This window comes from Natrinema sp. H-ect4, assembly GCF_041894845.1.
Classification (GTDB): Archaea; Halobacteriota; Halobacteria; order Halobacteriales; family Natrialbaceae; genus Natrinema.
This window is the reverse complement of the sequence record NZ_JBHDYC010000024.1, coordinates 1-44,246: the sequence shown is the minus strand read 5'-3', so window position 1 is coordinate 44,246 and position 44,246 is coordinate 1. Positions and strand designations below refer to the sequence as shown.

34 protein-coding genes and 4 pseudogenes are annotated in these 44,246 nt (G+C 56.3%); 20 read left to right on the top strand and 18 right to left on the bottom strand.

Annotated elements, in window-relative coordinates; translation table 11 throughout:
* Window positions 1-30: 30 nt before the first annotated feature.
* From ACEWFR_RS21210 to ACEWFR_RS21200, 3 genes are read right to left on the bottom strand one after another with little or no spacing between them, the layout of a single operon-like run.
* Window positions 31-204, bottom strand: a complete 174-nt coding sequence (locus ACEWFR_RS21210; RefSeq protein ID WP_374062914.1) for a hypothetical protein — start codon at window positions 202-204, stop codon at window positions 31-33.
* A complete protein-coding gene (locus ACEWFR_RS21205) occupies window positions 201-773 on the bottom strand; it encodes a hypothetical protein (RefSeq protein WP_374062911.1) in 573 nt (190 codons plus the stop codon). Before ACEWFR_RS21205 ends, ACEWFR_RS21210 begins: the two co-directional genes overlap by 4 nt.
* On the bottom strand, window positions 766-921 hold the full coding sequence (locus ACEWFR_RS21200) for a DUF2080 family transposase-associated protein (protein ID WP_141551690.1): 156 nt from the start codon (window positions 919-921) through the stop codon (window positions 766-768). The genes ACEWFR_RS21205 and ACEWFR_RS21200 overlap by 8 nt, the downstream gene beginning before the upstream one ends.
* Before the next feature lie 53 nt (window positions 922-974).
* On the opposite strand from ACEWFR_RS21200, the gene tnpA reads away from it, so the two are divergent.
* The 6 genes from tnpA to ACEWFR_RS21170 all read left to right on the top strand — a co-directional run bounded on the left by tnpA (window position 975) and on the right by ACEWFR_RS21170 (window position 7,288).
* Window positions 975-1,373: an IS200/IS605 family transposase gene (gene tnpA / locus ACEWFR_RS21195; protein ID WP_374062910.1), complete on the top strand. Its 399-nt coding sequence runs from the start codon at window positions 975-977 to the stop codon at window positions 1,371-1,373.
* A gap of 151 nt (window positions 1,374-1,524) precedes the next feature.
* Entirely contained in the window at window positions 1,525-2,301 is a 777-nt protein-coding gene (locus tag ACEWFR_RS21190; RefSeq protein WP_374062909.1) for an ABC transporter ATP-binding protein, read from the top strand.
* A complete protein-coding gene (locus tag ACEWFR_RS21185; RefSeq protein ID WP_374062908.1) occupies window positions 2,298-3,512 on the top strand; it encodes an ABC transporter permease in 1,215 nt (404 codons plus the stop codon). The genes ACEWFR_RS21190 and ACEWFR_RS21185 overlap by 4 nt, the downstream gene beginning before the upstream one ends.
* On the top strand, window positions 3,512-4,768 hold the full coding sequence (locus tag ACEWFR_RS21180; RefSeq protein WP_374062907.1) for an ABC transporter permease: 1,257 nt from the start codon (window positions 3,512-3,514) through the stop codon (window positions 4,766-4,768). Before ACEWFR_RS21185 ends, ACEWFR_RS21180 begins: the two co-directional genes overlap by 1 nt.
* A gap of 957 nt (window positions 4,769-5,725) precedes the next feature.
* Window positions 5,726-6,982, top strand: coding sequence for an RNA-guided endonuclease InsQ/TnpB family protein (locus tag ACEWFR_RS21175; RefSeq protein ID WP_374062906.1), 1,257 nt, complete (start codon window positions 5,726-5,728; stop codon window positions 6,980-6,982).
* A gap of 174 nt (window positions 6,983-7,156) precedes the next feature.
* On the top strand, window positions 7,157-7,288 hold the full coding sequence (locus ACEWFR_RS21170; RefSeq protein WP_374062905.1) for a hypothetical protein: 132 nt from the start codon (window positions 7,157-7,159) through the stop codon (window positions 7,286-7,288).
* Between the two features lie 118 nt (window positions 7,289-7,406).
* On the opposite strand, the gene ACEWFR_RS21165 is transcribed toward ACEWFR_RS21170, so the two are convergent.
* Complete coding sequence (locus ACEWFR_RS21165; RefSeq protein WP_374062904.1) at window positions 7,407-9,632, bottom strand: PGF-pre-PGF domain-containing protein; 2,226 nt, start codon at window positions 9,630-9,632, stop codon at window positions 7,407-7,409.
* 226 nt (window positions 9,633-9,858) lie between these two features.
* Between ACEWFR_RS21165 and ACEWFR_RS21160 the strand changes: the two genes are divergently transcribed.
* From ACEWFR_RS21160 to ACEWFR_RS21145, 4 genes are all read left to right on the top strand, one after another.
* Window positions 9,859-11,037, top strand: a complete 1,179-nt coding sequence (locus ACEWFR_RS21160) for a hypothetical protein (RefSeq protein WP_374062903.1) — start codon at window positions 9,859-9,861, stop codon at window positions 11,035-11,037.
* A 745-nt stretch (window positions 11,038-11,782) separates the two neighbouring features.
* On the top strand, window positions 11,783-12,046 hold the full coding sequence (locus ACEWFR_RS21155) for a hypothetical protein (protein ID WP_374062913.1): 264 nt from the start codon (window positions 11,783-11,785) through the stop codon (window positions 12,044-12,046).
* Window positions 12,043-13,164 carry a DUF4350 domain-containing protein gene (locus ACEWFR_RS21150; RefSeq protein WP_374062902.1) on the top strand — a complete coding sequence of 374 codons (1,122 nt, stop codon included), beginning with the start codon at window positions 12,043-12,045 and terminating at the stop codon, window positions 13,162-13,164. The genes ACEWFR_RS21155 and ACEWFR_RS21150 overlap by 4 nt, the downstream gene beginning before the upstream one ends.
* Window positions 13,161-14,198, top strand: a complete 1,038-nt coding sequence (locus tag ACEWFR_RS21145; protein ID WP_374062901.1) for an AAA family ATPase — start codon at window positions 13,161-13,163, stop codon at window positions 14,196-14,198. Before ACEWFR_RS21150 ends, ACEWFR_RS21145 begins: the two co-directional genes overlap by 4 nt.
* 35 nt (window positions 14,199-14,233) lie before the next feature.
* Here ACEWFR_RS21145 and ACEWFR_RS21140 read toward each other — a convergent pair whose 3' ends face one another.
* From ACEWFR_RS21140 to ACEWFR_RS21130, 3 genes are read right to left on the bottom strand one after another with little or no spacing between them, the layout of a single operon-like run.
* On the bottom strand, window positions 14,234-15,193 hold the full coding sequence (locus ACEWFR_RS21140; protein ID WP_374062900.1) for a hypothetical protein: 960 nt from the start codon (window positions 15,191-15,193) through the stop codon (window positions 14,234-14,236).
* Window positions 15,190-15,756 carry a hypothetical protein gene (locus ACEWFR_RS21135; RefSeq protein ID WP_374062899.1) on the bottom strand — a complete coding sequence of 189 codons (567 nt, stop codon included), beginning with the start codon at window positions 15,754-15,756 and terminating at the stop codon, window positions 15,190-15,192. The genes ACEWFR_RS21140 and ACEWFR_RS21135 overlap by 4 nt, the downstream gene beginning before the upstream one ends.
* Window positions 15,753-17,327 carry a DUF58 domain-containing protein gene (locus ACEWFR_RS21130; RefSeq protein WP_374062898.1) on the bottom strand — a complete coding sequence of 525 codons (1,575 nt, stop codon included), beginning with the start codon at window positions 17,325-17,327 and terminating at the stop codon, window positions 15,753-15,755. The genes ACEWFR_RS21135 and ACEWFR_RS21130 overlap by 4 nt, the downstream gene beginning before the upstream one ends.
* 169 nt (window positions 17,328-17,496) lie before the next feature.
* On the opposite strand from ACEWFR_RS21130, the gene ACEWFR_RS21125 reads away from it, so the two are divergent.
* Together ACEWFR_RS21125 and ACEWFR_RS21120 are read left to right on the top strand one after the other, a co-directional pair.
* The gene (locus tag ACEWFR_RS21125; RefSeq protein WP_374062897.1) at window positions 17,497-19,587 is read left to right on the top strand and encodes a hypothetical protein; all 2,091 of its coding nucleotides are present in this window, start codon (window positions 17,497-17,499) and stop codon (window positions 19,585-19,587) included.
* Between the two features lie 147 nt (window positions 19,588-19,734).
* Complete coding sequence (locus ACEWFR_RS21120; protein WP_374062896.1) at window positions 19,735-20,907, top strand: MarR family transcriptional regulator; 1,173 nt, start codon at window positions 19,735-19,737, stop codon at window positions 20,905-20,907.
* A 695-nt stretch (window positions 20,908-21,602) separates the two neighbouring features.
* Here ACEWFR_RS21120 and ACEWFR_RS21115 read toward each other — a convergent pair.
* Together ACEWFR_RS21115 and ACEWFR_RS21110 are read right to left on the bottom strand one after the other, a co-directional pair.
* A complete protein-coding gene (locus tag ACEWFR_RS21115) occupies window positions 21,603-22,424 on the bottom strand; it encodes an IS5 family transposase (RefSeq protein WP_374062895.1) in 822 nt (273 codons plus the stop codon).
* A gap of 62 nt (window positions 22,425-22,486) precedes the next feature.
* Window positions 22,487-23,197, bottom strand: a complete 711-nt coding sequence (locus ACEWFR_RS21110) for a hypothetical protein (protein ID WP_374062894.1) — start codon at window positions 23,195-23,197, stop codon at window positions 22,487-22,489.
* Window positions 23,198-23,329: 132 nt separating this feature from the next.
* Between ACEWFR_RS21110 and ACEWFR_RS21105 the strand changes: the two genes are divergently transcribed.
* Window positions 23,330-24,442 (top strand): DUF1616 domain-containing protein, encoded by a 1,113-nt coding sequence (locus ACEWFR_RS21105; RefSeq protein ID WP_374062893.1) that lies wholly within the window; start codon window positions 23,330-23,332, stop codon window positions 24,440-24,442.
* 115 nt (window positions 24,443-24,557) lie between these two features.
* On the opposite strand, the pseudogene ACEWFR_RS21100 reads toward ACEWFR_RS21105, so the two are convergent.
* Both ACEWFR_RS21100 and uppS read right to left on the bottom strand, forming a co-directional pair.
* Window positions 24,558-24,737 (bottom strand): annotated as a pseudogene (locus tag ACEWFR_RS21100) (RNA-guided endonuclease TnpB family protein); the annotation flags it as partial.
* A gap of 462 nt (window positions 24,738-25,199) precedes the next feature.
* Window positions 25,200-25,973: pseudogene (gene uppS / locus ACEWFR_RS21095) on the bottom strand (polyprenyl diphosphate synthase); the annotation flags it as partial.
* A 1,007-nt stretch (window positions 25,974-26,980) separates the two neighbouring features.
* Here uppS and ACEWFR_RS21090 point away from each other — a divergent pair.
* From ACEWFR_RS21090 to ACEWFR_RS21080, 3 genes and pseudogenes are all read left to right on the top strand, one after another.
* A complete protein-coding gene (locus tag ACEWFR_RS21090) occupies window positions 26,981-27,970 on the top strand; it encodes a hypothetical protein (RefSeq protein ID WP_374062892.1) in 990 nt (329 codons plus the stop codon).
* Window positions 27,971-27,987: 17 nt separating this feature from the next.
* Window positions 27,988-28,146 (top strand): annotated as a pseudogene (locus ACEWFR_RS21085) (RNA-guided endonuclease TnpB family protein); the annotation flags it as partial.
* Window positions 28,147-28,456: 310 nt separating this feature from the next.
* Complete coding sequence (locus ACEWFR_RS21080; protein ID WP_374062912.1) at window positions 28,457-29,626, top strand: glycosyltransferase family 2 protein; 1,170 nt, start codon at window positions 28,457-28,459, stop codon at window positions 29,624-29,626.
* A gap of 89 nt (window positions 29,627-29,715) precedes the next feature.
* Here the strand turns inward: ACEWFR_RS21080 and ACEWFR_RS21075 are convergent, their stop codons facing one another.
* The 3 genes from ACEWFR_RS21075 to ACEWFR_RS21065 form a co-directional block, all read right to left on the bottom strand.
* Window positions 29,716-29,877 carry an HVO_A0556 family zinc finger protein gene (locus ACEWFR_RS21075; RefSeq protein WP_374062891.1) on the bottom strand — a complete coding sequence of 54 codons (162 nt, stop codon included), beginning with the start codon at window positions 29,875-29,877 and terminating at the stop codon, window positions 29,716-29,718.
* Window positions 29,878-32,740: 2,863 nt separating this feature from the next.
* Entirely contained in the window at window positions 32,741-33,664 is a 924-nt protein-coding gene (locus ACEWFR_RS21070) for an NAD-dependent epimerase/dehydratase family protein (RefSeq protein WP_374062890.1), read from the bottom strand.
* A 224-nt stretch (window positions 33,665-33,888) separates the two neighbouring features.
* Window positions 33,889-34,359, bottom strand: a complete 471-nt coding sequence (locus ACEWFR_RS21065; protein ID WP_374062889.1) for an NUDIX domain-containing protein — start codon at window positions 34,357-34,359, stop codon at window positions 33,889-33,891.
* Window positions 34,360-35,056: 697 nt separating this feature from the next.
* On the opposite strand from ACEWFR_RS21065, the gene ACEWFR_RS21060 reads away from it, so the two are divergent.
* Window positions 35,057-35,587, top strand: a complete 531-nt coding sequence (locus ACEWFR_RS21060; RefSeq protein WP_374062888.1) for a metal-dependent hydrolase — start codon at window positions 35,057-35,059, stop codon at window positions 35,585-35,587.
* Between the two features lie 413 nt (window positions 35,588-36,000).
* On the opposite strand, the gene ACEWFR_RS21055 is transcribed toward ACEWFR_RS21060, so the two are convergent.
* Both ACEWFR_RS21055 and ACEWFR_RS21050 read right to left on the bottom strand, forming a co-directional pair.
* Window positions 36,001-36,984 carry a sugar phosphate nucleotidyltransferase gene (locus tag ACEWFR_RS21055; RefSeq protein ID WP_374062887.1) on the bottom strand — a complete coding sequence of 328 codons (984 nt, stop codon included), beginning with the start codon at window positions 36,982-36,984 and terminating at the stop codon, window positions 36,001-36,003.
* Between the two features lie 237 nt (window positions 36,985-37,221).
* Window positions 37,222-38,169 (bottom strand): NAD-dependent epimerase/dehydratase family protein, encoded by a 948-nt coding sequence (locus ACEWFR_RS21050; RefSeq protein ID WP_374062886.1) that lies wholly within the window; start codon window positions 38,167-38,169, stop codon window positions 37,222-37,224.
* 501 nt (window positions 38,170-38,670) lie between these two features.
* On the opposite strand from ACEWFR_RS21050, the gene aglF reads away from it, so the two are divergent.
* The 3 genes from aglF (at window position 38,671) to ACEWFR_RS21035 (ending at window position 42,315) form a co-directional block, all read left to right on the top strand.
* Window positions 38,671-39,402: a UTP--glucose-1-phosphate uridylyltransferase AglF gene (aglF, locus tag ACEWFR_RS21045; protein WP_374062885.1), complete on the top strand. Its 732-nt coding sequence runs from the start codon at window positions 38,671-38,673 to the stop codon at window positions 39,400-39,402.
* A gap of 343 nt (window positions 39,403-39,745) precedes the next feature.
* The gene (locus ACEWFR_RS21040) at window positions 39,746-40,165 is read left to right on the top strand and encodes a hypothetical protein (protein ID WP_374062884.1); all 420 of its coding nucleotides are present in this window, start codon (window positions 39,746-39,748) and stop codon (window positions 40,163-40,165) included.
* A gap of 1,349 nt (window positions 40,166-41,514) precedes the next feature.
* Window positions 41,515-42,315, top strand: a complete 801-nt coding sequence (locus tag ACEWFR_RS21035; protein ID WP_374062883.1) for an SDR family NAD(P)-dependent oxidoreductase — start codon at window positions 41,515-41,517, stop codon at window positions 42,313-42,315.
* Here ACEWFR_RS21035 and ACEWFR_RS21030 read toward each other — a convergent pair whose 3' ends face one another.
* Both ACEWFR_RS21030 and ACEWFR_RS21025 read right to left on the bottom strand, forming a co-directional pair.
* Entirely contained in the window at window positions 42,316-43,218 is a 903-nt protein-coding gene (locus ACEWFR_RS21030) for an NAD(P)-dependent oxidoreductase (RefSeq protein WP_374062882.1), read from the bottom strand.
* An 837-nt stretch (window positions 43,219-44,055) separates the two neighbouring features.
* A pseudogene (locus ACEWFR_RS21025) lies at window positions 44,056-44,246 on the bottom strand (IS5/IS1182 family transposase); the annotation flags it as partial.

Sequence of the window (44,246 nt, the reverse complement as noted above, 5' to 3'; positions counted from 1 at the left end):
CCGTCACCGTTTGAACGGATGTGCGCGCAGTTAAAAGATTGGAAAGTTGTCGGCTTCACCCTCGGGGTCAAGCCCCGAGGCAGTCGCCTTGCACCGCCTGTACACTCGGCGGGTTTCGAGCGTGGCGTCGTACAGCAGGCCCTCGTTGTCACTCTGGATGTCGAGTTGGAAGTCCAGCGTCTTGACGAGGAGATTCGTAGTCATTTGATTCGAACGTCAATAAGCCTCCCAATCTCGTGGGTCGGTGGGTCATATTGGATATGGAACCCAGAATCAGACGACTTTTCATGGCACTCTAGGGTGCGTTCAACGTTGACCGTAACGGTAGGGAGGCCATCCCACGGCGGGAGAGCTTCTTCTTCACGCCCGTTGTTGATTGCTTGTTCTGCTTCCTCTCGCGTCAAATCCTCGTACTCATCAAGCCACCACTGACGGGACGCATTAATGTCCACGACACAGTATTCTGGTTGTTCATCAACAGGCTCTGTGTACACGATGGAGGGGTCAATCCCCAGCCGGTCTAATTCGTCCAGCCAGATTTTTGCAAAACACATGAGCGTCTCCCCTTCGTCTTCGATGCTGGCACGCCATATAGTTGCGTTTAGGGTTGCCTTGGGGAGTGTGTCGTGGTGGTAAGATGACCCGTCATATTTCGACGTGGGGCCACTCATCGGCCCATCGAACCGAAGAACAACGTCCTTTCCCCCGGCCTCACAGAGTATCTGAACGATGGAAGCGGTTCGAGCAGACTCGGTTTTCGTACTACTACTCATCATCTCCTCCGTCGGGTTCTGAGGTTCGGACGACTTTCACGTCCGCTCCACGCCAGCGTTTGGGGACGGTGATGTGGGCGCTGTTCCCGAACGGTTTGACCTCACCGTCGAGAACTTCCTCGCCGTCGATTTCAAAGCGATTCACCATAGAAACGTATATCCCTCGGATATACTTAACTGTGTCGGTGGAAAGGGTTTGATATGGGCGAAAAGCGGTCGAATCACACAGTGTACAACGTCAACTACCACTTCGTGTGGTGTCCAAAATACCGTCCCGAGATTCTCGAACCAATCGAGGACTCACTGGAAACGAGTTTCCGTGACGTGTGCGACGAATACGGCTACGATATACTATCATTGCACATCTCATCTGACCACGTACATCTGTTTCTTTCTGCCCACCCGAAGCACGCTCCGAGCGAGATTGTACGGACAGTCAAGAGCATCACGGCCCGGGAGATGTGGGAACAGCACGAGTCGTTTTTGGAGAGGTATCTGTGGGGTGGTGGGTTCTGGGAGGACTCGTACTACGTCGGGACGGCAGGCGACGTTTCGACAGACACGATTGAGCAGTATATTGAGCGCACGGAACACGTTTAGCGGAGCGCACGGCCTTCACCCTCAGGGTCAAGCCCCGAGGCACTCGGCCTGCTCCGCCTGTAGACTCAAGTACCATCTCGAGAAAGAATTTTAAGCACGTGTGAATCTGTCAAACAGAACAGTTAATTATCTATAGACTCGTCCCACGGATATGGCTAGGTCCGCCGCGACGTGCAAGCAACCATCTGTTTCCTCCTCCATCGTCACAGCGGATGACGTGACGAAGATCTATCGAAGAGGTTCAAAGCCTGGACGGTTTGCTCGAGCTGTTGGCCGCTCAGCGCCTCCGACTGTCAGCGCGGTTGATTCAGTGTCAGTTACCGTTTCGAACGAGGAGATCGTTGGTCTGGCAGGACCGAGTGGAAGCGGGAAATCAACGTTGCTGCATCTTCTTGCAGGGCTGGAACAGCCAACCGATGGAACGGTTTCGTTTCAGGAGACTGATCTTGCGACGCTGTCGAAACGTGAGCGGACGCGTCATCGACTTGAACATATCGGCATTGTCTTCCAACAATTTCATCTCCTTGACTCGCTTTCAGCTCGTGCAAACGTCGCCCTTCCGCTCGTTGAGCTTGGTGTGTCGAAACGACAACGCCGGAAGCAGGCGACTGAGTTGCTTGAACAGGTTGGACTCAAGGACCGTATCACCCATCGACCTCGAGAACTCAGTGGGGGAGAACAACAGCGCGTCGCGATTGCTCGCGCACTGGTAACGGGTCCAGCACTCGTCGTTGCTGATGAACCGACTGGCGAATTAGATACGGAGACTGGACGAGCGATTCTGCAGGCTTTTAAGCAAGTTGCGGAGAACCGTGCTGTCGTCCTTGCATCACACGATCAGGAAACACTCGAAATCTGTGACCGTGTGATTCGCCTCCAGGATGGTACCATCACTGAGCGTCCGACGGAAGAAACTCCCACTCAATGACGATTCGCCAGCTACTCACGCGGTGGCTTGGACTTCTTTCGGTTGGAATCCGTCGAACGGCGTCACGTGCGACTTATACGGCGAAACAACGGATCCGATTTAGTGTTCTTGGCGTCGCCGTCGTGATTGCGCTGTTAGTCATGGTCACTGGACTCGGTGTCGGTCTCGCCACTGAGACGTCCGTGTACGACGATGATATTGATTACTGGATCGTCCCGGATACGGATAGTCCAGAGTCACCGTTAGTCGCGACCGATGCTCCGCAGTTCAGTTCGGTCCACGACACGAACGACCGCATCCGTGATCATGCGGAGGTCGAATCGTCGACACCGGTTCTGTCACAGGTCCTCCGAATCACAACTGGCGAGGGCGGTGAGTATGTTCTCGTTGTCGGAATCATAAATACGCCAGAACTCGATCGAGTGAGTGGTCTTGACTCGGATCCACTCACACCTCATGATCCGTACTACGATACTGGGGAGTACAGCGGCGAATGGACAGGTGACACCGTGTTGTCACAGAGCGCAGCCGAGGCTCTTGGGGTCTCATCTGGCGACTCAGTAACAATTGCTGGAAACAGCTCATTCACTGTCACAGCCGTTGACAATCAATCACAGTCTGTTGGTGGCGTCCCAACGGCACTCGTTCAATTGAGCGAGCTACAAACCGCGACTGGTGCTGCGACGTACGATCAGGCGGATCAATTCGTTGTAGGAACGAACTCGCCAGCCGTACAGCAGGATCTCGAGGAGATCTATCCACAGTCCTCCGTTCAGTCTCGTGGTGAGATGACTGTGAGTAACACTCGCGAGTCGGATTTGTCATTGGCGCTTGCACTGACTGCGTTCATCGTTTCGCTTTCGATTGGGACGCTCTTTGTCGTCACAACGTCGGGGCTCGAAATCGTTGCGGATCGACAACAGTTATCGATCTTATCCGCGATGGGGATTTCGGTGAGAAGTCAGTTACAACTTATCGGAACACAGACGCTCGTCATGACGGCACTTGGTGGAGTAATCGGGACTGTCGGTGGCTTAGTGGGCATTCAAGTAATAAATGCTATCGCGGTCCGGACGATAACCACTGAGCCAATAGCGATTTCTCATCCCCTGTTCGTTGTGTACGGAATCGGCGCTGCACTGTTAGTAGGGCTGCTCTCACTGCCGATCCTGTTGATTGTTGCTCGCCGTGTTTCAGGAGGTGTTCCGTAATGCTTCGCTCGATGCGTAATTGGGCAAGCAGTCACTTTGCTCGGTCACAGACAGCTGCGAATCTTACCGTTGCTCAGTTCAGACAGCACAAACTCCGACTTCTATTAGCGGTGATCGGCGTTGCATTGGCTGTTCTCGCGATAACATTACTCGCCGGGACGGGAATTGGTGTTCTCGAAACGGGTGAGCAGCAATTTAACGCGGCGGAACGCGATCTCTGGGTTACGGCAGGTGAAACCCGAATCACATCTGCGGGCGGTGGTGGCTTCGAAAACTCACTGTATAACTCCCGAGGTGTCTCTGCCGAGATGGAGTCAACTGAGGGGGTTCAGCATGCTATCCCATTAGCGTTTGATACCATGTATGTGAGCACAACCGGTAGTGATGACTTCAACACGTTTGTTGCGACGGGAGTGCCGGTCGGTGGGCCGAGTATTCAGGTGACAGATGGAGAGGAACTTACAGGAGATCCCCATTACGCAAATGGAACGTACGATGGTGAGATGACCCGTGAAGTTCTGATAGATAAAGAAACGGCACAGTCTCTTAACGTCACAGTTGGTGATACGATCAATATCGGTGGATCATTGGCCGCTGCGAGACAAAACGAGTTCACTGTCGTCGGAATCTCACCGACGTTCGAGCGAATGCTCGGAACACCAACGGTGACGATGCCGCTCAGTGAACTGCATGAAGTTGCCGGAAATACGCAAACGGAGCCAGCAACGTTCATCACCATTACTGTTGAGGATGGTGCAGACGTTGAGACGGTACAGCAGAACCTGGAAGCGAAATATCCAGAATACGAGATTCGATCGAACCAGGAACAACTATCGGCCGTATTAGGAGAGCAAGTGATCGTACTCGCAGCCGCTGGGGCCCTGGTCTCCCTCGCAATTGGTGCTGGGGTTGCACTTACGATGTCCCTTCTGTCACTTGTGATCTACCAACAGCGGAAAACATTTGCAGCCCTGAATGCACAGGGCGTTTCATCGGTGCTGCTCATTTACACAGTGATTGGTCAGGGACTTGTAATCGGAGTGCTCGGTGGTGGAATCGGTATACTGCTCACTCCATTTGGTGTTGTCGGACTCAACCGACTTTCAGCAGCCGTTGTCGGCTTCGATGGACTTGTCCAAACTGCGCCATGGATTTACGGTGGAGCACTAGGAATTGCCATCGGGATTGGAACCTGTGCAGCAGCGATTGCCGGGTGGCGTATGAGCCGTAGGCCTCCCTTGGAAGCCCTTTCCTAGTATCAGGGGAGCGTTGCAACGCCAAGGGCGACGTGCAGCCCCTCACCTACGTCTCTGTGCGCGACGACACCGACCTCGGTAGTTGCCACGGTTCTCACCACCCACCAACCTCTACAAGCCATCACTAGCTGTCTCGAACGCCTCTCCAGAGGCAAAAGGATGAAAAACACGGACAACACTAAGTGGCGGATCGTGGGAAGAGGATTCAGGTAGAGATTAAATGTCGAGAAAGAGCCTGAAACAGGCATACTGCCCAGAATGTGATGAGGAACGGGAAGTCCAGAAAACGGTCCCGTGGCAACCTGATCTCTGTACTAATTGCGGCGCGAATGTTGAAAGCTGAACAATTTTATAAAATTCTTTAGTGTGTCTGCAAGTCGCGTCGTCGAAGCAGGAAGCCCCTGCCTCAAGGAGCCGCCGAAGGCGGCGAGTAGGCAGGGGTAGTTCACGTGACGGCAATCGGAATTCGAACTCGACAAGAAGAGTGGCCCGAACGTACCGGACTCTTGGTCCACAAAAACTCAAGGTAAAACCCGTGAGATTCCGATTCGACTCCACCGTAACCTCCCCAATAACGAACAAATTGAAAAGTCGGTTGAAGTCGGCGGTTGTCGCATTCATCCCCGGGTACAGTTACCCGGGGAATTCTGCTTGTACCGTTTAAAGAGGTCACACTCAAGAAAGAACCCACGGAAATGTGATACGTCTCGTTCTGCATCGAGACGGACAAACCCGAGAAACCCGCCGTCGAAGACACCAATCCCGATGGCACCGTGGGTCTTGACCTATCGGCATAGGGCGAGGGAACAAGAAAAGCCACGGGTTACCCGACCCATGGTCGTTTACCAGAATTGAGGCGAGAATGCCCTCCTCCTCAAGGAGCGAGTAGGGAGGGGATGAATCGCCGCACGACAGTACAAGCCATGAAGTGAACACATCTCTAATCAAGGGATAGCGATGGAGTACAGTCACCGCTACCCCGCATACCCGACACAACAGGGAGCGGCTGTACTGGACTCTCACATCGACATTCATCGCCAAGCGTACAACTACACGCTCTACGAATACGAGAACGTGGATGTCGACGACATCGGTTCCGCGTACAAACACCACTCCCGACTCACCGACTGGAAAGACGAATTCCCCATCTTCGCGGAAGTTAACTCCAAAGCACTGCAACGAACCGTCACGCGGTTCTACCAGAACCTCAACGGACTCTCCGAGCAGAAGCAAAACGGACGCACGGTCGGGAAGCTCAAGTGGAAGTCACCAAAGGAGTTCCAGAGTATGACGTATTCGCAGTCTGGCTTCGAACTCAAAAACACGAGTGGCCGACGCGCGACGCTCTGGCTCTCTAAAATCGGAGACATCCCGATCCGCTACCACCGCGAAATCCCCGACGAAGCCGACATCAAAGAAGTCACCATCAAGAAGGAGACAACTGGTGACTGGTTCGTCTCCTTCGGGCTGGAAACCGACGAGGCCGACCTTCCCGAGAAATCCCCGGTTGATTCGCTCGACGCGAGCAACAGCGTCGGCGTTGACCTCGGCATCCAGAACTACATTCACACTAGCGACGGCAAGACCGTGGACTGGATCGACCTCGAAGACGAATACGACCGCCTCCGCCACGAGCAACGGAAGTTGTCGCGGAAGGAGCAAGGGTCGAACAACTACGAGAAGCAACGCCGAGAAGTAGCGACGGTCAAGCGACACATCCCTCAAAAGGTGCTGGACTACCAGCACAAAATCACGACGTGGCTCGTCCGCGAGTACGATGCTGTGTTCGTCGAGGACTTGGACGTGAAGGGAATGCTGGAACAGTCACAGAACGCTCGCAACAAGCAGGACGCGGCGTGGCGACAGTTCATTACGCTCCTCGAATACAAGGCAGACTTGTACGGCTGTCACGTCGTTCAGGTGGAAGCACCAGGAACGACCAAGGAGTGCGCAAAGTGTAATGTAGAGACGGGGAAACCCATCTGGGTTCGAGAACACTCTTGTCCGTCGTGTGGGTTCGAGTGTGACCGGGACGCGAACGCGGTCGTCAGATTACGTCTGACGGGCAGCAAAATCGCATGCGATTTTGCGACGGCGATGAACGTCTTGCAGCGGGGCTTTTCTGAACTAGGGCTGGGATGGTCCGAAGACACGCCTGTGGAGACTGCGCTCCCTACGGACACCCATTCGGTGTCTGCAAAGCGCGTTCGCTAGACTACGTCTGGCGGGCTGTCAGACTCGCAGAGTCTGACAACGTCATCGAAACAGGAAGCCCCACCCTCAACGAAGCCGCACCAGCGGCTGAGTAGGGTGGGGGAGTTCACTCGGCTTAAAGCACGAGGAATCGTCAATCACAAAGCGAAGTATTGGACGGTGTCAGATAGTCACATGGCGTCGGAGGAAGCGGCTGTGCATACCAGCCGAGCGGCTGCCGAGTACGATGATGGAAAAGAGTTCGATATATCGGCGTTGGCTGAGAACGCAGACGATGAGAACGCTCGACAGTATGCCGAAGAATGAGATATACGCGACAGGATTTGGTGTTCGTACCAGATCCGTTTAAAACCGGAGAAAACCCGCGACCGTGGTTAATTATCCCACCGCTCGGGAATCCTCGCCCATTAGAGCGTGGAGGATGTCAAGGTGTCCGTCGGCGGAGAACCAGAAGTGCTATCGCTAACGCCGTAACCGTGATACCAAGTCCAAAGCCGGGGACTGGCAACAGGCCTCCACCGTCTCCATCACTATCGCTGCCATCACCATCGCCGCCATCATCATCGCCGCCATCATCATCGCCGCCATCACTGTCTCCCTCCTGCTCGACCGTGATAGTCACGGAGTCAGTTCCGGTTTCATCGGCATCGTTTGTAACAGTCAACTGGGCAGTATATTCACCACCGTCACTAAGGGTGGTTGTCACGATCTCGCCAGAGAGCGTCTGACCGTCGATCTCCCACTCGTAACTGACGATCTCGCCATACCGGTTCTCGGATCCCGAGGCGTCGAGCTCAACCTCTTCACCTGGATTAATAGTCGTTGGTGAGGCGGTCGCGGTGGCAGTCGGTTCGCTCACCGCGCTCACCGAGAAGTACGAGAACCCAGGAGTCTGCGCTTCCAAGACGACTTCATTGTCACGTTCCTCGACAAGAGTGGTGCTAAGACCGTGCCACTTGCCCTTCTCTTCGTCAAACCGGTTAATCCGTAGATCTTCAGCGTTGACACCGGTCTCGTTGATACGGTCCTTCGAGACGGTTGTACGGATCGTGGCGCTCGTATCCTTGGCGTTTTCCGGGACGTTGATCTCGAATACGGATGTCGATGTACCGGGGGAAGGCCCAGTCTCATCAGGCTCACTGGAAAGATCACGGCTGGTCACATCACCGGTGACATCAGCGCTGTCAAAGGTAATCTGCTCAGTGGATGTCTCCTGGAATGACACCGTCGATTTGCCTTTCTCTTCGTCAACTATCGGCGATGCTGTCTCCTCTTCTTCCACGGTATCTTCATCGTCGCTGTCGTCATCATCGTCTCCATCGCCTGGGGATGGACTCCAACCACCATTATTATCGTCTTCATCGTCGTCATCGCTGGCCTCTTCAACCGTAATTGTTCCAGCGTTGGTTTCGAACTCACTGATATCATTGGTTGAGGCAATGTGGACCCACTGGTATTCGCCTTCAGACCAGTTTTCATATGTAGTGATATTAAGTATTTCATTGGAATCCCCATTAGCCAAACCGGTTACAGAGGCATCTAGAATTGTACTGTTACCTTCAAACTCGGGCTCGTTCCGTTCAGCGTCCTCTGCCACCATTGAGATGATGTCTGCGACGCTAAACGTCCCGGTTTCGGTCCGTTCACTGAATGTATACCCCAGCATGGAGACATCCCCGTCAAAGTCTGCCACGCCATTGACGCTCTCAATCTCTGACTCAATCGTCAGATAATCCTCTGAGAAGTTTTGGTCTGGTTCATCGGTAATGTTGATGGTTGTCAGACTGTTATCGTCCGTGAACTGTTCTTTATTATACAGTGCAACAGTATGGTTGACATCCCCTTCGAGCCCTGTATCGATATCAAAAGAGGCAGTATCGCCAGGTTCTATGTCCTCAGCCGTCACTTCTGACGGCTGTTCATGGACAAGGAAGGCATCAATCCCTATGATAACAGAGTCTCCAGTAGAATCAGGAACAAAATCACCGTTCTTAACACTGCGATTGGTATCACCCTTTTCAACAACAGCGAAGGTGACGTACTGACCAGCACCATCCCCGAACTCCGAATTAGAATCAGGGACGAACTCAGCATCCATCTCCCCGTTTTCAAGTGTTTCGTTTGCTATCGATTTGAACGTGACGTTCTCATTCACTTCGTCAAGTCTGTCTTCGTCGAACCAGTCTTGGAGTCCGCTAATTGTTCGCGGGATCTGGTCCGCTGACGGTGAACTATCCCCAGTCTCACTGTTTGGCGTAAGCTTGCCGACAACAAGCCTAGTGGTGTTGTCGTCGTAGCGGTCGGTAGGTGCCACATCAACCGCATTTGTCAATTCCAATGGAATTGGTTCGGTTTTGTTGTAGACTGCGAGCTCGTCATAGCGGGCCTGTTGAGCGGAATAATCATTGTCCCAGTGCGCAATTTCTACTCGTTGATTCTCCACGATAACTTCGCCGGCGCTCGAGTTAGCCCGGAGCGGCAAGGGTGAACTTTCCCAGACCGAAACACCGCTAACATTCGTGTCGAACTCGGTATCACCAATCTCGTCGCTCGGTGCGCTGGTTGTCGCAGCCCCCACCGTTGCTCCAGCAACTCCAGCAACTGGTGCTATGAGTAAGGCGAAGCAGACAACAACCGTAAGACGATTCATACAGAATTAACTTTCTTCATACCCTATATAATTTCCCCCCCTGTATCCAGTCCATCTTCTGTCTCCACCAGCAGATCAGTCACTGCTACATCTGCCCGTGTCGAAAGTGTTAATGGTCACTCTTCACAACCATTCTGAAGAACGAACGGTCTATCCGCCTAAAAGCCGTCTCCACCGTTCCATACGAGAAGTTGGGCCACCGCCTGAGCCCTGTACAACCTCACCCATGACCCGCAAACTGTCACACTCTATCGGCTACGCCCTCATCACCCTCACGCTCATACTCAGCAGTGTTATCGCCCTCTCATCAATTGGCTTGGCAGCTGACGGATACGAACTCTCGTCTCCCGGTGCTGTCAACACACCCGAAGAGACCGTCTCAGTCGACGGCTCAGACTACACGATCTCTGCTCTAGCCACAGCCAAACCGGATACATCGGTCACCGTCGATATCGAAATGGGGGGTGACGAACGGTTTAACCTTGATATCCTCAACGACCAAGAGCAAGCCGTTACCAACACATATCGGGGTAGCGGTACTGAAAGTACCACGATTAATACCTCCAACGTTAAGCCAGGAACATATGCAATCGTCCTTCAGGTTGACGGCGGCATCGTCGCCACTCTGCCATTAGTCATCGAAAAGTATGATGTCTCTCTCGACTCTACAGCAATCGAAACCACGGAGACCAAAACAACAGTCCCGATATCTGTCGTGTCGGGTGCGAATGAACAAGGACCTGAGCATGTTGAGGTCGCAGTTTGGGATGGTGAAGAGATTACACGAGTACCAGCCAACCATATTAACGGAAACGAGTACGAGGCAACATTCGACGACCTTGAAACCGGAGAATATCAGGTATATGCTGCTGCACAAGGAACGGATACGGTCCTTGGCCAACCAGAAGCCCTTGGGGTCAGTGACGGACATCACTTCAACATTAATACCGACAACCCTAACGACGGCTCTGAGGGCAGCGATGGCGGAGATAACCCTAACGACGGCTCTGAGGGCAGCGATGGCGGAGATAACCCTAACGACGGCTCTGAGGGCAGCAATGGCGGAGATAACTCTAGCGACGGCTCTGACGAACTTGGTGATGGGCAGGAATCCAACGATCTGAACGAAACGGGTGATGGAAATGAAACTAACGACCAAAATAAGACTGACAACCACGAGGATAACAACACATCTACCGACGACGGAAACGAGTCCAGGTCAACAGGAGACAACGACAGCGAGATGGACGATTCAGTTATTGAACCTACAACCGAGGATGACGAGACACCAGCCACCGATGAATCAGCTGACGACGAGGCCGACTCCGTCCCAAACAGAGCTATACCACTCCTTGCAGCTACCATACTACTCGCCAGCCTCATAATTAGAGCCGCCAACAAGTAACCGACCCCACCCTACTTCGCTCGGTCTTGCGACCTCGCTCGTTGAGGGAGGGGCTTTGATGTGGGACTCGCCGTCAGTTGTCGCCGGGGAGGAAGGTTGTTCCTTGCCCGTACCGAACGACCTTCGAGGTCAGCGTCCCCACCATTCGGGGGCCGGGCTACTGCGGCCCGTGATACCGGCGACGTGTGCGACGGTATCACTGATTACTGGGAGGGCAGACCCCCGAAAAAGCGTTTCGGGTAGCGAGTCAGTCAGCGACACCCACGTTGTTCGTTTCCCACCGTGTCGGCTTCCTCTCCGTCCGACTCGCGTCGTGCTTCCGACCTGGTGTCGCAAGCCCTCTCTCGTTGAGGCCGGAGGCTCCGCCTCGAAACTGCTGAATTGATTTTAGCTCGTCTAGGATTTGCTTCGGCAGCTACTGTTTACGGCGAGGTGGATGTCACCACGGGATTGCTGGCAACACTGGCATCGCCTTCGGGCCACTTATCGCCGCGCTGTTGTTGCTGGCGGTTGAGTGGCAACTCGTCGTGGCAGTGCTCGCCGTGCCTGCGGTGTTAGCCGGGATCGTGGGGCTGATAGCCGAGTTCGACGAGACTGCCGCCGTCCAGATCGCCGACGGGGCCGTGACGATACGATCCGGTCGCTCTCAGCCTCAAACACATGGAGTCGGAACTCCGCGACGGGAGTGCGCTACGTTTAGGTACCCCTATATCACTTACTAGGATAGATGGCGACACAGCGTCGGATGCAGTTCGTCCGCGGGCAGGTCGCGTGGATGGTCGCGACCATCCTTGTGCTCGCACTGTTGAACGCGCTTTCCTACGAGCTGTTTTTCGTTCTGTCACTGATCGGGTTCCTGATTATCACAGAGCTAACGGCCCCGTTCAACGTCACGCCGACATGGCGACGCCGGCTCCGGTGGCTTATCCTAGTTGGACTTATTGGCTTTACTGCCATCGTTGTGCGGCGAATCCTCGAGATTCTCCCGCCAGAGGTGGTCCCAGTATGAGTTGGCACAGAGGGCTACTTGGCGATGGCACGATCGACTGGCCTCGAGTACTGTTGCTCACACTTGCTATTACCCTCGTGATTGCGCTGGGTACCGTCGCCGCGACATCGTCGACCGCGTTCGGTCTGTATAACCCCTCGTGGGATGGATCGTCCGATCTTCGTCAGGGCGCTGAGAACGATCCCACGGTCGAGAGTCACCTCCTGCACGACACTGCCCAGTACGAGGAACTGCCGGCCAACGAGACGGTCGCGTTCGTTATTGCGCCAGACGAATCCTATGAGGGCGAGAGCAGTGAGCGGCTTCAGGAATTTGTCGCAAGCGGTGGGACGCTGGTCGTCCTCGAAAACTTCGACGAGCAGGGGAACGATCTGTTTGCAGACGTCGGCGCTGAAGCGCGAATGGATGGCCAACTCCTGCGGGACGATCGCCACCACTTCCGCGGGCCACCGATGCCAGTCGCAACGGTGATCGAAAACAACACGTTGACGACCGGCGTCAACCAGTTGACGCTCAACTATGGAACGGCCGTCGAACCTGGAAACGCAACGGTACTTGTCTCGACTAGTAATTTTGCGTACCTCGGCCCAGAAGAAGACGATTTGGACGAGCAAGACGAACTCCGATCGTATCCGGTTGTGACAGTCGAAAACGTCAGCGAGGGGCAAGTGGTCGCCGTCGGCGACCCCAGCATCACGATCAACGCGATGTACGACGAGCCCGACAACGCCGCGTTCCTACGCACACTATACGCTGACGCCGATCACGTGGCTTTCGACTACTCCCACGGTGCCGAAGTGCCGCCGCTGACCAGTACAATACTGACGATTCGCAACTCACCGCTATTGCAACTCCTTGTTGGAACCGTCGGGATTGGACTCGTCATGGTCTTCTCGCACATACGCGTTCAGTCCCCACTTATGGGTATCCAGTCTCGACTTCCAGCGCGTTTCCAGCCGGCCGAAAGTCGTACTGATGGGCTGGATTCCCCCGGGCTCTCTGACACCGAGCGCGCCACGTATCTCCGCCAACGCTATCCTGACTGGGACGAGGAACAAATTCAGCGTGTGATAACAGCGCTTAACCATCCCCGTTCGGAAGGAGAGACTAACGAATGAGCGGTACCACTGATCCGGCTGACGGACTGAGCGGCGATCCCGAAGCCATCTATGACTCGCTACACACGGAAATCGACCGTGTTCTTATCGGGAACGACGAGGCAGTCGAATATCTGACGGTCGCGCTGTTGACCCGCGGCCACCTCCTACTTGAGGGGGTCCCAGGAATCGCAAAGACGACGCTCGCAAATCTCTTTGCGCGAACGACCGGTATGGAGTACAACCGAATTCAGATGACGCCCGACACCCTCCCGGCCGACATCACAGGGACGCATATCTACCGACAGGGTACGGGGGAGTTCGAACTCCAGCGTGGCCCCGTCTTCGCCAATCTTGTGGTCGCTGACGAGATTAACCGCGCGACGCCAAAAACCCAGAGTGCATTGCTCGAGGCGATGGAGGAGCGACGCGTTACCATCGAGGGAGATACGCTCTCACTGCCAGATCCGTTTATGGTCGTCGCAACCCAGAACCCAATCGAGGCCGAAGGCGTGTTCCAACTTCCTGAAGCCCAGCGCGACCGCTTCCAGTTCAAGCTAACGCTCGATCTGCCGGATCGAACGGACGAGCGAGAAATACTCGAACGGTTTGATGAGGATCCAGAACTCGGTCCCGGTGATGTCGAGCAGGTCATCGACCCCCAAGCGCTCGTCGATGCCCGCCGGACCGTCCAAACAGTCCACGTCGCACCACCGGTCAAAGAGTACGTACTGGATCTTGTCGCTGCGACACGTGAGAATGCAGATGTCTCCCACGGTGCCTCACCGCGTGCGACGCTTGCCTTTCTCAACGGTGCCAAGGCGCGAGCTGCGATCAATGGTCGCGACTACGTGATTCCTGATGACGTGAAATCGATGGCTGAGCCAGTGTTGAACCACCGACTCGTGTTAAGTACGGATGCTGATCTGAGCGACATTGATCCCGCCGACATCGTCGCGGAGATCGTTGACACGGTCGAGCCACCAAGTGCCGATGCAAGCCATGCATTCGACTCACCGACAGCGAGTGATGGTGGCGACGATACTATTAACTGATTTCTAGGTTTTTTGCCTGGATAATTCGGTGGCGCTCACTTCGATACGGGCTCCGATTCGTCGCCCTCATTCTCGGTATTGTTGGTGGCTGACTCTTCAGTCTCGATAGTGGCCGCAGTCTCCTCACTTGTCTCAGTATCCCATCGGCAGGTAACAAGCCAGTCTGATCGCTCGTCGCCCGGTGTGACCGCAAGGTGGATTGGTTGCTCCAGTCCAGCAGCGAATCCAACTGCGAGAAATGAGGCAATCGGATGATCGAACCGGTTGACGTCACCGAACGCACTGTCGCTGATCGCAATCGTGGCCCGGCTCGCAGTCAGATCGACATCTGACTCGGCGCTATCAACGAGCTCGAACTGCTCAACGAGGCCGTCCGTGAGCTGGGTGGCAAGCGGTTCTGGTGTGGTTACTAGGTCGGCCGTCAGTGTCCGCTTGAACTCGTCGAATAGCGTCGCGCCGGTTGGTTTGAGGGCGAGTCCACGGTGGTCGGGATCGGTCAGAATTGGTCCCTCGAGGTCGTCTGGAAGATCGTCGCTCGTCTGCTGTGGAACGTATAAGCGTGGGCCAAACTCGTCAGCGCCCGGCAAGTAGATGTGAGTATCACCCAGTCCCAGTTCGTCGGCAATCGCAGCTTCGTTCGCTGCCAGCGCGGCATAGATTCGTTCACTGACGTCCGCGGCGACGAATGTACCAGGCGTCAGATAATAGGTGAGCACACCCCCGAATACTCCGACCGCGGCGAGCGCAAAGAGTACGTTCCGGCCGTCGGGAAAGAGGAGACCACCACCCACTGCCAGAATGCCAATGAGGGCAAGCCCCGCTGCAGTCCGATGATACTGCGACTGACGGGCTCGGGTGTACTCGGCCCGTAACCGCTGGTTCTCCTTCTCGAGGAGTTCCGCTCGTGCCGCGAGTTCCAGCTGATCGGTATGTTGCTCGCCGGCACGGTCAGCGTCCTGGTCAGTCGTCGTCTCGTCTACGTCAGTCGTGCTCATGTGTCGGATGCTGTTTTGGTTGGTGCATCGGCAGTTGTCTCAGTGGGTTGTTCGTCGGGCGGTTCACTCGCGGGCTGTCCTGTCGAGTCCCTCTCGTCGGACACCAGTCCTAGCTTCACAAGTTCAAGCCGGTGGAGGCCGTACAGAGCGATCGCGATCAGGGTGAGGACGAGCATGGCAGCTAGCCAGAGTGGCTGTGAGTCGCTAGTGAGCCACACAATACCTGCCAGTGCGAACCCAGTTGTAATCGCGACAAGTGCGATGTGAACAGGACGTGTACTTCGGCGGATGGGCGCGAGCAGGACGGCCATGAACGCAGCTTCAACGAGACCAATCGAGAGTAGGGTAAGCTCGCCCGGAATAGATGCGACAAGGGCGACATGGCCGGCTGCCAGCGCGTACGGTGGTCCAAGCAAATACCCAACAATTGCTGTTGCGATCCCTGCGAGGACACCAAGCGGACCAGCGACAATCCCGAACGTAACGATGAGTGCGATGAGGGCGGCCCCGGTCAGCCAGTCACGGCCAGCCGTCGCTGGGATCGCATCGATTTGGACGCTCATGCGCGACCACCGCGTGAGCGGCCTGCCTCAAGGACAACTGAGAGCCGGTCAGCCGGTCCGACCTCAAGTGCCCGTACATTGTCCATTCGTGCGAGTTCCCGGCGGAACTTCTCGAACGTGACATACCGGTCGTAGGCCTGCTCGATATCGGCTAGTCCTCCCGGCTCGTAGAGGACTGTCGGTGCGAGGAGGACCATCACCTCGTTTCCACCTTGTCGGGCAACCGTGACCGTCTCGCGGAGTTCCCCCGGGTGTGTGTCATCGGTACAGATAACGGTCCAGACAGAACCATGGGCGTTTGCCACCCCTCTCTGGACTGCTTCATACAATGGATCCTCGGCGATCCGCTCCCGATACACCTGTCGATCGGAATAGTACGGGCGCAGCGTCTGTGTAAACGTGTCATCCGTTCCTTCAAGGTCAGAGAGCGATCGGTAAACAGCCCCAGGAGTGGTGCGGTGTCGCAGGGGCAAACCGCTCCCGATGTCTGCGCTGTTTGCCGTCGCTGAGATGGTCGATGGTGAAGGCCCTGTCGCCCTTCCGTCAGAGGCCGAAGACTGGTCTGGCTTGCCACTGGTCATTGACGGTGGAGCGTCTTGACCGGAGAGGGCCGATGCAGGTCTCACGTCCGCCGCAGGGGTTGGCCCAAGATCGAGCAGGTTCCGCCGGATTGAGGTGTAGTTGACGGCTGGTGATCCTATGGCAAATTGGCTAGTGATACCGCCGTTCCCGACTGTGAGCAGTCCGAGGGGGTCATTGAGCCGGCGGGCGTTCCCCGCAATGACGAGCGCGACCTCACGGAGCACCTCGAGTTTCGACTCGGCCGGTGGCCCGATTCCGAGCGAGGCGCGGTGATCGATGACGAGCTGAGTTCGCCGATCAGTCTCGGCCTCGTATTCACGGACGTATGGTGTCGCGTGTCGTGCTGTTGCCTTCCAGTCGATTTCTTTCCCTTGATCGCCCGGCACGTACTCACGCAGTTCTGCGAGTTCAATCCCCGATCCAGACCGGCCAGCCTCGTGAGAGCCGTATGCGGCGGCGATCTGGTCACCGCCTTCGCCAACGTGAATCGTCTGTGGGCTGGGCGGTTCAACCGTCACCGTCGGTGTCGACCCAGCAGTGATTGTCTCGCGGAACAACCCGTCGGTCACTGTCACGGTGGCATTGTCGAACGTGTGACGGCCAGCCACCGGCCAGGACAGCGTGTGCGTCTGCTCTGCATACTCGCTGTCCGGTTCCACTGTGATTCTGAGGTCGTCCGTTGTAGTGACGGCGATTGGCAGCCCAGCAGTGACCTCGAGTGTTAGTGCCGTTTCGGTGTCACACGTCACGATGAGTGAGACTGGGATCTCATCATCGGTTTGCACAGCGGTTTGAGCAGGGGACTGGGTGACGGAAAGTGACTCTACCGTGCGCTCAAGTTCCTGAATGAACCGGTACTGGTGGGCGAGTAGCCACGCGCCGATGAGCGCTGCACCAGTAAGCAGGAGCGGCTGTGCAAACACGACTGCGAGACCGGCAAGCACAGTCGCGAGTGCAGCGACCGTCCACCCCTGGCGCGTGGGATACATACTACCTTGACAGATTGCGGTGACCGTGTTGAAAGTATTGGTTATGGGATGAACAGGCGCAAAACCTCGCGCTTCAGCGCGGGGAGGATGTCAAGTCGGAGATGGAGGAGATCCGAAATGGGCCGGTCGACAGAATACCTTATTGGGTTTGAATGAGAACGTCTTAAGCGTGAACAACGCCAGTGGTCGTGTGCTCGTCCTCGTCTTCCTTGTAATCTCGATGGCGGCGACTGGTGGGGCCGTCTTCACAGGGGTTAGCACTGCAACGGATGGGGAGACTGCTCAGCGTATTGCAGTTCAAGAAGAGAGGACTGACGGGGAGCAAAACGAGACAACCCGACACCGAAATCCCAACGATTACTCCGAAAATGGTGACCTTGAGAGCGTCGAAGGGTGGCTCTCAGATCGGTTGACAGCCCAGTTGAGCGAGGGTGCAGTCCAGTTAAGCGAGGGGCAGTACGAACTTGCTGACGAGTACGTTAGTGAAGAGTACCGTGAACGGTTAGGACAGTATGTCGACGTCGCGGGGCAGACTGAGGGCGAGAGCCTCGAAGAGGAGTTCGAGGAAACCGGCGAGCAACAGTCACGGCTGTCCGAGGTAGTCGAAGAATACCGGGAGACCAAATCCGAGTACGAGGCAGCTCGCGAGGCAGGGAATGAAGAACGCGCACGCGAACTCGCTCGTGAGCTTGAGGCACTCGCTACCGAAATCGAGTCTCTCGGTGGCTCAGTCCGAAATAGTTATGCCGAACTTGAGGAAGGGACTGGTGCTAATCTCTCAGAGGCAGATGCAGCAGTTGAAGCAGTTACCACCGAAATCGAGGCTGAACAGGCCGACGTTCGGGAACAGGAATTCGAAGAAACGACGCTACGGCTCACAGCAGACCGGGATACGATTTCGTTCCGTGAACCGCTTCTTGCGACGGGGGAACTGCGCACGGCGGATGGAGCACCGATCGCGAATCAGGAAATCCGACTCGACATTGGCAACCATACTGAACGCGTCACGACAGATGCAACAGGCGGATTCTCCTTGGAGTACCGGCCGACTACCGAGTCGCTGTCGACTGATGAACTCGAGATTCAGTACGTCCCCGATCCCCAGTCGACATATCTCGGTGATACGTCGAACGTCAGTGTCTCGATCGAACAGGTTGAGCCGACCGTTTCGCTAGATGATGTCGGTAGTACGGTATCGTACACTGATGAGGCAGCTATCACCGGCGAGTTGACGGTCGACGATGTCTCCGTTGACGGCGTCACCCTTGCTGTGCTCCTTGAGGGAGAACGAGTCGGGACGGCTACCGTCCAAAACGGCGTGTTTGGAACCACGGTAACGTCTCCGGTATCCGTTGAAAACGGCGAGCAGGAACTGAGTGTACGCCTCCCGTTTGAGGAACAGGCCCTCGCTGCAGCAGCCGAGACAACAAATGTGTCGGTCCGCGAGACCGAGAGCAACCTTTCCGTTGATGGGACGTCAACCGGCGACCGAGAAATTTCGGTCAATGGTACACTTGCCACGGCTGGCGGCGACGGCGTTCAGGGTGAAACAGTACAGCTCCGAATCGACGGGATGACCGTCGGGACCGTTACGACCGGAGCAGGTGGCACGTTCGGTGATACCATCTCCGTTCCAGACTCGATTAACGGCGGAGACGTAACGGTCGCCGCCGTCTATGACGGGACCGGTTCCAGTCTCGAGCCGGTAACGGCCGAAACTGTCGTCACAGTCGGTGAGCCCGGAGGCCAACTCTCGACTGTAGTCTGGCTTGCCGGTGGTTTCATTGCCGTAATCGCAGCCGGGTTCGGCGTCTGGTGGTATCGTCGTTCCGCAGCGGCGTCTCCACCATCCGGTCCTGCGGACGAGCAGCGACCCACGCCAGGCGAGGGGACTGTCACAGGTCACGCGTCAGACTCATCGCCCGACACCGTCACACCCCTCCTTCAACAAGCGAGCGAACACCTTTCGAACGGCCATCCTGACGATGCAGCACGAACAGGCTACGCAGCCGTTCGCCGCGCGCTAGCGTCACGGATTGATGGACAGGGTGCACTGACCCATTGGGAATTCTATCATATGTACCGCAGCAACGATGCTGCAGAAACTGAACTGCTTCACGACATCACCGAAGGGTATGAACACGCTGCCTTCGGTCACAGCGATGTCTCCTCTGACGAAGCAGCAGGTATCCTCGAGAAGGCACGGCGATTGTGCGGCGTTGATGAGCCAGTAGATGGCACTGCTCCCGCGGATGATTGATAATCGTCTCGTAGGACCTCTTTTCGCTTCTTGTAGTCTCTATTGACAATTATAGGAAAGATAGATCGTATTGTATACTTAGAAAAGTTATAATACAGTGGGCATGCGAGTGCTTGGCAGCGTTCGGTCTTGCGAATCGGAGGGAGCATGAGTGATACACGGGCAACGGATATAACGAAGAATAGTACTCGCAAATCGAACTTTCCGCGGGCGGTCATCCACAAGCGGATTCTTGAGGTCGCTGAATCGCGCCCGGAGGCGCCGATGGAGGAGATTGCTGACGAAGTCACCGGTGCAACCACCTCATTGGTCGAACAGGTATTGGATGAGTATGGAGATCCAGGGCGCACTACAGCGGACGAGGATTCGCCGGTGAGTACCGACACAGAACCGACAGCTGCTATCGACCATGAGTCGACCAAAGATACAGGCGATTCAACACCTGACAAGCCAGCTATGAGCGACCAGACTAGCGATGCCGATGAATCGACGCCTGATCCGGATGAGGTCACCACGAAACAACTCGAAACACTTCATACGATCCGTGATCATCCACATGCGACACAGGCAGAGCTCGCCAATCGACTCGGCGTCGCTAGCGCGACTATCAGTCAACGGGTGAACGGGATCAACGAGTTCGACTGGTCGCAGCGTCAGGCGTTTATCAAGCAGTTCTTTAACCAAGACGGGGCAGCGCTCGAGGAGATGGAGACGGATGAGAACGGAGAACAGACTACCGGCCAAAAGTCCGGCGATGGAGAGGGTGATGGTGAGCCTACCGACGATACAGTGATCGATGCTGATGCAACTCATAGTGTCGGTACTGATGACGAAGCAAGGAAATTCTTCGAGACAGCTGTCAAGAGCGCAGATACGGCGCTCAGTGACGGCGGTAACATGACGAACGAGACCACTGCGGACGACGATTTTGCAAGGGAGGATTCGGATACAGAACCGGCTGTGGACCACTCTGTGACATCCGATGCTCGAGCAGACACTGCCGGTCCTGAGGGGGCAGGTACAACCAATGCAACGGCGATAACAGATGCAACCGAGGCGACCGAAAGGCAATCAAGGCTGCAAGAGCAGCCAGCCCAGGAGCTCACCGAACACATCGCCGAACTTAGCGCTCGGATCGAAACACTCGAGCAGCAGCTCACGGCCGGCCGATCGGTCGATCCTGAACTTGCTCACAAAGTCATTCATGCCTGTTTCCAATCTGAGAAGATATCAGACGATGAAGAAGTACGGGTTTTGGAAGGGATTCTCACAGCCGACAGCGGTGGAATGCGTACACTGGCTGACTCGAACGAACCGTAGCTGTCAGACACCCGCCCCTGAACAGTAGTTGCTGATTCGATCAGGAAAACCGCAAGGATTGAAGTCTCAGTCTCAACTCCGACTTCGTGAAACCGTGCTCAGTGCTGTCCAGAGAGTGGAACAGCTGCCGAAGCTTTTCGTCAGCCGTTGTTTTTCCAGTCTTGCCAGTACTGAACGGCGTACTGACTCGGGCTGCTCAGCCCGAGTCAGGCGTCGAGACAACCGCTATCCGTACGGTATTTGCCCGAGAAACGCGCGAAACAGGGCGGTCGGGACGACTGGATCAGTCTCGACCGCCCGACGTGAGGTTACGAGCAGATTCGTCAATACCCACAGATTGTACAGCGCGACAGCAAACAGAAAGTAGAACAGCCGTACTGAGAACGTCGGTGAGGACGTTCTCGGAAGAAACTCCGTGATCTTACGATAGGACGTTTCGATCCCCCATCGACGACGATATGCTTCAGCCAGTGGCCGAGCGATCTCGACGTCAGTGCCGACGTCGAGATCGCGGTTGGTGACCAGACAGAAGTGATCGTCGTCTCGTGTTCGGTGCGGAACAACGACGAGCCGGACTGTCGTCCGGCCTGTCGGCGGATTCGATCGAGCCATCTCGTACTCTGCGATGAACGTGTCGCTGTCGTGGTCATCAATGAACTGCTGGGCTCTGTAGTTTCGGTACACGGCGGCGGATTTCACGGGTATCGGACGCTCCGGCGAAGGTTGTAGACGGTGGCTTTCAGCAGCATTTCGCGGAACTCTAACCACCAGCTACGCGCACGCACGGCGGAGCCGAGCGTGCGCTTGATCGACGAGAAGACGGTTTCTGACATGGAACGTTGGTGGTACCGATCACCGTCCATGCGGGCGTTGTGGGCGTGATCGAGCGGGTTCATGATCCGGTGTTTAATCAGCGGTCTGATGCCGTTTTCGCGGAGTTCGTCACGGAAGGATTTCGCGTCGTAGCCGCGATCAGCAGCGAGGCTCCGCAGGTCGCCGGCGTTGCGCCGGGCGACCTGCGGGCCGATCTTCGCATCGTGTTTCTTTGAGGTCGTCGAATGGATGTCGGTGATGTACAGCGTTTCGACATCCACGAGTGCGGTGACTTTCAGCGCTCGAACGCGGTAGTTAGTGCGGTTGGCGTAGTGGCGGCTGGGCTGATCACGGTCAAAGCCAGTCGAATCGATAGCAGCGTGGCCGGTGCGTTTCTCGGCTGACGCGCCGAGAAACGCACGCCACGTCGCAGTGGGAATCCTCTCAAACCACGTACGAAGCACCGTGTAGTGTGGAAGTCTGGTGAGCCCGATCTCTTCAAGGATTCCGGGCATTTCGCTGAGCAAATCCACCGCGACGCGATAGGATTTGCCCAGTTCGATGCGGAGTGCATGCACGGTGAGCATCGCCCATTCAGCGAACCCGCCTCCCCCTTCGGGGTCGGCGGGTTCGTCCGGGTTAGCGACAACTGATTTAGCCTTAGCCACCGTAACACGCGTGAAGAGACGGATTTCGGATGTCACACCGATCTGTCTCTTCGCTTTCTACGGCAATAACGCAGTCGTAGCCCTCGCGTCTAGCGAAACTACAGAGCCAACTGCTGTACCTTTCGTGTTTGCGGCGCACGCATCAGGAACTCAACGTCGAGGTCTTCGAGCGTCAATGCGAGGTGAACACGATAGAAGCCACGATCAAGGTAGAGCCGGTTGATGTCGACGTATTTGCGGGCATCTGAGACGAGTTGGCGGATCGCCTCCGCCAACTCGTCGGTATCGCTTCCCTCCAACGCTACTGATCCGAGCGTGAATCGGACGCTCGGATCGACAATACAGACGGTGGCGAACTTGTACGCACGATCGGTCCCCTGCGCTGGATTCGTTGTACAGACGCGCGGAGTCTCTTCATCTCCGTAATAGAGCCAGTCGTGAACGTCGATTGCGACATCGACTGGCCGAGTGAACACGCGGTTGCGAGCTGCTTCATTGAGGATTGCGTCGTGGACGCGGTCGAACTGGTCGTCGACCGCGTCCGCATCGAGCCCACGCAAATGGTAGAGGAGCGCCCGTGCAAGCGGATTTCGAGCGGTTGCGTCGATAGCAATATCGTCGCCACGAGCTAGCTGATAGGCTTTCGCACCAGTATTGGCGAACTCACTGTCGAAGGCGATCCGAGCGAGGACTCGTTGGAAGTCCTCGCTCAGATACGTGCCGTTCGCAGCGATCCCAAAGTCCAATTCTGGAAACAGCAGTGATGAAGCCGCGCGAGTCACCTGCGTTGCCTCGGTTGTCTCGACCATATCGAGACAACGACCGCGACGGCAATCGTCACCTGGTCACTTCAGCAACTACTGTGAAGAGGTGGGGAGGTCAAAGAACTAGTACGCGTCCATCGGATTGTTTTTATCATCGTCGGCAATACTAGCACCTGAATGGTTGCGTTCAGGTCGTTGTGGCTTCTGCTTCCACGGCCCATTAGACAACTGCCTGCTGATCTTGCTGCAGTGGTTGTGCTCGTTGTCGCGACGAACATTGCCGCCGTCGTGCCCGGAATCCGTGATACGCCGCTGCGGATTCCGTTTGGGCTTGCGTTCGTACTGTTCGTCCCTGGCTATGCCTTTATCGCGGCTCTCTTTCCTGAGGCAGGGGGATCACCTCCATCAGCCGATGGGGAGGATTCAGTGCTCGAGGGAGAGAACGAGAATTCCGATTCAGACAGCTGGTCTCCATCGATCATGTCGCGGTCAGGGATTGATGGCATTGAGCGTGTCGCGCTTTCGTTCGGACTCAGTATCGCCATTGTTCCCTTGCTTGGCCTCGTACTGAACTTTACACCGTGGGGAATTCGACTCGTCCCAATTCTGATCACAGTCAGCGGTTTCACACTTATTGCGACGGCCGTTGCAGTCGAACGGCGCCGCGCATTACCTGTAGAAGACCGTTTTCAGGTGCCCTATCAAGAGTGGTACGCCGCTGGTCGTACAGAGTTACTTGAGCCAGATACACGTGCCGATGCTGCACTGAACGTCCTGTTGGCCATCTCGGTTGTGCTTGCGGTCGGGAGTGTCGGCTACGCGGTGATGGTGCCGCCGGATGGTGAACAGTTCTCTGCAATTTATTACCTGACCGAGAACGATGACGGTGAACTCGTTGCTGACGATTATCCGACTGAGTTCGTTCAGGGCGAAAGCCAAGAACTGATCGTTGGAGTCGATAACCATGAGCATGAGACGACGGAGTACACAGTAGTGGTTCTCGAACAAGATGTCGAGACGATCACAAACGAGACCGCTGCGAATAATGGGGCTGGGAATACGACGGTCAACGAAACGGTTGTTCAGGAGCAACGCGAACTTGATCGGTTTAGTACAACGATCGCACACAACGAGAGTTGGCACTACGAGTATGATCTGGAGCCGACAATGATCGGTGAAAACCAGCGCATCGTCTGGCTACTCTTCCCCGGTGGCGACGTCCCGGCCGAGCCCTCGATGGCCGATACGGAGTATTCCGCCCATCTCTGGGTGAACGTAACTGAACCGTGACATTCTCCCACACTCCAATACGCAGAACCTCCATCCGGTGCCAACTGGGCAGTTGACATCCTCCCGCGCCTGAAGACGCGGGAATCCCACGGCACCGCACCGCTGGATTGGGATATTACGGTTTGCAGTCCACCACCTCTGTCCGAGGTTGGAATCCTCGGGAGAGGTTATGAAGGGAGACTCCGGGCTGTGCCAACCAGCCGATACTCCTATCCCCGTCCGAACTGGACGCAGACTCGGAGTTACTTTCCTCGTTACTGTTGAGACGGATGTTCTCCGCCCCATTACATGGGGCTCGCTCATTGGAAGTGCTTTGGTATGATCTCCGGCGATCAGTCGCTAACAACACGCTGGCGACTCTCATCAGTCAATGTCCTGCCATTCTTGATCTTGACGAACACTACGATCGTCTCAGATATTGCAGTTCCAGAAAAGATATTTGAATATAAGGTGACAATTCTACATCGATGAATAAACGACTCTCACTTGGCCTTCTGTATATCGTTATCGGCAGTATTGCGCTACTAGGCGCAGGTCTCAAGCAGCAACCAATCGGAATTGGACTTGGGGCACTACTGCTCGCCGGTGGCGGATGGAGTCTTTCTCAAAAAATGCAGGGGCTAGCCAGATAGCTGTACCCTCGCCGGTGAATTAGGTTCGGCGTCTACTGTGAAGGTGGGGATGAATCCCTCTGGTGAAACAGATCGTCACCCGCACCTACACTGCGCCCATTCAGAACCAGTCACCCTGATATAGTTCGTGGGTGGCGCTGAATGGCTTCAGGAGCATCGTACATACGAATCCCACGAAGGAAGTCGGTTTTCGAAAACGCAGGCCAATATGCCGGACAGAAGAACACAGCCGCCTCATTCCCGTTTGCGTGCCACGGGAGAAAGTTCGAGGTACGCTTCTCACCGCCCGTACGAATGACAAGATCGACATTGCGGACAGGATGGTCATAGAGGTGTTCCTGAAGCGTCTCGCTATCGATCTCATCTGGGCGAAGCAAGCCCTCATCGATACCATGAGCGGTACTGCGAACTGCGTCAAGGAGGCTTGAGCGCCCGCCGTAGGCGAGCGCGATATTGAGAATGAATTGGTCGTAGTCAGAGGTTCGGTTCTCGGCATACTGAGCTGCTGTCTGGACACGTTCAGGCAGGCGTTCGGTATCGCCGAGGATCTGGATGGCAACCTTGTTTCCGTGGACGCGGTCGGCGTCGGCAAATTCATGAAGCTTCTCACAGAGTAGATCGAATAGTGCCTCCTTTTCCTCAGGTGGTCGGTTGAAGTTTTCCGTGGAAAATGCATAGAGGGTCAGTTCCCTAATACCGATTGTTTGACACCAGTCGAGAACGCATTCGGTCGTTTGCGCACCAGCACGGTGGGGATTTGCAATATCTTCGTCCGAGGCACGAGCGTACCGGCGGTTGCCGTCTTGAATGACTGCAACATGAGTTGGTACCGCAGAGATCGCGTGTGAAAGCAGGCGCTCGGAGACTGAATCGATCCGACGCCTCACCCATCCGTTCATAGGGAGTCCTTACAATCGTCCATTATGTATCTTCTTGCTTCGACGCCCCACTCTGGCACTGTCCGCTTCAGCATATTTTAAGGATGATCTCCTAGCCTTATAAACTGAGGCTGATACAGGCCGAGGGTCGGGAGGACAATTCACCGTAGAAACGCCAGCCAAGGGCCGACGTTGGAGCCCCCTCCCTCGAGTGACGTGTCAATCACGGGCGGGATCGAGATCGTGACAATCTGGCTATTGACAGAGTTGATCTCGAGTAGCGAGGGTAGTGTTGTCTCGGAGTCCGGATCAAACATCGGGTGACGTCTGGATCCTCTCCCCTTCCTCGCTGATTGACGCTTGCCACCGCGTCAGCATAATATTGCTGGCCGTACGACGTGTGTGTACAGTGAACCGCTCGGGGTCAAGTGGCTCCGAGACGCTTCGCGTCTCGTTATCACGAGGATTTTCGATTTTCGAACGACCCTGAGGCACTCGATCTGTTTCGCCTGTAGACCATGAACAGACTTCTTCCAGTCTGGCATTCCAGCGTTTCTATCAGCAAAGGGAACAAACCGAGCGAAGGGGTCCAGTACATGGCCGTCTGCTGGGGAAATCACATCTTGGCCAGGCAAGATCTCTCCCCCAGAATACCGCTGTTGCTCACTGTGACCAGTCTAACCCAAAGTCAGCACCTAGCTACCGCTGCTGTTCCTGATCCCGGCTGAATATATTCCATAATTAGGGACCATCTTCTTGACGATAATAGCCCTTTACGGCCTCTTTGGTCGTGAAACCGTCTCGTAGATGACAGACCACAACACGACTGAGACGGCGAAGCAGGCACTCAGCCGGCGCTCGATGGTGCTCGGAACGGGGGGCTTGCCCTCGGTGGAATCGTCGGTGCAACGACTGTCCTTGCGGGTGACGAATCTGACCAGCCGGGGCGGGCCGGCAATGATGAAGCACTGCCAATCGAGACCGGGTCGGATGTCCTTCGCAGTGAGGCGTTCGTTCTAGACACGGACATGAACGGCCAACTCACGACCATGACGCAACTGGCCGACGCGCCGGCCGACATGACACGAGAGCGCGTCGTCCATGTAACGTCCCGTGGCGAGTCCAGCGACTACGTCGCTGCAGGTATCGATCTCCGCGATGCGTCGCTGACACTGCCAGCGGCCGCCGAGGACGGGACCATCGCGTATGACTACTACAAGGGGTCGGACGTGACACACCGGGTGCTCGATGAAGTGTTCGTGCTCCTCCGGACGGGACCCACCGAATTCGCTCTGGCGGTCCGGGGGAAGGATGCAGACCAGCCTGAGACGTGGGAGACACGCGACGTTTCAAGCGAACTCGCCGACGATAGCTGGCTCACCGCTCAGGCCGATATCCGGCAGCTCAATCCCGGAGCAGTCCAGCGACAGATCACAACTGGCGAGGTCGACGATATCGAGACAGTCGCACAGGACTTGGCCGGTGTGGACGACCTCGAGACCGTCTCGGATCTCACTTCGCAGTTTGACGATGCAGACGTTCTCGCGATGGCGATCGGCGTTGGCGCTCTGAACGGCGCCGTCACTGACGCCTACTACGCCGATCTGCAGGTCGGCGATACGAGCTGTCCCATCCCAGCAGTCATCCCGATGGAGGTGTCGTTCAGTGGACCACAAGGGCGGGGTAGTGGCCGGCTCACTGCCACGCTCTCGCTGTCGATCGACCAGGCTGGGCTCAACATCGCTGATATTGACGCTGAGACGGCCAAACTCGCACCGTACACGAACGTCGCACCCCCGGTCCCGATTGTCGGCAGACAGAACGCCATCACGCCAGACGCTGTCAGTCAATCTGACGGTGATCGTGTCACGCTCGAGTTTGTCCCAGGACAAGTCCAGCAACTCTTGGCACAACGTGATGCATCGCAGGTCGTTGTCTACGGTGCGTTCGAGGGAGAAAACCCAGACATGTTTGCCGCCGTCGGAACAGTTGAAGAGGCTGGACGCGGCAGTCGGTGACCACCTCCCGCCGTAACCGTCGGGGCCAACAGTCGTCTCGGCGGACGGGCAACAGTCAGCTTGCCCTACAGTCTAGAACGGTGACGTCGAGTGGCGGATTCACCGCCCACCCGGACGGGCTCGAGGCCGAGTTCATGGACAAGCCCCACCCTCAACGAGCAAACCCGCCAGGGTGAGCGAAGTAGGGTGGGGTAGTTGACGAGAGGGCTAGTACAAGGTCTACTACTAGGCGAATACCGAATGTTTATGTGAGTAATTCTGGTAGACTACTGCAGCCAACACCTCTGCGGTCCGGCACAGTACGCAGATAGATGATGTGGCCGATAGCGGATCTGACCGTCCTGAAGAAAGCGGGACGGAGACGGTAATGCGACTACTACCATGAGTTCATCAGACGGGGGAGACCAGAGCCATCCGACAGTAGCTGAATCGACATCACAATCACTTGAAGACGGCCACGAGCAGGAGCCAGCCCAAGAACAACGCATGCTCCGGAATGGCGAGGCTGACGCCCAGCTTGTCAGGCCGGATAGCGACCAAACGCCGACGTTGAGTGTAGTAATGCCCACGCTCAACGAGGAAGCCGGGATCGCCGAATGCATCGAGCGGGCGAAAACCGCCATTGCCACGCTCGGCGTCCCTGCTGAGATCATCCTGAGCGATAGTTCGACCGATCGGACCCCGGAGATTGGGCGGGAGTTAGGAGCGACCATCTACGAACCCGACGAACCGGGCTACGGCTACGCCTACCGGTACGCGTTCGACCGCGCCCGCGGCGACTTCATCGTCATGGGCGATGCCGATACAACCTACGACTTCGAGGAGATTCCGCGCCTGCTGGCCCATCTCCGTGACGAGGACGCCGACATGGTGATGGGGAGCCGGCTTGCGGGCGAGATCGAACCCGGTGCGATGCCGTCGCTCCATCAGCACATCGGCAATCCGGCGCTGACGAAGTTCCTGAACCTCTTCTACGATGCGGGGGTGAGCGACGCCCATAGTGGTTTTCGGATCTTCACGCAGGAGGCCTACGATACGATGGAGCTCGAGACGACTGGAATGGAGTTTGCCAGTGAGATGATCATGGAGGCCGGCGCGAAAGACCTCAAGATTGCGGAGACGCCGATCGTCTACCACGAACGGGAGGGCGAAGAAACCCTCGAGAGCTTCCGCGACGGCTGGCGCCACGTCCGCTTTATGCTGGTAAACGCGCCGGGCTATCTGTTTTCGGTGCCTGGGGTTTTGCTGAGTCTCCTCGGAATGACGATGATGGGGATCGCATACAGCAATGTGTCAGTCAGCGGGGTGACGCTCGGCACTCATTCGATGATCGCCGGCAGCCTGCTGACAATCGTCGGCTATCAGATCGCCAGCCTCGGTGTCTTCGCCGCCGTCGCGAGCGACCCAATCCGGAAGCCAGAGGACCCGATCACGGAACGCGTGACGGAGTCACTGTCGCTTGAGCACGGCGCGACAGCTGGCCTGGCAGTGTTTGGCGTTGGCAGCGTCTACGCAGCGACCCTGCTCTACCAGTGGGCCACGAGTGGCTTCATGACGCTCGAGTTTACGATGGGCGCGCTCGTCGCGTTCACCGCGATCATCATCGGTCTGCAGACCGTGTTCTCGTCCTTTTTCCTGAGTGCCGTTAACCGGTGACAGCAGGGTTCGGGATCGTTGTTCGGCGTTCAAATTGACCGTTCTGCGACTATCGTTTCGCCGAAAACACAAGCGCAGCCGTCAGAGGGTCACCAGAACTGTGCGCCGGGCGTGTCACACGCATCGCAGACGACGGCATCGTTTCCCTTGTATGTGTCTTGGGTCAGTTCACCATCCGCACAGAACGAACAGTCAGTCCCCTCGAGGGAACTGATCGCCAACTGTGCAAGTTCCGTTCCCTGTTGTTGCATATCAGCTAACATGTCTCCCCCTTCCGTGATAAATCCGCTGGCCACGGTGATCTGATCACCGTCCTACGTCTCGCTCGTTGCGATGTGGAGCTATCGTTCTCGTGTTATTGACATCACCGCTTGTAACCTGTAGTGGTTCTCTAGTGCGGCACTCGGATCTCAAACGCCGAATGGCAGCGTAGTACCTAGGAAGGTGGCGCTGTGTCCGGTGTCAGTCTTCGGCATCCGTGGCGTCCCAGTTCGGCAGGCGCTCGAGCGAGTTCGGTAACTAGAAACGAGACCCATTCCAACCCATTGCCACCTGGTAATATAATCTAGCACAACTTCTGATGAAAGAGTTCGCCAAACCGCTACTCTTCGGGGACTGACAGTGACCGTTATTCAGGCACCCCGTCGTCGGCGGAGCAGTGGGAAAAGTCATCGCTCGCTGCTGAACAGTCGATCGGGCGATTGCAGGTCGACCATTTTTGCAGTTCGTGAAATATGTAGCTACATATAAGACAGTTCACTATAGATATGTTGATCGACGAGGCGGTGACGAGGATTGCCAATAACTCGACCGTCCCTCGTCATACCACCGTCCGAACACCCCATTGGCGGACGCAACCATACATCCACCACATCTTCCATAGACGGGTATACAGGGACTTCTGTCAGCCACGAGGCGTCGGTAGCGTCATCACATCGCTAGTCGTGTCACTGCTCGACCGACAGGTTTCGCTCGCAGCGCAGTTGTCGGTCAGTGATCCGGCCGAGGGTGGCCGGCCGTTACCGGCAGCAGGGGAGGCTCCTGCTACTCGTGGCCGTACTCGGATCGCGGCCTGAACCAGCGGTAGATAGTCAGTCAGGGCTAAGAAGGCAGGGATCGAAATCGCGATACTCACGCGGATGTTCTGGTCGCTGTCACAGATTATGTCTCTCCTAGCACTAGAGTAGACGCCTACCGATGGTTCTAGTACTAGCACTTGACAGCCAGATCATGACCAATATGACGATTAGGCAATATAGCCCGAGGATGATAGCAGCGACCGCTCTGCCAATCAGTGACCGCTGGCAATACGACATCGTAGTGCGAGCCACCGAGACACTCATCCTAGCTCCCAAGTGAGCGGGCGCTGCCTCGCGTGGTTATCTTTGTCGCTATGGTGACCAGAGATAAGCAGGCTAGGATCCACAGCCGAATTTGTGATCGACCCGTCATTTTATCCCGCTTAATTGGTCCACCGGTCGCTCCCGATATGACGCATTTCGCAGATATGCCAGCTTGCGACCGTGGGTGGATCTCACCCCTCGTCGGCGGAGACGCCTACACCGGGAATGGCTCCCGCGCCGTCATGGAGATTTCGGTAGGTCATACAATGGGGACAGCCGTGGACCGTACCGTCGATCCCAAACACACGAACGAAATCCTGCGTCACGTACGAGTCACACTCTTCACAGGTAGGCATCATCTCGAACAGATAATCGAACCTATATAAATCCACGTCCTGTTGGATGGCGAGGAGTGGGAGAGCGGTGTCAGCCGGCTGGTCTTACGGTCGGACCCCACATCGCTCTGTACAGTCATATCAGGACCGGCCGTTGGTGCCATTGCTTCTATAGCCAGTAACTATTACTATTCTTTATAATGATCTCAGCCCAGACTGTTCACTTTAGAACCTCTTTTTGGCGGGGATAGCGGAGGGGCTTCCAGAGGGGAACGTAGATGGGTCATGACTCAGCTCCGACCGAAGCTACACAGGCGGAGGTTGCCGCCGCGATTAACGCCGTTGAGCAGCCCCACGCGGCCACGGGGAGCAGCAGTGCGCATTCGTCGCCGGTCTGCTATACCTGTCGCTGGCTACGGGCTGTTCGCGCGACGCTCGCCGTGCATCGGCGCTTATGGTGTACGGTTTGTCCGTCTGCCGACGGCTGAGATGAGCTACGGTGCTCGTCTGGGCGGGGTACGTCCCAGCGTTCTCATCCCTGTCAGCGACGCTATGTCCGTCACCGCCCAGCCTTCCCGGTGCAGCGTTGCACCGGGCCGACAGCACACTCACGGCAGCGAGGGTACTGACCGCATGGCTCCCGACGATTACAATGCGTCACATCCATGCGGTGAGCCTGCAATACTGCATCATTTCACTATCTGTAGCTGACCCGAACAATCATCTGTCTGTGTGGAAGATATTCATGTGGCCGTCGCAACCCGGCCATCTCGTGAGGAGTTCCCCCTCTCCACTTCCCCTTTATCCACGCGTACCCGCAGCGGTCACAGCAGTCAGTACATCCTCGAGCATCGTGACATAGCCGAGAGCCGGCGTGCTCGTCCAAGGACGGTGAGATGTCTCCCTTCTCTGTGAAAAATCCGCTTGCCGCCACGCTCCGAATCAAGAGCCTTGACACTGGTCGACTGCGCGAGTACTATCACTGTCCTCCTGGCGAGTGAACCGCCTCGGGGTCAAGCCCCGAGGCACTCGGCCTGCTCCGCCTGTAGCCACCAGACGATTTCGGTCGGTTATATCTAGCTTCCTGGGTTCGTCGATGAAGTTTCGAGAGCTGCTAGTAGGGCCCAGTATGGCTGCTCGATCCCCGGATCGGCAGTGATGGTTCCAGCCGTGACGGGTGATCGACGCACTATACAGATCCGAATTTCCTCTCCTCTCAGCTCGAGGTGACATCGCTCGGTGCAGACGTCCGAGAGGCTCCCAGAATGCCGTCAGCCACTGCGACATGTCCGGGGAGTCGGTTCGACCGCCAATTGCTGACTGAGGCTAGCAGAAACGACGGTTTCGTTCAATTGCAGGTATGCCAGTGATCGGGCCGAGTCGTCCGTGACCGAAGCATGTATTGTGGTTCTTGCGTTGTGACCGCGGGTCGACAGTCAGACTGTTGTGAGTAGTTCGCGCGTCGCTTCGCGGACCGCTACATCGCTTTCGTGAGTCGGTCCCCACCCGAGTGCGTCGAGTTTCTCGATCGAGAGGCGCATCTTCGGGACATCGCCGGTCCAGCCCCGATCACCGCCGGTGTATTCGTAGTCGGGTTGGAGCTCCATCTCGTCGCTGACGATGTCGGCGATGCGCGTGACCGAGGTCGTCGTCCGCGTCCCGAGATTGTAGGTTGCAAGCGGGCCATCGGCGCGCTCTATGACTGTCAGCATCGCGTCGATGCAATCATCGATATGCATGTAGGACTTCTCCTGACGACCATTGCCAAGGATGGTGAGTGTTTCCGGGTTTTCCTGGAGTTTCTCGATGAAGTCGGGGATCACAGCACCGCGAAGCCGAGACCCGACGATGTTTGCAAAGCGGAACGTGCGGACGGTCAGATCGTGGGAATGAGCGTAGGTCGAACAGAGCCCTTCGTCGGCTAACTTGCTCGCCCCGTAGACGCTGATCGGCTCGAGCGGCGCATAGTCCTCCGGTGTCGGCCGCGGTGCCTCACCGTAGACCGTCGACGTTGAGGTGTACGCGAGGTTGGAGACCCCGACGTCGGTCATCGTCTCCAAGACGTTATAGGTCATTTGCGTGTTTGCCTCGAACTGGTCACGCGGACTGTCGGTGTTGACGGCTTTCGAGGCCGCGAGGTGGAAGACCTGATCGATATCGCTCGTGAGAACGCCCTCGAGGGCGTCGGGGGCGGTGAGGTCCTGTTCGACAAACGTCGCGCCATCGGGAACCCACTCTGTGCGGCCGTTCGAACAATTATCGACGATAGTGACGTCGTTGTTGGCCTCGAGAAGATGATCGGTCAGATGCGAGCCGATGAATCCCGCGCCACCGGTGATGAGAATCTGTTTGTTTTCCATACGTCCTCAGGGGAGTTGGGGACGGTAAACAGTTCGACTTCGCGGCAGGTATCGTGTTGTCATGCCTCCATTACTAGTATGTGGGACGGGCAGCCACTTGTGGTGTTCAGGTCCCGCAGCCGGCGAGCTCAGTGGTAACCATACTCCTCGAAGATCGGTTTCAATGGAGTGGTGCCCAGAACATTGGCCCACAGCTGGATCATCTGCTTCGATCTGACGGGACCCTAGTCGCGGATGAAGTGGATATAATCGTCGAGTGCGAGTGCAAACGGCTGCTCTGGCGGCAGTGGTTCCCACGTGTACTGATATGCGAGTCCATGTTCGTCGCCCTCGCCAGTGACGGTATGCGTCCACTGGTCACGTGATTCCTCGATGGTGATCTCGTAGAAATGGCGGATGTATTGTTTCGGTGGTTCGAGTGAGCGTGTCCAGACGTCTGTCGTCAGATACGAGATCGTCTGCAGGGACTCGAGGCCACTCTCTTCTTCGATTTCTCGAGTCACAGCGTCATGTGGTGTCTCTCCGTGTTCGATGGTTCCTTTCGGAATCTGGAGCCCCTCATACTCCGGACCCTCGAATACAAGGAGTTCGTCGGTGCCTCGTGTGATGTATGCACACGCCTTCTGGACATACGTTCCCGGGAGCTGTCCGTCCTCCACTGTCTCGGCTAGTTGGTGCCATCCCTTCTGTGCCATTGTTCCTACGCGATAGTTGTGACCGTATCTATAGCAATTTATTAAATATAGATAATCTTTGTTGCCAGCTGCTCGAGTGGTCTCACCATGTGGACCTGGCCTGGCGGAGCTACTTGTGACTTCGATAGTGAACTCCTTGACTGCGAGGATTCACTGCACCTAAAGACTGGCCGCTATTGGTTGGGCTCGTAGACCTGTTCATTGTTCTTCTCGAGCGCAATCGGTGGTTTTCGCCCCATTTTGTCATGTAGCTTGTTTGAGTTAGCGCCGGTGTCGTGGGCGTAGATTCGTGGGATGGAATTCCCGACATACTCGGGGGCAATATTGATCCTGAGTTCCTCGTTGAGCATTCCGACAGATTCGGTGACGGTATAGGCATCGCCAGTGTCGAGGTTGCATGATCGGCCGTAATCGAGGCCGAAGACGATGTCATCGACAGAGGTGACGTTCAGGACTGGGTGCCGTCGCCGTCGAAGACTGGCGTATCGCCGCTGGCGAGGCCGTCATACTTCGATCAGGAGTCCAAGTGGTGTCCGAGTAAGTAGGTCATTGAGAAGTCTCGTCCACGGTTCTGATAGTGGCGTTCGACACTGGAGATCGTGCAGAAGCAAGTTGCAACGCAAGCACGGTTTTGGGCTGGATTACAGGCATATTCGTTCGCAGAGAATATACATACTGGCGGCAGAATGGCACAGTAATGGATCTCCTCACTCACCTTTTTCTGCCCCTTGCAGTCGTCTATGTACTTCGCCCGAAGCTATTCGAGAACCCGCTTGCGTTTGGCGTGGCTGGCTTTGCGATCCTTCCGGACCTAGATAAGCTCGTGGCTGTGCCTGGTGGGCTGCATTCGCTCCTGACGCTGCTTCCCATCGCACTGGGCGTGGTCGTTATCGAGCGATGGTCGTTCGGCCAGCTCCGATACTCGCCCGTCATTGTCGGACTTCTCTATAGTCATCTCCTGCTGGATCTCGTTGAGGGTGATCTCGTCACCCTGCTGGCCCCGCTCGTCACAGCCGGACTCGAGTTACAGTACTCGAGTCAGGTTGTCTTCGGCGGTGAGTGGCCGATTATGGTTCGTGGTGAGCTGCTCTCAATGGTTATTCGGCAGCCGGAGGCAGGGGCTGGTGGCTCCGGAGTCAGCACCTACCCACTGGTCCGAAAATACGGGGTGCTCTCCATGCTCGTCTTTCTCGCCGTGGTTTCACCACAGTTTACTCATGATCGGTGAGGCGAACAGACAGAGTCACAGCGTAAGAGCAAGATTAGCTACTAGGTCTGGTAGATTCTGCATGGTCCTGCTGTTCGTGATAGGACAGGTTCGTGGGGGCGAGCAAGGGATATTAGCTTCTCTGCTATGGGATAGTCCCTTGGCGACGGTTACCGACTCCAAGGATTGGAGGTTGGCATCTTCCGGCCACTCGCCAAGATCACGGACCGCTAGTGGTACCAGCCGTCTCCGTTCAGCAGCATATCTCGAGACGTCAAAATGGCCTCCATTCAGTTGCTAACGTATGCGGTGGTTGTAAGCGGCCTGTCAAGGCAACTCTCTACTGTTCCAATTGGGTATTCGGCTATCGGATTCAGAGCAGGACTAAGCTCCTCGGTAACCACCACCGTGAGTCGAGTCCTAGGCCATGGTCGTTACTGGCTAGGCAGTGTTTCGTTGAGCGTCATCTCCGGACCGATTACCGCTGACTCCACTGCAGTCTCGCGGAGTTCGGCGCCCGTCCCCACAATCGCTCGCTCGACCGTCCCACCAGAGATTGTGGCATCGGGGAAGACGACACAATCCCGGAGGGTCGCGTCCTCGACGCGCGCGCCTTCCATGATGTGAACGTTTGGACCGATCGTCGTCTCCTCGACCGACGCGTCGGGATGGATGGCACTGTCACCGTCGAACTGCCAGGCGACGGCATCGAGATAGCTCTCAGGCGTCCCGATGTCAAACCAGGCGCCGTCGAACGTGAACGCGTCGACACGTTCGCGGGTGACGAGCCACTGGACGAACCAGCCCGGCTCGTCGGGATTGTTCTCCCCGGCCAGATACGTCTCGAGCAAGTCGAGGTCTTCTGCGCGGAACCCGTAGCAGGCGACCGAGACGAGCGTGCTCGGTGGGTCATCGGGTTTCTCTTGGAATGCGACGATCTCGCGGCCGTCGTCGTCGAGCTCGAGCACGCCGTAGGAGGTCGCGCGGTCGTAGTCCCCGACGTCGTAGGCGGCGAGCGTCGGCGTTGCTTGCTGGCGGAAGAAGTCGACGAACTCACTGACGTCGAAGCTGATGAGGTTATCTCCCGCAATCACGATCGTGTCGTCTGTGAGATTTTCTCGGTCGACGAGCTGTGCGAGGGCGCCGATAACGCCAAACTTCTCGTCTTCGTCGGTCGTGTCCTCGATCGAAAGTTGGGTTTTGTGGTAGTCATGGGTCTCGAGGTGGGCTTCGAAGTCGGCTGCGAAGCGTTCATTCGTCGAGACGTAGACATCGTTGATTCGGGCGTCAGTCTCGAGGTCCTCGAGCACACCATCGATGACCGTCGTGTCACCGACTGGAAGGAACATCTTCGGGCGTTGGCGAGTGATCGGCCAGAGTCGGGTAGCGTAGCCGCCTGCTAGTACGATCGCGTCCATAGGTTGGGAATCTCACGCCGTGTAAAAGCCGTTTCCTATTTGGGGTATATTGGTTTCAGGAGGCCTCCGTAAGTTGCTCCTCGGCGTCAGTACACTACGCATAGACCCGCTGGATCCCTCTTCAGGTCAATCTCCGGTTCCTAGCAGTTGGCTCGTCCACAGGGGGTGCCACCTCGAGAACCCTAGGTACTCAAGGGAACGGCAAAAGGTGAGGGTGTGACGGAGTAGACCGTCCGTCTACTGATGTGAAGAGGCCACCGCGTCGGTCTCGGTGTACTGTGCACACACCCGGCGCAGCCCCTCCGCGAAGTCGATCTCGGGTTCCCAGCCGGTTGCCTCGTACATCGTCGAGGAATCGGCACAGGTGTCGTGGACGTACACCGAGTCAGGAATTGGGTTTTCGACGTACTCTGGTTCGATGTCGGTGGCCAGCTCATCGTTGAGCATATCGACGACGGTGTTGAAACTATAGGCGTCGCCGGTCCCGAGATTATAGATCCCGGTGAGTTCATTGTCCGCCGCGAGTTCCAACCCACGGACGATATCCGAGACGTGGGTAAAGTCCCTCGTCTGGGTGCCATCGCCGTACAGGACAGGAGCTTCGCCGTTGGCCATATCGTCGGCAAACTGGGCGATCACGTTGGCGTACTCGCCCTTGTGTTCTTCGGCGCCGCCATACCCTTGGTAGACCGAGAAAAAGCGCATCCCGGCGACGTTCATGTCGTAGTGGTTGGCGAAGTACTCCCCGTAGTGTTCACGGGCGAGTTTCGATGCCTCGTAGCCGGTGTTGACGGTGACCGGCATGTCGACCGGCGAGGGCTCGGTTCGACTCCCGTAGATCGAGGAGGTAGAGGCGTAGACGACCGTCTCACAGCCGTCTTCGCGGGCCTGTTCGACGACGTTGACGAAGCCCTCAACGTTGACGCGGGCTCCCTCGGTGGGGTTCTCCTCGTGCATCGCATAGGAGGAAAGCGCCGCGAGGTGGAAGACCACGTCGACGTCCGTCGGGAGGTCGTCCTCGAGGACGCTCCGATTGTGGTAGTCGACGCCGGACTCGAGATTTGCGGACGTGCCGAGGTACTCGTCGTCGATCACGACCACGTCGTTCGTCTCCGCGAGATGATTTGCGAGATTCGAGCCAATAAACCCTGCCCCACCCGTTATCAGGACGCGCTGATTCTGCATGTCACTACGACTGGCAGCCACCTATGAGAACGCTATGGTCTCCGGACGTACGTGAGCCCCATGCGCCCGAGGGCGGTCGCTGTTCACGGTGTTCGACGCTGCGAGGTAGAAGACCCGATCGACGTCGCTTGCGTCGGCAGGCCGCACCGCCAACCTGTTCGTTCCCGTTATCCTGAGTATACTCGGCGCAATACGGTCGATACTCAAAGAAGCGATCAGCCTCGTCATCGCAATCATCACGTTCCCGCTGCGCGCTCTCCGTCGGTTGCTGTAGCCGACGCGCGGTCGCTTCTCGGTTCCGGCACGCTCCGCATTCTTCCGCCAGTTCGACGCCGACGGACGCTGCCGTGCTCACCGGTGGCCTCGAGTTGCCCGCGGCGACGATCCGACGACGCTCGTGCTGCCGAGCATGCTCGCGTCTCGCGGTCAGTGTCTCCCAGAGGCGCTCCAGGGGCTACCCGACCGGAACCATCATGTGTCGGCACGGTGTACACTCTAGCAATGAAAGCCGTCGTACTCGCCGCCGGGGAAGGAACGCGTCTCCGGCCGCTGACCGAAGACAAGCCGAAGGGGATGGTCGCGGTCGACGGGGAGCCGATCCTCACCCACTGTTTCGATCAGTTGGCCGCGCTCGGTGCCGACGAGCTGATCGTCGTCGTCGGCTATCTCAAAGAGCGGATCATCGACCACTACGGCGACGAATACGAGGGGATCCCGATCACCTACGCCCACCAGCGCGACCAGCAGGGGCTGGCCCACGCGCTGTTGACCGTGGAGGAGTACATCGACGACGACTTCATGCTCATGCTCGGGGACAACGTGTTTCAGGCGAACCTCGAGGACGTCGTGCGGCGCCAGCGCGAGGACCGCGCCGACGCGGCGTTCCTGGTCGAGGAAGTCCCGTGGGACGAGGCCGACCGGTACGGGGTCTGTGATACCAATAAGTTCGGCGAGATCACGGACGTCGTGGAGAAGCCCGACGATCCGCCGTCGAATCTCGTGATGACCGGGTTCTACACCTTTACGCCCGCGATCTTCCATGCGTGTCATCTGGTACAGCCGTCTAATAGAGGGGAGTACGAGATCAGCGAGGCGATCGATTTGTTGATCCAGAGCGGGCGGACGATTGATGCGATTGGGCTCGAGGGCTGGCGGATCGACGTCGGCTATCCAGAGGATCGGGAGGAAGCCGAACAGCGGTTGCAACAGAAGGTGACCATCGAAGAGGACTGATCGGACCTTAACTAGTACACTAGTAGGACATCACCTCAGTGACTGGCAGTGACTCCAGTATAGGCCGAAGATTACTCCTCGGGGCACATTATCGTCGTTGAAGTGGTGTCTCGTTTCACATATTTTCGAACCTTGCTCAGGTAGGAACCGATATCCTAGTACTCGTTGCTGGCTCCCACACCGGTCCGATTATCGTCGTAGTTCCGAGTTCCGAGACGTTCCCATCGGGGTGAAGATGCCACGATCCACATTTTAAGGCCACTCCGTGCCTCCTCGCGGAACTGGAAGAAACCGGCGCCGACATGGTGATGGGAGTCGCCTCGAGAGAGATATCGAGTCCGGTATGATACCGGTGTTCCACCAGTACGGCGGCAATTCGCTCCTGACGCGCTTTTTGAACGTCTTCAACGGCCCAGGCGTCAGCGACGCCCACAGCGGTTTCCGAATCGTCACCCAGGAGGCTTACAAGACGATGGAGTTGGACCCGACCGGGATGGAGTTCTCCTCGGAGATGATCATGGCGGCCGGCGCCTCCGGCCTCGAGATCGTCGAGATGCAGATCGTCTACCACGAGCACGAGGGCGAGGGGGCCCTCGAGAGCTTCAAAAACGGCTGGCGCCACGTCAAGTTCATGCTGGTCAAGGCCCCGAGCTACCTGTTCTCGGTGCCGGAGCTGCTTATGGGTTTAATCGGCCTGGCAATGATGGAGATCGCATACAGCAATATGTCCGTTAACGTGGAGACAACGGCACCCATTCGATAATCGCCAGCAGCCTGCTGACCCCCGTCGTCTACCGATTTCCAGTCTCGACGTCTTTACAGCCGTGTCGAACGATCTAGACACCGGCGGATCCGCTGACAGCATGGGAACCCGAGTGTTGCCGTTCAAACCTGGCGCAACGGACGGCCTGGCGGTGGTCGTCGTCGGCAGCGCCGTATGCGGCAACGCTGGTCTCACGGTGGGTAGCGAACGGGGTCCTCACTTTCACGTTCCAGGATGTCTGACAGCTAGATCGCCGTCCGTACAGCGCTGGCATCTGTGGCCACAAATGCTCTCAGAATTAGCATGAATCACTATCCACATTCGCACCTCGAGCAGGCAATCCCACCCATCACCGTCTGCGTGCGTTTTCGGCTCCGATTCGACGTTTAAACCCTCATTTCGGCCGTTTAGAGTGATATTTGTACCGAACATGAAAAAGAACCCAGTTAATTGCCTTCCAGAATATTTCGATTGACTAGGTCGAACTCTAGGCTGAGATAAATCACCCAGATGAAGGCCCACACCGGATTTTCGGGGCAATTATTTGGGATTCCTGATTAGAGCATTCTTTATGTGTGCCAGATTTTATCATGCCCCAATTTTCTCTGAAAGGTATTTCACCAAGCAACGTTTATAAGTAGTCTTCAGGTCAAGAAACCGGTCTTATTTTTTGGTTTATATTAATCAGATTTGATCGATCATCAGAGCACACCCACAGGAACCGAATTGATGCACTTGGCGGCGTCGGAGTACGATGTCACAAGCTCCTCGCACTCTTTGAAGAGTGGATGAGTCACGTGAGAATACCAGAAGCAGAGACTGACGCTACAGGAGTCGATCGCTATCGCTACGCAACCAAGGTGTGAGTCCTGACTAAAGACGAATACTGGCAGGCCCAATACCGATCGCAACTGTATACCGTCGCCTGCTCGGAGGGCCATGCTCCTTGCAAAGGACCCCCTCACTCACGATAATCTTCTTGAGAGTAAATGATATATTGAACATCTCATAACAGCATCAACCTTACCTAAACGTTGAGAAGACTCGAAAGACCGGATCCTTGGGGTCAAACTCGATTTATAGTCCAGATTTAATTTTTGGAAAGGGCAGCCCACAGTCAGAATATGTCTATGCAATGGACCTCCCACTAACCAGTAGTGGCCTTACTCAGACTTGTACTCAGATCAATTAACTGAAAGGCTGTCTAACCCACATTTCGGACACTTTCTTTGGATCGGCGTATCGTTTTCCTGTATATCAGGCTGATTTGAATAGGAGGCGATAAGGCCAATGATGAATATTTACAGTTGTGACAAAGAACACACCGCGTTGCATTCGTTCATAGAAGCATGAGCACGAGTTATAATATTTCGCGACTTGAGGGTCGTACCGCGATTATTACGGGATCAACACGTGGAATTGGTGAAGAGATTGCCCGACGATTTGCGTCCGAAGGTGCAGCTGTTGTGATTACAGGTCGAACACAACCAGACGGGGAGGCGGTTGCCGAGTCGATTGTAGATGCTGGGGGGACGGCAAACTTCGTCGAAGCCGATATGCGCAATCCGGACGACATTGCGGCATTAGTTGAGGCGACCACTGAGGAATTCGGATCAATAGATATCCTCGTCAACAACGCTGCCGTCCCGACTGAAAAGGACGTCGGAGAAACGACTATTGAGGACTGGAATCTCGTGCTTGAAACAGACTTCCGATCGTACTGGCTCTGCGGGAAACATGTACGCGACCACATGGACGACGGTAGTGTTATCAACGTCTCTTCGAACCACGCGTTTACGACGATGCCAGCACATTTCCCCTACAACGCGGTCAAGGCCGGTATTAACGGAATGACGCGGGCGATGGCACTTGACTTCGGTCCAGATATCCGTGTCAATACAATTAACCCTGGTTGGGTTGCCGTCAAACGGACGACGGCCGAGATGTCTACCGAGGAACGAGAGGAGTTGGCGTCAATCCATCCTGTAGGGTGTATCGGTCAACCTGAAGATGTCGCAGGCGTTGCGGCATTCCTTGCGAGCGACGACGCTGCGTTCGTAACGGGCGCAAGTATTCTCGTTGACGGAGGCCGCTCAGCAGTCATGCAAGATGACACCTTACCAGATTATCGAACAGCCAACAACGAGTAGTCAGCCGTCAACAAGACCGCTGATGAGATTTTCGACGGCGCGGTCGTTGACTCGTTCGACCGCTTCGTGGGTGTTTTGTGCGTTATGCGATCCCAGGATGGCGGAGTCAAACTCTGTTAGTGGATCCTCCGCTGGTAGTGGCTCTTCTTCAAAGACGTCCAACGCAACACCGCCGAGATTTCCCTCCTGTAGTGCGGAAACGAGTGCGTCTTGATCGACCAGTTCCCCACGGGCAGTGTTGATCAGGTAGCCATCCTCACCGATTCGTTGGAGTTCATTAGAACTAATCATCCCTCGTGTCTCTTCGGTAAGTGCGCAGTTGAGACTAACAACATCTGACCGATCGAGTAATTCGTTTTGTTCGACTCGTTCAATCCCTGTGGCTTCAACTAACTCATCGGGCAACGGTTCAATGTCTGTTCCCACTACGTCCATACCGAGTGCGTGAGTGCGCCGGGCGACAGTTGAGCCGATATCACCAATGCCAATGATGCCGAATGTTTTGCCAGCTAATGAGGTGCCGCGGGGACATCGCCACTCACCGCGTCTGACGGCCTGATCAATATGATGTAGTCGCCGTGTCAGCATAATCGCGTAACCGATGACGACATCCGCGACCTCGTCATTGAACACACCGGGCGTATTATAGATGGTAACTCTATGATTTTCTGCCGCTTCTGTATCAATCGCGTCAATACCAATCCCCCATTTCGAGATGACCTTCAGTTTGGAGGCTTCACTAATGACTCGGCGAGTAAATTCGTCGTCGCCTGCAAGGACGCCATCGTACCGGTCAATAATATCGAGTAGTTCTGATTTTGTGAGTTGCTGATCCACATCCGCAACGTCATACTTGATATCGTGGTCGGCGAATTGGTCGGCGTAGTCGTCAATCGAATCCATAATGAGTGGACACGATATCAGGACGCGGTATGTCATCTGTCGGGAATGCGTTTTCTGTCCGTAGAAGGTTTTCGTTTCAAATTTGATCTTCCCATAAGGCGCACTTCATCTGGTCAGTCCTCTAATCGTCCAGTGCAGATTTCTTTCTCCGAATAATATACTTTCTTCTATTAAATAATTATAGTTATTATAACTCGGATTCTTGTTCGAGGTTATAGACGGCGGCGGTCACCACGAGTTTACGGAACTCGCGGTACCACGCACGAGGGTGGCCAGCAGGGCCGAATCGACGCTTGATGGCCGAAAAGGCAGTCTCGGTCATCCAGTGCTGATCATATAACCTGTGTGTCCACACGTGCGTCGCGCGCGTGACCCTAGGCAGCGAACAGCCGGTGGCGCAGCAAGGTCCGAACGCACTCTGATCGGAGGGCGTCCCGCAGCGATTGGTCGTCATAGCCCTTGTCGCCGGCGAGACTCTCGGTTTCTCGATGTTGCGGAGGGCAACTCGACGGCCAGTCCGTGTGCCGTGCGGCCAGTGTGCCGAGCAGTAAATGTCGAGTATGACAACCGAATCTGTATCGACGAGCGCCGTCGTTTTGAGCGTGCCTATGTGGCGATCCGAGCGGTGTTGGTAGTGTCTCGATACCGTTTCGCGGTCGAAGAACGTGGTATCGATGGTCCCGCGTGAACCCGGATCGCAGATGTTTGTGGACTCCCGAAGGAACCCACGCCAGACCGACATGGGTACCTCTCGAATGGCCGGTACAGCGTTGAGGGGGCGGGAAATGCTGTCCGCGCGAGCTGTAACAGACCATGAACGCGATCCATCTCGCTTGCTCAATCGACGATTTCGCGGTACGTCGCATCCATGTAAACTCTCAAAAAGTGAAGCGTTACGTGCTGCCACCCGGGAAATCCGTGGCCAGTCGGATCACTCAACGCCGTTGGACTGGCGGCACAGCGCTTTTGAGCCAGCGACGCGGCTTGCTTAACGAAGCGGAAGAATAGTGTTGAAATCATAGTTCTGG

What these genes read in the sequence shown, in the direction of transcription:
- ACEWFR_RS21210 (WP_374062914.1), bottom strand. Translation starts at nt 204, where the DNA reads ATGACTACGAATCTCCTCGTCAAGACGCTGGACTTCCAACTCGACATC.
- ACEWFR_RS21205 (WP_374062911.1), bottom strand. Translation starts at nt 773, where the DNA reads ATGAGTAGTAGTACGAAAACCGAGTCTGCTCGAACCGCTTCCATCGTT.
- ACEWFR_RS21200 (WP_141551690.1), bottom strand. Translation starts at nt 921, where the DNA reads ATGGTGAATCGCTTTGAAATCGACGGCGAGGAAGTTCTCGACGGTGAG.
- tnpA (WP_374062910.1), top strand. Translation starts at nt 975, where the DNA reads ATGGGCGAAAAGCGGTCGAATCACACAGTGTACAACGTCAACTACCAC.
- ACEWFR_RS21190 (WP_374062909.1), top strand. Translation starts at nt 1,525, where the DNA reads ATGGCTAGGTCCGCCGCGACGTGCAAGCAACCATCTGTTTCCTCCTCC.
- ACEWFR_RS21185 (WP_374062908.1), top strand. Translation starts at nt 2,298, where the DNA reads ATGACGATTCGCCAGCTACTCACGCGGTGGCTTGGACTTCTTTCGGTT.
- ACEWFR_RS21180 (WP_374062907.1), top strand. Translation starts at nt 3,512, where the DNA reads ATGCTTCGCTCGATGCGTAATTGGGCAAGCAGTCACTTTGCTCGGTCA.
- ACEWFR_RS21175 (WP_374062906.1), top strand. Translation starts at nt 5,726, where the DNA reads ATGGAGTACAGTCACCGCTACCCCGCATACCCGACACAACAGGGAGCG.
- ACEWFR_RS21170 (WP_374062905.1), top strand. Translation starts at nt 7,157, where the DNA reads ATGGCGTCGGAGGAAGCGGCTGTGCATACCAGCCGAGCGGCTGCCGAG.
- ACEWFR_RS21165 (WP_374062904.1), bottom strand. Translation starts at nt 9,632, where the DNA reads ATGAATCGTCTTACGGTTGTTGTCTGCTTCGCCTTACTCATAGCACCA.
- ACEWFR_RS21160 (WP_374062903.1), top strand. Translation starts at nt 9,859, where the DNA reads ATGACCCGCAAACTGTCACACTCTATCGGCTACGCCCTCATCACCCTC.
- ACEWFR_RS21155 (WP_374062913.1), top strand. Translation starts at nt 11,783, where the DNA reads ATGCAGTTCGTCCGCGGGCAGGTCGCGTGGATGGTCGCGACCATCCTT.
- ACEWFR_RS21150 (WP_374062902.1), top strand. Translation starts at nt 12,043, where the DNA reads ATGAGTTGGCACAGAGGGCTACTTGGCGATGGCACGATCGACTGGCCT.
- ACEWFR_RS21145 (WP_374062901.1), top strand. Translation starts at nt 13,161, where the DNA reads ATGAGCGGTACCACTGATCCGGCTGACGGACTGAGCGGCGATCCCGAA.
- ACEWFR_RS21140 (WP_374062900.1), bottom strand. Translation starts at nt 15,193, where the DNA reads ATGAGCACGACTGACGTAGACGAGACGACGACTGACCAGGACGCTGAC.
- ACEWFR_RS21135 (WP_374062899.1), bottom strand. Translation starts at nt 15,756, where the DNA reads ATGAGCGTCCAAATCGATGCGATCCCAGCGACGGCTGGCCGTGACTGG.
- ACEWFR_RS21130 (WP_374062898.1), bottom strand. Translation starts at nt 17,327, where the DNA reads ATGTATCCCACGCGCCAGGGGTGGACGGTCGCTGCACTCGCGACTGTG.
- ACEWFR_RS21120 (WP_374062896.1), top strand. Translation starts at nt 19,735, where the DNA reads ATGAGTGATACACGGGCAACGGATATAACGAAGAATAGTACTCGCAAA.
- ACEWFR_RS21110 (WP_374062894.1), bottom strand. Translation starts at nt 23,197, where the DNA reads ATGGTCGAGACAACCGAGGCAACGCAGGTGACTCGCGCGGCTTCATCA.
- ACEWFR_RS21105 (WP_374062893.1), top strand. Translation starts at nt 23,330, where the DNA reads ATGGTTGCGTTCAGGTCGTTGTGGCTTCTGCTTCCACGGCCCATTAGA.
- ACEWFR_RS21090 (WP_374062892.1), top strand. Translation starts at nt 26,981, where the DNA reads ATGAACGGCCAACTCACGACCATGACGCAACTGGCCGACGCGCCGGCC.
- ACEWFR_RS21080 (WP_374062912.1), top strand. Translation starts at nt 28,457, where the DNA reads ATGCTCCGGAATGGCGAGGCTGACGCCCAGCTTGTCAGGCCGGATAGC.
- ACEWFR_RS21075 (WP_374062891.1), bottom strand. Translation starts at nt 29,877, where the DNA reads ATGCAACAACAGGGAACGGAACTTGCACAGTTGGCGATCAGTTCCCTC.
- ACEWFR_RS21070 (WP_374062890.1), bottom strand. Translation starts at nt 33,664, where the DNA reads ATGGAAAACAAACAGATTCTCATCACCGGTGGCGCGGGATTCATCGGC.
- ACEWFR_RS21065 (WP_374062889.1), bottom strand. Translation starts at nt 34,359, where the DNA reads ATGGCACAGAAGGGATGGCACCAACTAGCCGAGACAGTGGAGGACGGA.
- ACEWFR_RS21060 (WP_374062888.1), top strand. Translation starts at nt 35,057, where the DNA reads ATGGATCTCCTCACTCACCTTTTTCTGCCCCTTGCAGTCGTCTATGTA.
- ACEWFR_RS21055 (WP_374062887.1), bottom strand. Translation starts at nt 36,984, where the DNA reads ATGGACGCGATCGTACTAGCAGGCGGCTACGCTACCCGACTCTGGCCG.
- ACEWFR_RS21050 (WP_374062886.1), bottom strand. Translation starts at nt 38,169, where the DNA reads ATGCAGAATCAGCGCGTCCTGATAACGGGTGGGGCAGGGTTTATTGGC.
- aglF (WP_374062885.1), top strand. Translation starts at nt 38,671, where the DNA reads ATGAAAGCCGTCGTACTCGCCGCCGGGGAAGGAACGCGTCTCCGGCCG.
- ACEWFR_RS21040 (WP_374062884.1), top strand. Translation starts at nt 39,746, where the DNA reads ATGATACCGGTGTTCCACCAGTACGGCGGCAATTCGCTCCTGACGCGC.
- ACEWFR_RS21035 (WP_374062883.1), top strand. Translation starts at nt 41,515, where the DNA reads ATGAGCACGAGTTATAATATTTCGCGACTTGAGGGTCGTACCGCGATT.
- ACEWFR_RS21030 (WP_374062882.1), bottom strand. Translation starts at nt 43,218, where the DNA reads ATGGATTCGATTGACGACTACGCCGACCAATTCGCCGACCACGATATC.